51 protein-coding genes (1 of these 51 only partly in view) are annotated in these 57,671 nt (G+C 42.0%); 20 read left to right on the top strand and 31 right to left on the bottom strand.

Translation table 11 applies throughout. The features are described from left to right. Positions 1-149 precede the first annotated feature (149 nt). The gene (locus LX64_RS09395; RefSeq protein ID WP_111597380.1) at positions 150-2,642 is read right to left on the bottom strand and encodes a S9 family peptidase; all 2,493 of its coding nucleotides are present in this window, start codon (positions 2,640-2,642) and stop codon (positions 150-152) included. A 292-nt stretch (positions 2,643-2,934) separates the two neighbouring features. Here LX64_RS09395 and LX64_RS09390 point away from each other — a divergent pair, with 292 nt between their 5' ends. Further along, a complete protein-coding gene (locus tag LX64_RS09390; RefSeq protein WP_111597379.1) occupies positions 2,935-4,440 on the top strand; it encodes a choice-of-anchor I family protein in 1,506 nt (501 codons plus the stop codon). A gap of 610 nt (positions 4,441-5,050) precedes the next feature. Here LX64_RS09390 and LX64_RS09385 read toward each other — a convergent pair. The 9 genes from LX64_RS09385 to LX64_RS09345 form a co-directional block, all read right to left on the bottom strand. Beyond that, positions 5,051-5,788: a hypothetical protein gene (locus LX64_RS09385; protein ID WP_111597378.1), complete on the bottom strand. Its 738-nt coding sequence runs from the start codon at positions 5,786-5,788 to the stop codon at positions 5,051-5,053. 1 nt (position 5,789) lies between these two features. After that, entirely contained in the window at positions 5,790-7,136 is a 1,347-nt protein-coding gene (locus LX64_RS09380; RefSeq protein WP_111597377.1) for a DUF1493 family protein, read from the bottom strand. A gap of 92 nt (positions 7,137-7,228) precedes the next feature. Beyond that, a complete protein-coding gene (locus LX64_RS09375) occupies positions 7,229-7,750 on the bottom strand; it encodes a DUF4252 domain-containing protein (RefSeq protein ID WP_111597376.1) in 522 nt (173 codons plus the stop codon). A gap of 112 nt (positions 7,751-7,862) precedes the next feature. Beyond that, positions 7,863-8,384 (bottom strand): DUF4252 domain-containing protein, encoded by a 522-nt coding sequence (locus tag LX64_RS09370; RefSeq protein WP_111597375.1) that lies wholly within the window; start codon positions 8,382-8,384, stop codon positions 7,863-7,865. 80 nt (positions 8,385-8,464) lie between these two features. After that, positions 8,465-8,980: a hypothetical protein gene (locus LX64_RS09365; RefSeq protein ID WP_111597374.1), complete on the bottom strand. Its 516-nt coding sequence runs from the start codon at positions 8,978-8,980 to the stop codon at positions 8,465-8,467. Continuing rightward, a complete protein-coding gene (locus tag LX64_RS09360; RefSeq protein WP_111597373.1) occupies positions 8,970-9,485 on the bottom strand; it encodes an RNA polymerase sigma factor in 516 nt (171 codons plus the stop codon). The genes LX64_RS09365 and LX64_RS09360 overlap by 11 nt, the downstream gene beginning before the upstream one ends. Before the next feature lie 163 nt (positions 9,486-9,648). Then, complete coding sequence (locus tag LX64_RS09355; RefSeq protein WP_111597618.1) at positions 9,649-10,704, bottom strand: ABC transporter permease; 1,056 nt, start codon at positions 10,702-10,704, stop codon at positions 9,649-9,651. Positions 10,705-10,778: 74 nt separating this feature from the next. Beyond that, positions 10,779-11,867 (bottom strand): BT_3928 family protein, encoded by a 1,089-nt coding sequence (locus tag LX64_RS09350; RefSeq protein WP_111597617.1) that lies wholly within the window; start codon positions 11,865-11,867, stop codon positions 10,779-10,781. 54 nt (positions 11,868-11,921) lie between these two features. Next, positions 11,922-12,482 (bottom strand): DUF1599 domain-containing protein, encoded by a 561-nt coding sequence (locus LX64_RS09345; RefSeq protein WP_245952602.1) that lies wholly within the window; start codon positions 12,480-12,482, stop codon positions 11,922-11,924. A 69-nt stretch (positions 12,483-12,551) separates the two neighbouring features. Between LX64_RS09345 and folP the strand changes: the two genes are divergently transcribed. After that, on the top strand, positions 12,552-13,415 hold the full coding sequence (gene folP, locus LX64_RS09340) for a dihydropteroate synthase (RefSeq protein ID WP_111597372.1): 864 nt from the start codon (positions 12,552-12,554) through the stop codon (positions 13,413-13,415). Positions 13,416-13,612: 197 nt separating this feature from the next. Continuing rightward, entirely contained in the window at positions 13,613-14,410 is a 798-nt protein-coding gene (locus LX64_RS09335; RefSeq protein WP_111597371.1) for a diadenylate cyclase, read from the top strand. Between the two features lie 230 nt (positions 14,411-14,640). Here the strand turns inward: LX64_RS09335 and LX64_RS09330 are convergent, their stop codons facing one another. Next, a complete protein-coding gene (locus tag LX64_RS09330; protein WP_111597370.1) occupies positions 14,641-15,777 on the bottom strand; it encodes a histidine decarboxylase in 1,137 nt (378 codons plus the stop codon). Between the two features lie 135 nt (positions 15,778-15,912). On the opposite strand from LX64_RS09330, the gene LX64_RS09325 reads away from it, so the two are divergent. Next, positions 15,913-16,413 (top strand): Lrp/AsnC family transcriptional regulator, encoded by a 501-nt coding sequence (locus LX64_RS09325; RefSeq protein WP_211324783.1) that lies wholly within the window; start codon positions 15,913-15,915, stop codon positions 16,411-16,413. Positions 16,414-16,456: 43 nt separating this feature from the next. Here the strand turns inward: LX64_RS09325 and LX64_RS09320 are convergent, their stop codons facing one another. Then, positions 16,457-17,221, bottom strand: a complete 765-nt coding sequence (locus LX64_RS09320; RefSeq protein ID WP_111597369.1) for a DUF3108 domain-containing protein — start codon at positions 17,219-17,221, stop codon at positions 16,457-16,459. Positions 17,222-17,381: 160 nt separating this feature from the next. Between LX64_RS09320 and LX64_RS09315 the strand changes: the two genes are divergently transcribed. From LX64_RS09315 to LX64_RS09300, 4 genes are all read left to right on the top strand, one after another. Further along, on the top strand, positions 17,382-17,804 hold the full coding sequence (locus LX64_RS09315) for a hypothetical protein (RefSeq protein ID WP_111597368.1): 423 nt from the start codon (positions 17,382-17,384) through the stop codon (positions 17,802-17,804). Between the two features lie 112 nt (positions 17,805-17,916). Continuing rightward, positions 17,917-18,150 (top strand): DUF4177 domain-containing protein, encoded by a 234-nt coding sequence (locus LX64_RS09310; RefSeq protein WP_111597367.1) that lies wholly within the window; start codon positions 17,917-17,919, stop codon positions 18,148-18,150. Further along, positions 18,147-18,446 carry a membrane protein insertion efficiency factor YidD gene (yidD, locus tag LX64_RS26480; protein ID WP_111597366.1) on the top strand — a complete coding sequence of 100 codons (300 nt, stop codon included), beginning with the start codon at positions 18,147-18,149 and terminating at the stop codon, positions 18,444-18,446. Before LX64_RS09310 ends, yidD begins: the two co-directional genes overlap by 4 nt. A gap of 382 nt (positions 18,447-18,828) precedes the next feature. Beyond that, positions 18,829-20,406 carry an arylsulfatase gene (locus tag LX64_RS09300; RefSeq protein WP_111597365.1) on the top strand — a complete coding sequence of 526 codons (1,578 nt, stop codon included), beginning with the start codon at positions 18,829-18,831 and terminating at the stop codon, positions 20,404-20,406. Positions 20,407-20,603: 197 nt separating this feature from the next. Here the strand turns inward: LX64_RS09300 and LX64_RS09295 are convergent, their stop codons facing one another. Further along, entirely contained in the window at positions 20,604-21,698 is a 1,095-nt protein-coding gene (locus LX64_RS09295) for an SGNH/GDSL hydrolase family protein (protein ID WP_111597364.1), read from the bottom strand. Between the two features lie 107 nt (positions 21,699-21,805). Continuing rightward, positions 21,806-22,414 (bottom strand): hypothetical protein, encoded by a 609-nt coding sequence (locus LX64_RS09290; protein WP_148707261.1) that lies wholly within the window; start codon positions 22,412-22,414, stop codon positions 21,806-21,808. 103 nt (positions 22,415-22,517) lie between these two features. Here LX64_RS09290 and LX64_RS09285 point away from each other — a divergent pair, with 103 nt between their 5' ends. Further along, the gene (locus LX64_RS09285; protein ID WP_111597362.1) at positions 22,518-22,919 is read left to right on the top strand and encodes a thiol-disulfide oxidoreductase DCC family protein; all 402 of its coding nucleotides are present in this window, start codon (positions 22,518-22,520) and stop codon (positions 22,917-22,919) included. An 821-nt stretch (positions 22,920-23,740) separates the two neighbouring features. On the opposite strand, the gene LX64_RS09280 is transcribed toward LX64_RS09285, so the two are convergent. Continuing rightward, a complete protein-coding gene (locus LX64_RS09280) occupies positions 23,741-24,637 on the bottom strand; it encodes an FKBP-type peptidyl-prolyl cis-trans isomerase (RefSeq protein WP_111597361.1) in 897 nt (298 codons plus the stop codon). A gap of 24 nt (positions 24,638-24,661) precedes the next feature. Beyond that, on the bottom strand, positions 24,662-25,669 hold the full coding sequence (locus LX64_RS09275) for a DHH family phosphoesterase (RefSeq protein WP_111597360.1): 1,008 nt from the start codon (positions 25,667-25,669) through the stop codon (positions 24,662-24,664). Positions 25,670-25,911: 242 nt separating this feature from the next. On the opposite strand from LX64_RS09275, the gene LX64_RS09270 reads away from it, so the two are divergent. Beyond that, positions 25,912-26,328, top strand: a complete 417-nt coding sequence (locus tag LX64_RS09270) for a nucleoside-diphosphate kinase (protein WP_111597359.1) — start codon at positions 25,912-25,914, stop codon at positions 26,326-26,328. Positions 26,329-26,407: 79 nt separating this feature from the next. Here LX64_RS09270 and LX64_RS09265 read toward each other — a convergent pair whose 3' ends face one another. Both LX64_RS09265 and LX64_RS09260 read right to left on the bottom strand, forming a co-directional pair. After that, positions 26,408-26,968: a lipocalin family protein gene (locus LX64_RS09265; protein ID WP_111597358.1), complete on the bottom strand. Its 561-nt coding sequence runs from the start codon at positions 26,966-26,968 to the stop codon at positions 26,408-26,410. A gap of 177 nt (positions 26,969-27,145) precedes the next feature. Beyond that, positions 27,146-30,592: a pyruvate carboxylase gene (locus LX64_RS09260; protein WP_111597357.1), complete on the bottom strand. Its 3,447-nt coding sequence runs from the start codon at positions 30,590-30,592 to the stop codon at positions 27,146-27,148. Between the two features lie 267 nt (positions 30,593-30,859). On the opposite strand from LX64_RS09260, the gene xerD reads away from it, so the two are divergent. After that, complete coding sequence (xerD, locus tag LX64_RS09255; RefSeq protein ID WP_111597356.1) at positions 30,860-31,756, top strand: site-specific tyrosine recombinase XerD; 897 nt, start codon at positions 30,860-30,862, stop codon at positions 31,754-31,756. Positions 31,757-32,617: 861 nt separating this feature from the next. Here xerD and LX64_RS09250 read toward each other — a convergent pair. Further along, positions 32,618-33,493 carry a hypothetical protein gene (locus tag LX64_RS09250; RefSeq protein WP_111597355.1) on the bottom strand — a complete coding sequence of 292 codons (876 nt, stop codon included), beginning with the start codon at positions 33,491-33,493 and terminating at the stop codon, positions 32,618-32,620. A 680-nt stretch (positions 33,494-34,173) separates the two neighbouring features. Between LX64_RS09250 and LX64_RS09240 the strand changes: the two genes are divergently transcribed. From LX64_RS09240 to LX64_RS09220, 5 genes are all read left to right on the top strand, one after another. Next, positions 34,174-34,569, top strand: coding sequence for a hypothetical protein (locus tag LX64_RS09240; protein WP_111597353.1), 396 nt, complete (start codon positions 34,174-34,176; stop codon positions 34,567-34,569). 5 nt (positions 34,570-34,574) lie between these two features. Then, a complete protein-coding gene (locus tag LX64_RS09235; protein WP_148707260.1) occupies positions 34,575-35,252 on the top strand; it encodes a hypothetical protein in 678 nt (225 codons plus the stop codon). Continuing rightward, on the top strand, positions 35,249-36,043 hold the full coding sequence (locus LX64_RS09230; RefSeq protein WP_111597351.1) for a sensor histidine kinase: 795 nt from the start codon (positions 35,249-35,251) through the stop codon (positions 36,041-36,043). Before LX64_RS09235 ends, LX64_RS09230 begins: the two co-directional genes overlap by 4 nt. Before the next feature lie 12 nt (positions 36,044-36,055). Further along, complete coding sequence (locus LX64_RS09225) at positions 36,056-36,715, top strand: response regulator transcription factor (RefSeq protein WP_111597350.1); 660 nt, start codon at positions 36,056-36,058, stop codon at positions 36,713-36,715. A gap of 116 nt (positions 36,716-36,831) precedes the next feature. After that, a complete protein-coding gene (locus tag LX64_RS09220; protein ID WP_111597349.1) occupies positions 36,832-37,680 on the top strand; it encodes a DUF2911 domain-containing protein in 849 nt (282 codons plus the stop codon). Between the two features lie 171 nt (positions 37,681-37,851). Here the strand turns inward: LX64_RS09220 and LX64_RS09215 are convergent, their stop codons facing one another. The 7 genes from LX64_RS09215 to pyrR all read right to left on the bottom strand — a co-directional run bounded on the left by LX64_RS09215 (position 37,852) and on the right by pyrR (position 46,065). After that, complete coding sequence (locus LX64_RS09215; protein WP_111597348.1) at positions 37,852-39,564, bottom strand: sodium:solute symporter; 1,713 nt, start codon at positions 39,562-39,564, stop codon at positions 37,852-37,854. Between the two features lie 125 nt (positions 39,565-39,689). Beyond that, a complete protein-coding gene (locus tag LX64_RS26015) occupies positions 39,690-39,857 on the bottom strand; it encodes a hypothetical protein (protein ID WP_158538588.1) in 168 nt (55 codons plus the stop codon). Between the two features lie 11 nt (positions 39,858-39,868). Continuing rightward, positions 39,869-42,364: a PIG-L family deacetylase gene (locus LX64_RS09210; RefSeq protein WP_245952598.1), complete on the bottom strand. Its 2,496-nt coding sequence runs from the start codon at positions 42,362-42,364 to the stop codon at positions 39,869-39,871. An 88-nt stretch (positions 42,365-42,452) separates the two neighbouring features. Continuing rightward, positions 42,453-43,877, bottom strand: a complete 1,425-nt coding sequence (locus LX64_RS09205; protein WP_111597346.1) for a serine hydrolase domain-containing protein — start codon at positions 43,875-43,877, stop codon at positions 42,453-42,455. Positions 43,878-43,938: 61 nt separating this feature from the next. Further along, positions 43,939-44,268 carry a DMT family protein gene (locus LX64_RS09200; protein ID WP_111597345.1) on the bottom strand — a complete coding sequence of 110 codons (330 nt, stop codon included), beginning with the start codon at positions 44,266-44,268 and terminating at the stop codon, positions 43,939-43,941. A 104-nt stretch (positions 44,269-44,372) separates the two neighbouring features. Then, on the bottom strand, positions 44,373-45,320 hold the full coding sequence (locus LX64_RS09195; protein ID WP_111597344.1) for an aspartate carbamoyltransferase catalytic subunit: 948 nt from the start codon (positions 45,318-45,320) through the stop codon (positions 44,373-44,375). Between the two features lie 214 nt (positions 45,321-45,534). Then, positions 45,535-46,065, bottom strand: a complete 531-nt coding sequence (gene pyrR / locus LX64_RS09190; RefSeq protein ID WP_111597614.1) for a bifunctional pyr operon transcriptional regulator/uracil phosphoribosyltransferase PyrR — start codon at positions 46,063-46,065, stop codon at positions 45,535-45,537. A gap of 157 nt (positions 46,066-46,222) precedes the next feature. Between pyrR and LX64_RS09185 the strand changes: the two genes are divergently transcribed. After that, complete coding sequence (locus LX64_RS09185; protein WP_111597613.1) at positions 46,223-46,705, top strand: peroxiredoxin; 483 nt, start codon at positions 46,223-46,225, stop codon at positions 46,703-46,705. Positions 46,706-47,862: 1,157 nt separating this feature from the next. On the opposite strand, the gene pruA is transcribed toward LX64_RS09185, so the two are convergent. Together pruA and prfB are read right to left on the bottom strand one after the other, a co-directional pair. Next, positions 47,863-49,491, bottom strand: coding sequence for an L-glutamate gamma-semialdehyde dehydrogenase (pruA, locus tag LX64_RS09175; protein WP_111597342.1), 1,629 nt, complete (start codon positions 49,489-49,491; stop codon positions 47,863-47,865). Between the two features lie 134 nt (positions 49,492-49,625). Next, positions 49,626-50,721 (bottom strand): peptide chain release factor 2 gene (prfB, locus tag LX64_RS09170; protein WP_111597341.1). Its coding sequence is split into 2 segments (ribosomal slippage): positions 49,626-50,660 and positions 50,662-50,721, totalling 1,095 coding nucleotides; the frame shifts between segments, so codons are not numbered across the junction. 100 nt (positions 50,722-50,821) lie between these two features. On the opposite strand from prfB, the gene LX64_RS09165 reads away from it, so the two are divergent. Both LX64_RS09165 and pgi read left to right on the top strand, forming a co-directional pair. Further along, complete coding sequence (locus LX64_RS09165; RefSeq protein ID WP_111597340.1) at positions 50,822-51,652, top strand: hypothetical protein; 831 nt, start codon at positions 50,822-50,824, stop codon at positions 51,650-51,652. A 56-nt stretch (positions 51,653-51,708) separates the two neighbouring features. Continuing rightward, on the top strand, positions 51,709-53,358 hold the full coding sequence (pgi, locus tag LX64_RS09160) for a glucose-6-phosphate isomerase (protein WP_111597339.1): 1,650 nt from the start codon (positions 51,709-51,711) through the stop codon (positions 53,356-53,358). A gap of 594 nt (positions 53,359-53,952) precedes the next feature. Here the strand turns inward: pgi and LX64_RS09150 are convergent. The 3 genes from LX64_RS09150 to LX64_RS09140 all read right to left on the bottom strand — a co-directional run bounded on the left by LX64_RS09150 (position 53,953) and on the right by LX64_RS09140 (position 57,377). Further along, positions 53,953-54,357, bottom strand: a complete 405-nt coding sequence (locus LX64_RS09150; protein ID WP_111597337.1) for a DUF3276 family protein — start codon at positions 54,355-54,357, stop codon at positions 53,953-53,955. Between the two features lie 158 nt (positions 54,358-54,515). Beyond that, positions 54,516-56,312: an ABC transporter ATP-binding protein gene (locus LX64_RS09145; RefSeq protein ID WP_111597336.1), complete on the bottom strand. Its 1,797-nt coding sequence runs from the start codon at positions 56,310-56,312 to the stop codon at positions 54,516-54,518. Between the two features lie 135 nt (positions 56,313-56,447). Continuing rightward, positions 56,448-57,377, bottom strand: a complete 930-nt coding sequence (locus LX64_RS09140; RefSeq protein ID WP_111597335.1) for a phosphoribosylaminoimidazolesuccinocarboxamide synthase — start codon at positions 57,375-57,377, stop codon at positions 56,448-56,450. A gap of 133 nt (positions 57,378-57,510) precedes the next feature. On the opposite strand from LX64_RS09140, the gene LX64_RS09135 reads away from it, so the two are divergent. Next, positions 57,511-57,671, top strand: partial view of a hypothetical protein gene (locus tag LX64_RS09135; protein WP_111597334.1) — the 5' portion only. 106 nt of this gene lie beyond the right edge of the window; 161 of the gene's 267 nt are visible here — the first part of the coding sequence; its start codon is at positions 57,511-57,513; its stop codon lies beyond the right edge, outside the window.

The raw sequence follows: 57,671 nt of genomic DNA, 5'->3' as shown, positions 1-57,671 counted from the left end.
AATTATTGAAAATGAGTATTTATGGAGGTTGCATGTTATATTGATAGTTAGGTTGATGTGAAGATAGGGAATTTTAGGGGGATGGCATAAAAATACCCCGCCTCTACATGATAAAGACGGGGCACATGTTTAGATGTTGTTGTAAGCTGCTACCTACGCTTGTTTGTTTGCGGTACTTCTACGTTCATTTCTGTGATATCAACAGGTTGTGAGAAATCGCCGAGTAACCAACGACTGTAATAATCTGTTAATGTCCAGAAGAACCATTCTTGCATATCGCCGTAAGCGTGGCGTTGACCGGGCAAGATCACGAATTCGAAACGTTTGTTGGCTTTGATCAGCGCATTCGCTACGCGGATCGTATTGGCCGGGTGTACGTTATTATCGATATCGCCGGTTGTCAACATTAAATGACCTTTCAAGTTCTTCGCTAAATCAGGATTCTTTTCAATATTATATAAGAAGGTAGTATCACCTTTTTCACCTACTACTTCTTTCACACCATGGTGTTTCTCGCTCCACCAACGGTTGTACACACTGTTATCGTGGTTACCGGAAGAAGAAACAGCTACTTTGAAGAAGTCGGGGTATACCAACATCGCAGCGGTTGACATAAAGCCACCACCAGAGTGACCATGAATACCTACTTTATCGGCATCAATGAACTGATAACGATCTGCTAATTGTTCGATAGCTGCTTTTTTATCTGCTAAACCATAATCACGCAAATTGCCATAACCGTAGGTATGGTACCATTTAGAACGGCTTGGGTGACCACCTCTATTACCAACCGTAATAACAATGAAACCCGCTTGTGCTAAACGATCTGTTCTATCGGCTACACGTGCAAAAGCTTTGTTTACGGCTTCTGTTTGCGGACCTGGGTATACGTACTCGATAATTGGGTAACGTTTCGTTGAATCGAAATCAAATGGTTTATACATCACACCGTATAAATCAGTTACGCCATCATCTGCCTTCACTTTGAAAATATCTGGGAACTTATAACCGGCTGCAAATAACAAGGATAAATCAGCCGTTTCAAGATCCATGATCTTTTTACCCGCCGTATTATACAAAGCCGATTTAGGAACCGTGTTAACACGGGAATAGTTATCTACAAAGAACTGGTTATTGTCGTTCAAATTCATCGCGTGTTCGAATTCACCCGGGTTCAATAATTTCAATCCCGAACCATCGAAGTTCACACGGTAAAGGTGCAAATAGTAAGGATCTTCATTCGGTTCTTTACCATTCGCAGAAAAATACAATACGCGGTTTTTCTCATCAATCGCTTCAATATCCTCGCAATGGTAAGCGCCTGAAGTAATTTGATTTTTCAGCTTACCATTTTCATCATATAAATAAAAATGTGCCCAACCGTCTTCTTCACTCCACTGAATCAATTCTTTACCACCATTCACTAAACCCACGCGGCGTACTTCTACATACGTATTCATGCGTTCTTCAATGATCGATTTCACATCTCCAGATTTCGGATCAATACGCAATACATCAATTCGCTTTAAATCGCGGCTTGTACGGGTTAAGTAGAACTTATCGTTCGTACCATGCCATACCAAGGGGCGCCAATCATCGTCGCGCTGCGTTTTAACAGCCGGTTTCGACCAGAAATACACGTCTTGGTTTTTGAACATGTTCACGTTGATCTCCTTCACTGTTTTGGAACTATTCTCCCATACATACAAATGCGTTTCAGGGGCTTCTTTTTCACCCGGCATTTGGTATTTATAAGTTTCCAAAGTAGGACGAGGATCGGCGATGTTATTAATCACCCAAAAATCCTTCACCATGCGTTTGTCGGAACGCGTCATACCGAAGTATTTCGAATCGGGCGACCAGAACACATAAGCCGGTTTCCGTTTGTCTTTATTTTTTTCGATATCTACGTTGGATTCGTTATCCGTATCACCACCGTAAGCGAAATTGTCGACACCATCTTTCGTAAAAGCGTGTTCTACAATGGTGCTATCATTCTCATTGATTAACGCTTTCTCATAGTTCGCTTTATCCATCCAGTAGAGGTTGAATTTCTTCGCGAAAATGATGGTTTGCTCATCAGGAGAAATGTTGGCCCAATTGGGTTTACGCTTCGGCTTTTTGAAGTCGTTTAATTCTACCAAGTTTTCTGTATCGAGATTATATTCGAAGTAGAAAGTCTTCTTTTCCTTTACAGGCGCCGCCTTTTTATTCGTGGTATCTTTCTTTTCGATTTCTAAGGAACTCTTGATTTCGAATTGAATGGTACGCTCATCTTTCACAAAACGCATACTGTCGATAGGAAGATGTTGCGCATCGAACGGATCTTTTACAATACGGGTAAGGGCAGCTGCGAGCTTCGCATTATCGAACATCACGCGCTTTTCGGCAGTGGCTGGGTTCACGATGTACCAAACTTTACCATTGGATGTTTCGTATTGATACCAAAAACGATCCGATTTCTTCAACCAATGTGCATCTACGGCTGTAGAAAACACCATGCGTTGTTGTTTCTTTGGCGAGAACTTAGCCGCTAACCTGTAGTTCGCTTTCGGCTGTTCTTGCGCATGCGCTAGCCCACTTACTAATAAAGAAGTAGCTAGGAGGAAATATCTATTCCTGCTAAAAAAACCATTAAACATAATATAGTAATCCTAATTTATAACAGTTACGAGCCTATCAAATGCCGTGGCATAGGGCATTACAGTTGTACATAGTAAACTCGATAAAATTAATCACTCTCCCCTAGTTTCCCGCGCAAAGAATGATGAATGGTTCGCAAATAGCCCGTTAAGGTAACGAATGACTAATTATTGTAAAGGGTGAGATAATTTTGATTTAGTCAACTGAAATAATCATTTCTTAATCTTCTGTTCACACGTTGATAATACCCGGCTTGTTTATTCGCCCTCAATTCTATAAAACCAAAGATATATGCGGATTAAACATTTACTACCCCTACTGGCTATTCCTGTGTACATGAGTTGTACTAAGAACGACGACAAACCTACTACACCCGAATTTTTCGTTAACGAAGACCCGTCGACGTTCGCGGAAATTGGGTCTATTAACATTGGAGGCGCCGGTGCTGCTGAAATTTCGGCCTACGATTCATTAACGAAACGCTTATTTGTAGTGAACAACAGCGGTGTAAACCGTATCGAAGTAGTCGATTTCTCAAATCCAACTACCATGAAAGTAATCGGCAACATCGACGTATCGACCTACGGCGCCGTAAACAGCCTAAGTGTATACGGTGGTATGCTCGCTGCTGCTATTGAAGGAAAAGACAAAACCATGAATGGCAAAGTGGTGGTATACGACACTAAATCGTATGCTGAAATCAAAGCTATTACGGTAGGTGCCTTACCCGATATGGTTACCTTTAGCGCCAATGGCAAATACATTATGTCGGCCAATGAAGGCGAACCTAGCCAGGATTACAAAGTAGATCCTGTTGGCTCCGTGTCTATCATCGATGTAAAAAACAGCTTTGCTGTAACAACGCTCGATTTCTCTTCATTCGCCGGTCAAGCCGCTACCTTGAAATCACAAGGCGGCCGCGTATTTGGTCCTAATGCCTCTTTTGCACAAGACATGGAACCAGAATACATTACCATTGCCCCCGACGAGAAAACAGCTTGGGTAACCTTGCAAGAGAACAACATGATTGCCAAAATTGACCTGGCAGCTAAAACTGTTACCAACATGTGGCCACTTGGCTTTAAAGACTACAGCCTTGCCATAAATGCCATCGACCCCAGCGATAAAGACGGTATCAAGCAACGTACCGTACCAGTAAAAGGGATGTACCAACCAGATGCCATTGCCATGCTGATCGACAATGGTATTCCGTACCTCTTTACCGCAAATGAAGGCGACGTAAGAGAATGGGATGCCTATGCAGAGGCAAAACGTGTAAAAGACATTACCCTCGATCCAACAAAATTCCCGAATGCAGCCACCTTAAAAACTGAAACTGAATTAGGTAGATTGAACATTACCACCACCCTCGGCAATACCGATGGCGTGTACACCGAACTCTATTCCTTCGGTGCCCGTTCTTTCAGCGTTTGGAATGGTAATGACGGCAAATTGGTATTCGACAGCAATAACGAGTTGGAAAACAAGTGCATCGAAGCCAAAGTATACGACGATGGCCGCAGTGATGATAAAGGTGTTGAACCAGAAGGCATTGCTACCGGTAAAGTTGGTAAGAAAAATGTAGTATTCGTAGGCATGGAACGTAGTGATGCAATCGCCGTATATGATGCTACTACGCCTACTAAACCCGTATTCCTTCAATTATTGAAATCGGGCGATGCACCAGAAGGCGTATTATTCATCCCGGCAGTTATGAGCCCTACTAAAAAATCTTTGCTTGTTGTAAGTAGTGAAAATGACGGTGTTGTAAAAGTATACACACCGAATACACTTTAAGATATAACTGTGAGAAGTTCAATGCGGCTGCTTTGCGTACAGCAAGGTAGCCGTTATTGTATAATTTGAGTAATGGGTTGATAATGAAAAGGTGTAGTTGGAAGATAAAGATGAAACCTATGCTACTTAGTTAGAGTTAAGTATTAAGATCAATCCCTCCCTTTAACCTTGATGTGCTGACAAGCCACCGAGAAAGTGAAATCCATGTAGGTTCCATGTAGTTTCCATGTAATTTTCGGGTATTTCCATGTAGTTTCTATGTAGTTTGCCTATCTCGAGCCTATCCTTTCCCTATTAAAAGCCTATCCTAAGCCTATCTTTACCCTATCTTTTGCCTTATTGGTGACTATTAATTCCCTTATAGAGAATGTGTTATCAAGTCAACACCGCAATTGCCATACAAAACACAACTGCCAAGTGTCAATTGCGACAATAATTATTACTTAAAATGCCATTGGGTAGCGATCAGCTACAAACTGGTTAACAGCGATTTGAAGTTCAGCATTAGAAGAAAAGCGGTCTATTGCTGGAGCAAGTGGCAGCTGGGGGCATTCTTTGCAAAAGGAGGTAGTATCTTTTAAAATAATTGCAAGTTGAAGGAGGGTTAATCTTAGTTGATGGAATTGTTTGATAGGGCACTTTCTCTGTTCAACCAATTCCCCACCATAGCAGCTTTGATTAAATCGTCGAAGGTGATATCTAACCCTTGATACTCATTGTCGTATGCGGTATAGCGGCTTGGGTAACAAAGTATTAAGTACTGGGAGCCGGTTAAATCAACACCATATTTATCTGCATAAGTTAAAAGCATCAATTCCAAATGCTCGCCAGTAATATTACGATCTGCAATTAGGCGTTTCTGCACATCTATATTACCAAGATTGTACCGTTCTTCCCTAGGATCTCCCATTATATCTTCGATAATATGTTGTCGTAATGTTTCATAAGGCAGTCGTTCTATGTTTATAAACGGTTTATATAATATCCGCGTTTGTGTTGCTGTATATAAGACGCCTAAAGTGGGGTTATATCCTTCCAATTCACACCAATGTTCTTCATCTAATCCTAGTAAGTGAATATTATAATCCTTAACAAACCTACTTATAAAGCCCGGTAAGGGGCAACTATTAGGCAATAAATGAGCAATTCGTTCCGACCAATTCATTAGGCATACCTGTACGCCTGTAGAACGTTCTATATATGCTAAAAAAGTATCCTTCCCAAGGATATCCTGCTGCGGAAGTGGCGAAGCTTTCTGTATGTTATGGTCATGCTTATCATTGATGATGAGGTAAATCATTAAGCCTACGACAATCGAAAAGAGTATTGCAAATATTAAAGATAGCATATTATTCCGGTTGAATCCATTTACCCTCCACAATCATACCCCAAATATCATGTAATGTTATAGGTGTATTGGACGTTGAGCCAAAGTGGTTGTCATACTTGTAATCGTGTATATCGATCATGAAGCGTTCTGCGATCCTGATAATGAATATATCAGCATCATGGCCAGATAATTGTAAATCCTTTGCTAATTCAGTTTGCGGGGTTATACTCATGATCTTTCCTTCAAAGTAGCTAAGTATCCAAACTTCCATTTGCTCCCATATCTCGAACCAACCGTAATCGGTGAAGATCTTACGGCTTAATGTAATGTTGCACACTTGATCAGCGGCAGACAGTACAAGATCGTAATTCAATGGATCATATATTTTCCAATCTTCAGCAGTAAAGGGTTGCGGTGGCTTGACATTGAAGTGTTCATAGAAGCCTTGCATAAACTTTTCGAAGGCGGCTTGATCGCCTGCGAAGTGGGATTTTATATACGTAGACAAATGCAATTTTTGGGAAGGAATAGAGAGCGTTGCAGCTATGTAATCGTGTACAATAGGTATCTGCTGCATAAATTTGGGTTCAAATTCGTTGTTGAAAACTAGGGGCCTTGTTTCCACAAGAAATCCTTCGTGCGCAGCTATAGCCAAGTCATTTAACGTAAAATCCGAATAGCGATCTACCTGTGTTTCATCGGCAAACCCAAAGGTCTTAATGTCGTATCCCGTTATATCAATACAAAACGTTTCAGTAATACTAATCAATAAATTCATCGCTTGCTGCCCCATTACATCACACCGAACCTTAATGAGATCATCTCCTTGTAACAACACAGGGTAACCAACATATGCATCAATATGATCTGATATCATAATGCGGTATTCATTTGGTGAATCAGCTACATGCCAGTTAACGTGACGCTTAATTGTATTGTTGTAATAAAGGCATTTACTTTCCGCCGCCACAACGAATTGCATGAGGTAAGGATTAAAAGTAAACTTCGAATCCTCTACAAAATCACGTTCAAAGTTAAATCCAACAAGTTCCACATGAAATGCATCTGAAAATGCTTTCAATACCTCCACGGCCTTCGCATGTGTAAATCCCAAATGAAAATGAAACTCTGTACCAATGTGAATTCTACCCTTATTGGCATTACTTTTATCAATGAAAAATTGTAGTACCCTTTCTTCATAATTAGTCAATTCCTCCTCTTTAGGATGTCCATTCTCGCATTCAAATAATACAGCATCTGCACGTTTGCTGCGGCGCCTAATACTCACCAGGATATATGCCATGCAAACAGCAATAATACCCAAGATGACAATGTACAGCGTATTAACGGAAAGAAAATCGGTCATAGGTAGCTATAAAATAGTTAGGTGCCGCCAAGGTAATAAAAAAAGCGCATCCTTCCCAGGAATGCGCCTTTATATATCAAATGAAAATTGGTTTAGCTTTCTACTACAGCGTTAGCGAGTAATTTTGCTTCGTCCAAGTTAATGGAGGTATTCATGTGAATCATTACCATTTCACCTTCATCGTGCACAACCATTACTACGTGTCCTAGGTCGCTATCAGTTTTGCCATGGTTGTACAAAGAAACGTGTCCACCCTTGCCCGAAACTTCTAACAATAAGCTGTAATTGCTTTTTTCGGTGAGGTTTGTTGCTAAACGATTGACATCAGCTTTTGGAAACGTTTCACCTGTTGGTAGTACGATCATGTATAACTTTACATTGTGTATCTTCTTTAAGATAGGTTTCAATGCTTTGTCTTCCCCTTCTAAAGCATTAGAAGCAATAGACATAATCATATGCATGGGCATGAATCCTACGCCGATGGCGAATGTTTTGTAGCCGTTATCGCGGTATTCGTTTTTAAACTTGCGGAGATATTTTCTTTGAGCTTGACCTTCGCTGAACATGAATGCTAAAAGAACGGTGCAGAAAAGGATTTTAGTAAAAAGTTTCATGGAATGCTCGTTTATAAGGTTATACGGATCTTTTTATGACGAATAAACCGGGAAAGCTGTGGAGAAATATGGCGGCATTTGCCCGCAGCATTTCCCGGCGTTAGCTAGGTTATTATTTTTTTGCTTTTTTGATGTTACTGAACCCTTCAATGTTCATATCATCTGCAATAGCGGATAATTCTTGTAAGTTCAAATCGCCGATTAAGCTAAGTGCCACGAAGGTATCGGAACCACCCACTAGCATGATCAATTCGGAGATGTTGCCCTTACCGTTTTCTTTAATCAAGAATTTAAGGTCGTTATCTTTTTCGCGGATAGTCATCAATTCTTCGAATTCTTTGGTGAAGAATTGTGACGCTTCACGGAATAATACTTTACCATCTTTCGCTTGTTCTTTCACAAGAATGCGCAAGCCTTTGAGTTTAGATGCTACGTTCAAGATCTTCTTCGCATCGGGATCAGATGAGTTGAGTTTGCTGAACATAGAGAACATTTTCGGGGTAATTTTAATTACCGTGAAATCATCGTTGCTTTCATATTTAGAGAAGAAGCGATCGATAACGCTTGTTTGTGCTGAAGCACTAAGGCTTGTAGCAAGGATGAGTATAACAAGGAGGCTATATATCTTTTTCATGACTTTGAGATTTGCTTGGTTTGAGGATGTTGATTGTGATAATTAGAACAGCGGCCGTTGTTGTTTGTATATATTGATTGTTAGAAGTTGCTTGGTTTTACAGCATCTGTAGCTGCGTTTATTTTCGATAAATTCTCCATGGGTTTGGTGCCCTTGTTGAGGTTTTTCGAGAGTAACAACAATGCGCGTTGTGTTTCTTCGAAAGCTTCGTGCACTTCTGCATTTAGTTTTACCTCTTCTTGGTATTTATCGTTGAACTGTTGAACAGAATACCCCAATCCTACGGTCATCATCACTACTGCTGCATATCGCATCCATCCGGTATAGAATGGTTTGCGCATGCTCACCACTTTCGTAGCAGGCTTGGTTTCTATGGGCGATTCCCAAGGGCCGTCGGCAATTAAGGCTGCAATGGCGGCGGTTTCTGCTTGTGATTCTTGTTGAAAGTATTGGAACATCGGTGCCGCCTCCTGTAAGTCACCCGGCAATTCACCTTTGTAAGTACTAAAAAACTCACGGAGTTGTGCTTCTTCTTGTAGGCTTGTTTCACACTCCCAATACTTTGCAATTAAAGCCCGTGTTTGATTAAAGTCCATATACTTGCATATTTTGTAACTGCTCACGTACTGATTTCCGTGCGCGGTGTAAATTAACTTTTACCTCGTCTAACGTGATCTCCAGTATATCGGCGATCTCTTGGTAAGAAAATCCATCTATATCCCTTAATTGTACGAGGCTTCTGTACTTCTCAGGAAGGTTATTAATAACCGAATGAACTTTCTTCATAACATCGTTCTGCTCTGCCGCTTGTTGCGGGTTGGCTTCACGAGTTGCAGGTATTTCGTGCGCTTGGTCAATATCGTCTGATCGGCGATACTTTTTCGACTTTAGCTTGTCGAGCGCTAGGTTACGGGTAATACGCATACACCACGCTTCCAGGTTATTTAATTCGCCCATCCTCTCTTTTTGATTCCATACCTTCATCAATGCGTCCTGGGTGATGTCTTTCGCATCTTCCTCGTTCCCAAGCAGCCGGAAGGCAAAGCGATATAGCTTTTGCTTGACTGGCATCACTTGTGAGAGAAATAGTTCGTTTGACATAATACTAAGAAGACGACCGTTTTTAATCTTTGTTACAAAAAAGGTAAAATATTTTACAAGTTTTTATAACTCACTTGAAATCAATATACTACAAACACGCTTTCTACCCGATTTTCTAGGCAGTAAGCATGCATGTCTTGTAAATAGTGTATGAATAGGATAATTACTTGATCGCAATACGCGGATCTATGATACTATAAATAATGTCGGCCAACATATTAATCAGCACAAACACCGCCGCCGTTACCAACACCGCTCCCATTACCACCGGGAAATCAAACTTCTCCAAGGCATCTACCGTTACTTTCCCAATTCCTTTCCACCCAAAAATATACTCCACGAAGAAAGCACCGGCTAGTAACTCGGCGAACCATCCCGTAATGGCTGTAATAACCGGGTTCAACGCGTTCCTTAAAGCATGACGGAATAAAACCACGTTGCGCTTCAATCCCTTGGCCTGCGCCGTACGGATGTAATCTTGCGTAAGCACGTCTAACATGGCGCCGCGGGTTAACTGTACTATAATTGCAAGCGGACGAATACCCAGCGTTATCGCGGGCAAAATTAAGTTCTTGAGGTTCAATATACGGCCATGAAATGGGTCAATATCAAATAAGCTACCGGTCATATGCAAACCGGTATAACCGGTTAATACGTACCCAAACAAGTACGCCAACACAATACCGGTAAAGAAAGAAGGTGCGGATATGCCCACCACGCTGGCAAATACAGCACTCGTATCCATCCAAGTATTCTGCTTTACCGCCGATAAAATGCCCAAGCCAATGCCTACTACCGTAGCAAATATCATGGCCGCTAAGGCAAGCACCAGCGTACCGGGTAAGGCTTCCATTAAAATCTCCCACACATCTTTCTTCCCTTGGTAAGAGCGACGTAAATAAGGTGTTTTAATGACAAAAGCCGATTGTTCCCCCACGCTAAAGAGTTGAATAGCGTGCAAGTTTGTAGCTATAAAATCCTTCTCGTGAACAGCTACAGGCGATAGATCGTTGAGGTATAATAAGAATTGTACAGGTAAAGGTTGATCCAAGTGCAGTTCTTTGCGTACGTTCTCCAAGGAAGCCACGTCGGCACGTTGCCCCAAGGTTAGCTTCGCCGGGTCGCCAGGTAATACGTTGAAGAGGAAAAAGATCACCATCACAACGCCTAACAATACCAACACCCCGTAAAGGAGTTTCCTGAGAACGAATTTTAGCAAAGGATTCTTGATTTGATTGATAAAAAAATCCCCCGCTACAGGCGTAGCGAGGGACACAATTTATAAAAAATATCTTAAGGAATATCGTTGTAATGCCATTTTCCTACGATTGTGCCTTTGTTCAATAAGATCAAACAAGGGTTACTTCTACCGGCGGTTTTAATAGCTACACCATCCATTTGCAAGAATGGGAAGTCTAATTTATGGGCTGCTTTGAAGGCTTCTACGGCTTCTTTATCGGAAGATGTAACACCATATACGTAGGCTTCACCGGCTGCTACTTTCTGTTGAATAGCGTGCATTTTCTCGTCCCAACCTTTACCGGCTTTCGCAGTATTTTCTACTAAGAACAGGTAAACAGGTTTTTCTTCTGATAAAATGGCGTCGGTTTGCTTCGCACCATCGAAATCCGTTAAGTAGAAATCTTTCACGGCCGGCTCTGCATTCCCTTTCTCTACCAATTTATCTCTACGATCTTTATACACCCAAGTGGTGTCTTGCCAAGGGTAATTATCTACAGTGAATTCTTTGTCTTGGCCATCTTTCGTGTAAATCAATACCGTTTCATACCTGTCGGGTTTTGCACCTGGTGGCAATTTCATTTTTTCTGGGATGTTATTGCCTACTTTATAAGGTAAACAGTCGATAATCGGTAAGTGTGCTAAAGTGTAGTATTGTAAGGCTACAGGAATTAACACGCCTAGCAACATAAATATGCTGGTAGCCGATTTGCCGAATGTTGGTTTGATGTTGTTGCGATAGATGAAGAGAATGATAATCATCACCAACAAAGCCACGTCTTTATAGAACGTACCTTCCGCTGTTAACTTAATACAATCGCCGAAGCAACCGCATTCTTTGATGAGGCCGCTGTATAATGCAAAGCCTGTTAAGAAGGTGAAGAATAAAATCAATAACAATAATAAAAACGAGAAGATGCGCATGCCATAGCCTAACAATACAGCTACACCGGCAATAATTTCAAAAGCGTTCATTAAAACAGAGAACACCAATGAATATGGCACAAGCCATGTCATATGCAATACTTCAAAAAACTCGTTCATCTTGTAACTCAAGCCCAATGGGTCGTTGGCTTTAATTAAGCCCGAGAAGATAAACAACACGCCGACTATTACGCGTAACAGGATTAGGATAACTCTCATGTGATTGGTTTCTTTTTGATCTAAGGCCAATTTAACCTTCGTAATATATAAAAATTATGCTACTTGTGCTTCTTCAATAAGGATGAGTGCAAATACGGCATAGTTAACAATGTCGACAAAGTTGGCGTCGATGCCTTCAGAAATAAGGGTTTTACCGTCGTTGCGTAGTATTTGTTTGATGCGTAATAATTTAGTTAGGATAAGGTCCACGAAGGATTCTTGGCTCATATCGCGCCATGCTTCCCCGTAATCGTGGTTCTTCGCTTCCATTACGTTTTTAACGAAAGCAGCTTTCTCGGTGTATAGGTTGGAAGCTGTGTCGAGTGGTAAATCTTCGTAGGGGTTATCGGTGGGCAAGCTCATTTGCATGAGGGCGATAATACCGTAGTTCACGATGGCATAAAATTCCCCGTCGATCGATTCATCTACTTTCTGGGTTTTCACCTCTTGCAGCGTACGGATACGCTGTGCTTTGATGAAGAGTTGATCTACGATGGATATAGGTCGTAACACGCGCCAGGAAGTGCCATAGTCGCGGGTTTTCTTAATGAATACATCCTTACATGCTGTCATTACAGCATCGTATTGCGCCGTCGTGTTCTTTTGCTTACTCAAAACTTATTCAAAAATATTTTCTACCTAAAACTAATTATTTCGACCTTTGCAGGAGAGAAAAACCTGCTAATGAGTTTCAAAAATACATTATTACGTAAAGATTTCACCATCAATTGCAAAGGAAAATTACTTTCCTTGGAAAAGCCCGTTGTAATGGGCATTATAAATGTAACCGACGATTCCTTTTACGCTGCTTCCCGTAGTCATACTTTACACCAAGTGGAAGAACAAGCCCAACAAATGTTAGCCGATGGCGCACAAATACTCGATTTAGGTGCCCAAAGCACACGTCCTGGTTCGCATGTAGTGGGTGAAAAAGAAGAATTAGAAAGGTTGTTACCTGCCATTCATAGCATCCTGCACCATCACCCCGATGCCATTCTTTCTATTGATACTTACTATGCTTCCGTTGCCAAAGCATGTGTTTTGGCGGGTGCTGCTATTGTGAATGATATTAGTGCCGGTGATATGGACCAAGCAATGCTGAGTGCTGTAGCCGATTTACATGTTCCTTATATTGCTATGCATATGCAAGGCACCCCGCAAACTATGCAAGCCGATCCTCAATACGATGATGTTACGAAAGAAGTGCTAGACTACTGTGCGCAGAAACTAGTAGCTTGTCGTGCTGCCGGCATTAAAGATGTTATCATCGATCCGGGCTTTGGTTTCGGTAAAACCATTGCCCATAATTACAAACTGTTCCATGATTTAGCCGAATTCCAAATCCTAGAAACGCCTTTATTAGTAGGTATTTCGCGCAAATCCATGATTCATAAATTCTTAGGCATCACACCACAAGAAGCCCTCAACGGCACCACCGTACTCAATACCATCGCCATAGAAAAAGGCGCACACATCTTACGTGTACACGATGTGAAAGCCGCCGTAGAAGCTATTAAGATGGTGACCTTCATGCAAACAGTGAAGTAATGAACCAAGCACATTGATTACCAAGCAAAAAACATGGAATAGTATTATTTCTTTGTTATCTTCGTGAGTAGCCGTAAGAGAAACGTAGTATTCGATAGAATGCCAAACCGGGTGTTCCCATCAACGCATACCATTTCTAGCACAAGAAGAACTGAACGATTGTTATTTGATTTTTAGAACAAAGCATTCCCCACTGTATGGATTTTTTGAATTTAGAATTTAATTGGCTGGACGCGATCGACCTGCTCATTGTAATTGTACTTATCATACAATTATACAGGCTATTGAAAGGTAGCCTTGCTTTCAATATATTTTTAGGCCTTTGTGTAATATATGTGATCTTCTTTGTTGTGAAGGCGTTGAAGATGACCATCCTCACCACCCTACTCCAAGGAATCATTAACGTAGGCATTATTGCCATCATTGTTATCTTTCAACCTGAAATAAGGAAGTTCTTGTTAGTACTGGGAAAGAAAACCCCGCTCAGCAAAGACTCCTTCTTTACGAAACTATTCCTCCCCGATAAATTCAAAAGCTACAAGGAAGAAGAAAGTATCATCAACGAAATAACCACGGCTGTTACCCATATGGCCCATGCACAAACAGGTGCCTTGATCGTTATTGCCAATACCTACCGGGTAAAGTTTGATACCGCTTCCAGCATTAATATAGACGCGAACATCAGCGCAAAGCTCATTGAAAGCATATTCGAGAAGAATAGTCCTTTACATGACGGTGGTTTAATTATCGTAGGCAACAAAATACTCGCCGCTAAGGTGATTCTACCGGTATCCGAAAATCCTAACTTACCAACACGTATCGGTTTACGCCACCGCTCTGCTGTAGGCATTACCGAACACAGCGATAACCTCGCCATTATCGTGTCGGAAGAAAGAGGTACCATCTCGTATGCGCAAGATGGCATTCTCACCATGGATATTTCACCAGAGGAATTAAAGATAAAATTGTACGAAGTACTCGTCGACGGGATGTAAATCTCCTTAACAATATTAAAAGCCGTCTCTACAGTTAGAGACGGCTTTCTTTTTGCTATTTGCGCAAATAGTACACAAAATAACAAGCATTCATTTTGAATGCATTAGTACTGAAAAAGGGTCTTTTACAAGGATGGTGAATATATTTAAAGGCGTTTTTACACAAATAGTTTTAACCCTGCTAAAAGGAAAAAACCGGCCGTTTTACGGGCCGGTTCCGGGTTTCAAGGCTAACAAACAAGACCTGTATGTTCTAATGTTACGCTCTTCACAAATGCATCAATTTGGGCGGTAGTAATGTTGGGCATACAAATAATATGCGAGTACCCATTCTCCGTTGCCAATTGCCATTGTTGTATAACTTCAATAGATGGACTAGGAAAGACCACCGTAATACTATTTTCATTTCTCCATGCCTCTACCCCGTTTTCACGTAATTGCTCCACGGCGTAAGCGGCCATTCGCAAACTATGCTCGGCCCTTGCTTTCAAACCCGCTTCTCCCATTCTTTGAATGGCATACCATAAGAACAAGGGGCTATGACCGTTTCGTGAACCGGTAATGGTTGTATCCATGCTACCGATATAGGCAACGGAACGAGCAATACGGTCGCGGTTCGATTTCTTCGCAATTACTACCCCGCAAGGGATCGGTGAGCCAATGAATTTATGCCCACTAATCGCAATACTATCGGCACCATCGGCAAAATCGAATGCAGGGCGTGGTTCAATAAAAGCACTATAACTGCCGCTAAGGGCACCATCTACGTGAATGTAGTGGTTGCGCACGGCCATATCTTTTAAGATGGATTTGATTTGACGAACATCGTCGCGGGCTTCGGTCATGGTAGTACCGATATTAGCGAGGATAATCACGGGCATATGCCTGTTAATGCGGATGGCATTTTGCAGATCTTCATAATCCATTTCGCCATTTTCTTGGGAACGGATGATGATGTTGGGCATATTAAGCAGGTGCAAGTTTTTCTGCACGCTGTAGTGGGTAGATTCGGAATAATATACCATACCATTGGGGTATAGCTCCCGCGCGAGGTACAGGCCATAAAGATTCCCTTCGGAACCTCCGTTCGTTACATAGCCCCACCAATTATGCGCTTCCGCACGAAATAGCTTCGCAAAAAATGCCACCACTTCTCTTTCCATTTCGCGGGAGCCCACGTTGTACGTCGACGACACAAACGGATCGCCCAAGTTATTCATCGGGAATTGTAAAAAAGGCAACAACGGCGTATAGTCAAAGTCCTTCGATACCGGGTATCCTAGGAAATTGTGTGTACTTGATCTTACTTGTTGCAATAAATCCTCTAATTGTTTGGCAGCTTCGCCAGGCAACAAATATTGATGCATACTTTGGAATAGTTACTTAAGACTGCTAAACTAGGAATTTTAGTGTTTCATGACTGCCATTACACCTAAATTAGAAAACAAGCACTGTAAATGGATAAATAATAGGATATTTACACTAACCAAAGCAATGAAAGCATGTTGAACCAGGATAATTCATCTACCCTGTTGCATGATCTCGATAAAATAGATCGCCGCATTTTACAAGTTATGCAAGCGGATGCGAAGTTGAATACGAAGGAGATTGCTCACCGGGTGGGGCTTTCCATTACGCCAACATACGAGCGTATTAAGAAGATAGAAAAAATGGGGCTCATCAAATCGCAAGTTACCCTGCTCGATCGCCAGAAAGTAGGTAAAACCTTGATTGCCTTTTGTAGTGTATCGTTACAACTACATTCCCTCGCGCATATTAAAAACTTTGAAGCTGCTATTGCCAAACTCCATGAAGTGATGGAATGCTACCACGTAGCTGGGAACTATGATTACTTACTCAAAGTGGTGGTGAATGACATGAATAAATACCAGCAATTTCTTACGTATAAATTAGCCACGATAGAGAACATAGCACAAGTACATAGCTCTTTTGTTATGACGGAAACTAAACACACAACGGCTTTCCAGTTAGACGAAGTTTGATAAGCAGCCAAGTGTGCCTACACTTAGCTGCTTGACCAAATAATTAAATCGACATCAATAATTTATAACGGTACTTCCCGCTAAATGCTTCTTCCATTTTCACCACGGTGCGGGTTTTCTGGTCAATCCACCAAGTGCATGTATACTTCATTTGAGGCATGGCGGTTGTCAGTTTCCAGCAACGCAGTTTTGTACCTTGGGTGGAGGTTAATGTTTCTTCAGCCGGCACGTTATATAAGTAGAATTGTGGCTTTTGTGGCGAACCGGGGTGATAAAAATTTACAGCAAATGTTTTTCCTACTTTCAAGGGTAGTTGAACGAAGGTTTCCATATCCAGCTCCCAGTTGAACGTAGGTTCGGAGGTATTCAGAGTAAACCCTTTGTTTGTTAATTTCTCGTCGTTAGGGGCTGCAATTTTGCCCGGTGTAAACTCGAATTTCTCTGTACGTCCTACTCCTTTTTTGTTCTGCGAAATGGCTTCGTGGTAGATAGGCAGAAAGGTTTTCGCATCGCAATAAGACACTATAATACGTTGGGAATTCATGGTATCGATATTATACCAATGTTGCTTTACTACGAAGGCCTTTTTACCGTTCACCTCCTCGATATTCGTAGTACGCTCCCAAATGCTGGCACCTATTTTAGCACCACTGGTACTGTCTTCCATGTAAACGAGGTACTTGGTGTTACCGGGTTTTAAATATTGGGGTAACAACTGTCCTACCCGAATAGTATCTACTTGCGCTGATAATTGCGCGCTACATAGCATCATGGCGCACGCCACTGCTAACCTAGAGAATGGTTTCATGAGAGAATGAATAAATGTTGGGTAAAATAAAATCGAGGAGAGAACATAAATATACGTTACAAAATTGGGCTACTGGTGGAATTGGGTTTGGTGGTATTTATTTTATTTGTGTGGTTGAAGAGAAATGTGGTATTATTGAGGAAGCCCCTATTTATACATCATGATGAGTTTACCCATTCACCATATCATTCAAACATTTGTACAGCAACCGCGAAAGCTATTTATCTTGGATGCTATCGGCGCTTTATTAACGGCTGTATTACTTGTGCTGTTTGGGATGTATTTCCATCGCTTCATTGGTTTACCGGTACATATTCTACAAGGATTATCGCTGGTGGCTATCGCTATTTGTATTTACTCGGGTATATGTAGTATATGCCTGCGGGATCATTGGCGTGGTTTTATAAAAGCCATGATTATTGGGAATTTGGCGTATTGTGGATTAACAGCTTGGATCGTGGCGTATTACATAGGGGATTTAACTGGTTGGGGGTTGGTTTATTTTATGGGGGAAATAGGCGTGATTGGGATGTTGGTGTGGTTGGAGGTGCGGGTGATGAGGGAGGTTATTGCCTTTAAATAGTGCTGGTAAAAGGGAAAAGCATGTTACGGGAAACCATAAATATTTGCTTTAACAGGCAAATATATTTGTGATGAAATAATTACTTATTAAACCCATTCATCAACAAAAATCTATGGAATACAAAGTCATCCCATTTGTCGCTTCTATTAATCCTTCCAATGGTACTTCCAACCACGTGGCGGACCAATTACAAGAGTTAATTGATAATCAAGCAGTACAAGGTTGGGAATATATAAGGCTAGAAAGCGTATCTACATATGTTCAACCTACAGCGGGTTGCTTTGGTTTTGGAGCTACCCAAGGATATACTACACAAAGACAAATGGTTGTATTTACTAGAAAATGAAACAACTCATCTTGTTAGCCATACGGCTTTATTGGGTGATTATTCCCGCTGCTAAAAGAAGGAAATGTGTATTCAATATATCCTGTTCAAAATATGTTTACCAGGCAACTTCCGTCAATGGATTTCACGCCGGTGTACGCGCGTTTAAATATCGCTTTCAAAATTGCCGAAGTGGCTGTGAAATCTTTAACAATCCCATTAATGGCCATACCCAAATGCTTTTACCTTGTGGCGATATAATTGACGAGCAAGAGGTTTCAGCATGGTATTTAAGGAGTATTGATCTACAAAAATAATCGTTCCCTTTCTAAGAGACACTGTCATTCCTAAGAAATGACGGTGTCTTTTTTATCAACTTAATTAGATGACTTCAATCTAGGGCTTTCGTATTGACGAAAACTGTGAGATATTAGAAGTTGAACGCGTTTGAACAATTTAATTCAAATACGGTTAATAATTTATAATGAAGTTGTTATCCCACATTGACTACCTACTAGACAGCTAATTCTGTACGAGTAAGTAGCAGCATCTAAGCAGCACATCTTACATCATCAATACATATGTAGCAATAAATCTTGCTTCAAGAAAGTATTACTTTCTTTCGAGGCTGAGGATCCTAAGCATATACGTCTCATCACTTCTTGTAAACAATTATTTACTTCATAAACGTTTTCAATTATGAGATGCAAGCGTATTTTATTTGTATGCACCATGCTATTGATAGGTATAGCAACAGTTTACGCGCAAAAAAAACCGAACATACTTGTTATTTTTGGTGATGACATAGGCCAGTTTAACATAAGTGCCTATTCTTTTGGCGTGGTGGGCTACCAAACCCCTAATTTGGATAGGCTGGCAAGAGAAGGACTAATGTTTACCGATTATTATGCAGAAAATAGTTGTACTGCTGGGCGGGCCACCTTTATTACTGGTCAATCAGCGAAAAGAACGGGGTTATCGAAAGTGGGTATCCCGGGAGCGCCGGTAGGCTTACAAGACCGAGATATCACAATTGCGCAGGCATTGAAACCGCTTGGCTATATGTGTGGCCAGTTTGGCAAAAACCATTTGGGTGATAAAGACGAGTATTTACCCACTCGGCATGGATTTGATGAGTTTTTTGGCAACCTCTATCACTTAAATGCAGAAGAAGAGCCAGAACATCCAACATGGCCTAAAGATGATCCTGCCTTCACTAAAGCAAATACGCCGAGAGGTGTCATTCGTAGTACTGCCGATGGCAAGGTGGAAGATACCGGTCCGCTCACCATTAAACGAATGGAAACAGTTGACGATGAAACAACGGGGGCCTGTATAGACTGGATTAAACAACAAGTACAACAAGGCAAACCATTCTTTTCTTGGATGAACTTTACTAGGATGCACTTTAAAACACATGTTCGTCCGTCTATGCTAGGACGTGCGGGCATGCCAGGTAATTTTTATGCGGATGGTATGTTAGAATTAGATGACAACGTGGGTAAATTACTGAAGCTTTTAGATGATCTAAAAATAGCAGACAATACGATTGTGATTTTCACGACAGATAATGGTCCTAATCAATTTAGTTGGCCAGATGCGGCGACCACACCGTTCAGAAGTGAAAAAAATACTAACTGGGAAGGGGCATACCGTGTTCCTGCCTTTATTCGTTGGCCTGGTCATATAAAACCCGGTGTTACCAACCAAATTTTTTCAGGTCTCGATTGGTTTCCTACATTGCTAGCGGCCGCCGGCAATAACAATATCAAACAAGATTTATTGAAAGGATCGAATGTAGGAGGAAAAAGTTATAAAGTACATCTTGACGGTTATAATCAACTTGATTTTATTACGGGTAAGACTGATAAGAGCTTTAGAAAGGAATTCATCTATATCAATGACGATGCTCAACTTGTTGCCATTAGGTACGGCGATTGGAAAGTAGTATTCAGGGAGCAATCTGCCCCTGCGGGTTTCAATGTATGGAAGGATCCTTTTATAACCTACCGGGTACCTAAACTATTTAATTTACGCATGGACCCCATGGAAAGAGCCGACCAAGCATCTGACATGTATTATGCATGGCTGGTTGATAATGATTATTTAATAGGACAAGGTAGCTTTCATGCGATAGAATTCCTTGAAACATTTAGGAATTACCCGCCTTCCCAATTACCGGCTAGCTTCGCTCCCGATGGTGTAGAGGCAGAAATAGATAGGATTAATTCTAGTAGATTGAAAGTGAATGCACCTGGTTCTGGTATGAAACAGTGATGGAAATTAAGTTCAACGTCATTCACCTCTCACCTTATAGCTTTAGAAAGTAAAGCACGTGAAGAATGATTACACTATTAGAAATAAGCGGCAATAAACTGGACAAACAGGTTTTAACTTGTTTGTCCAGTGATGTGCCAAAGACTGGATTCGAACCACCATATTTCATAAGGTTGGTAACACCTTTTCATTCCCTCCTATTTCCCCAACAACTTCTTCACAACAGGCAATAATCCCGCTGCAATACGTTCCATTCCAACATCTGTAGGATGTATACCATCTACAGTTCCTTCATGATCCGTTCCAATGAAACCATCTGCTTTACAGTAGGTAATTCCTTTTACACCGGCTTTCTGTAAGGTTTGAAATGCTTTGGTTAATTCTGTTCTTTTCTTTTGTACAATGGGGTGAATGGCTTTATTGAAATAGCCTGTTTCATATAAGAATCCTTCTACTAAAAGAATGGGGGTATTAGGCTTTTTAGCACGAATTTGCTTTACTAAAGCGATTGTTCTTTCATAAATCACATCGGCGGCAGCATTCGGGTTGCAATCTACGATGTACAAGGCCGCATCAATTTCCGTCATAGCTTCGCCAATCGGGGCTTCAATCATCCCGTTGCCGCTGAAACCTAGGTTAATAAGCGGTGTTTGCACTTTCCGGGAAAGAATGCTTGTAAATGCCATGCCTGTTCTGCTGGCACAACCACCTTGGGCAATGCTAGAGCCGTAATACACAATAGGTTTAGGAGCCATCATAACAGGCGAAGTGGTTTTCTCAATCTTAGCACCTTTGTTCACGCCAATGCTCACAGAATCTACGCCATCGTATAAGGGCAAATAAAGCATGTATTCGCGCATAGTAGTATCGGCATTGCTGAGGATCACGCGTTCGTTGTTGTGCGTATCGTTCGGGATGGCGCTGTTGACGAATTGCCATTGGTTACCCACTAAAGCATATAAGTCCAAGCCTTTGATACCTGTGTAGGCCATGTGATTCATGCGGGCATTGTTTTTTAATTTCCATTTCGCGCCGATGGTGCTGGCATTACTACGGAAACGTACGGCAATACCTGCACTGTGTAAGCTTAACGACCATACCTCTTTGCGTACTTTGTCTTTGTACTGTGCCGGTAAACGGTTGTAATTAGGTTCTTTGTGATATTTATTGATCACTTGTAAGTTGGCTGCATCTACAAAAGTTAAGGTAGATAACGTAGAATCGGGTTTCGTTTGTGCTTGCAAGAACAAGGCGTTCAGGCTACACAATAGTAAGCATAGTAATCTTTTCATGTTGATCGAACATTCATTTCGCACAATATATTTCGCTCAACATTCAAAACATAATTTCACACGCATTATTTCAAACGATTGCCTCAAACTCGCTACAGCAAAGCAACCTATTTCAATTTTATGGGTATCGTCTTTTTCATTTTCTTGCCGGTTATATGTTTCCATTCGATATACAATTGATTATTCTTCACGAACGAAACACTATCTATGGTGGCGTACGGGGCAGTGCCGGGGAAATAAGGTAAGAGTATTTGCATTTGCTTGCCGGTGATGTAGTTTTCAACCGTGGCAAGTGCTTTATCTTTTACGCGGTTGCTACTATAGCAAATAAGCGATTGATCGGGATTATACGACAAGGGAAACAAGTAATGCTTACTTTTCGACAGTTTCTCTAAGGGCAATATATACGCAAATGTGCAGGCGCTACCACAATCGCCTTCAATACAAATAGCTGCTGCATTTTGCCAACGCACTGTAGGCAAGCCTTTGGGCATAGGCCCCAGCGTGTCTTGCCCTACGGGGTTGTCGGCGTTGCGGCCCCAAGTAAGCAGGTATTTACCATTGGGCACTTTCTCGTAGAAAAGAAAAGCGCTATCATTATATAATAGCGTATCGGGTACTAATACATTCTCTTGTTCTACTGCTTGTTTCGATGCATTATTCTTACAAGCGCTCATCAAATAACAACATGCCAGGAGTAACAGTAAGCCTTTCATACGTTCAAGTTTTAAGGATAGCTTCGGTTATAGTTAACAAATTCGGCCCGTGGTGGTTCCGGGGAAAAAGGTTAAATTTGAATATAATTTCTTCGTATCAAAAATGGAACCATATTCCATCATTCTATTTGACGGCGTCTGTAACCTATGCAACAGTAGTGTTTTGTTCGTTTTAAAACGCGATCCACGCAACCGTTTCAGGTTTGCCGCATTACAGTCAGACATTGGCCAACAACTAATTGCCCAACACTTACCTACAGGGGAAGTATTACCCGATTCAATTGTATTAATTGAAGGAGGACGCTTGTATGTAAAAAGTACAGCTGCATTAAAGATTGCCCGTAAATTGCCCGGCGCATGGCCGCTCCTATATGGCTTTATGATTTTCCCTAGGTTTATACGCGATGCCGTTTATAGCTTCATTGCTAAGAATCGTTATCGATGGTTTGGGAAAAAAGATGCTTGCATGGTGCCGACTCCTGCTTTAAAAAGTAAATTCTTGTAAAGAAATTTATTCTTAGTCGCGAACACTAGTACGTTTAAAGAAGTTGATTTAGGCTTCTATACAAAGGCTACCCAAATAGCAGCCAACGAGTAGCTCTTGCTTTGTTTCAGCAGTTACAGCGCGCAACCCTCCCATTTATGATAGCATATTAACATGTCATTTTGACAAATAACCATCTATCTTCCACTCGATTTCCCCCCGTCGACACCGATCTCCCATCGATCTCTTACCGTTATTTAGCAAGGGTTTCACCGATGTTCTACCGATGGGTTACCGATGTCTCACCGAGAAAAACCTTGTATTTATCGATACTTTACCGATCTCCTACCGATGGGTTACCGATGTTTTACCGAAATGCCCCTTATTTGACGCGGGTTTTCGAAAAAAATACCGATGAACTATCGATGTTTTTCGCTAGAATGCTTTGTGGGCTTGCATTTAGCCTCAAATCGTCGATGTTTTGGGGTTAAAACGAATACAGGAAAGGATTTGAAAGAAAATTGAAAATAAAGCCCATTTTGGGCGTTTTAATGACTTTTGATTCAAATACTCAATGTAGCTAATTCATGGCAAATTTGAGGCTAAAAACACCCTTAAAACGGAAAATTAAAGAAGGGAATCAAAGATGCAAAATCGAGGAATGAAAGTGAGGTGAAAATGGAGAAATTAACACTCTGCCATCGTGACTGGTAACGGAAATAGGCGCTGGAAGATAGGGAGGAGTCGAAAATAATATTATACCATCATTCGTACATCTTAGGAAGGAATATAAAAAGCCCCTCGGTAGAGGGGCCTTTCAATTTATAGCGATAAAGCTAAGATTAGTGGTTATGACCAGCGTGATCATCTGCTTTTTCAGCAGCTGGCGCTACAGGTTGACCTTTTGTTACTTTTTGTAAGTAAACATCGAAAGTTAACACTGTGTTTGGTTTGATCATTGGCATGCTACCACGGAAACCGTAAGCCAATGGAGAAGGGATAATGATGTGCGCTTTTGTACCTTCAGTAAGACCCGCTAAACCTAAGTCCCAACCTTTGATAACATAACCCATACCTACAGGGAATTTCAATGCTTCTAACGGCATACCTGGACGCATAGACGAATCTGTGTTAGAATCGAACATTTTGCCATCTAAAGTACGGCCGGTGTAGAATACAGAAACGGTATCACCTGCAGCTGGTTTTGGACCTTTACCTTCTTCTTTGATTTCTACATAAATACCATCAGCAGTTTTAGTTGCTTTTGAGTTATTTTTCTTGATGTATTCATCAATTTCTTTTTCGTCTTTTTTCACTTGGTCGGCAGTAGAGTATTTACCGGCAACAGTGAAAGTAAGATTGATTTTATCACCTTTTTTAGCAAAGAAAGGTAATTGTGGTAATGAATCCACTGGAATAGAGAACACAGCGCTATCACCTACTCTTAATGATGCTAAACCGTCCATCAAATCAAATTTGTCGGTAGATTTAACGATTGAGATAGGAATAGGTTCTGGGCTTTCTTTTCTTGAATCCAGCAACATGGAGTCATTGATTTTTTGGTTGATGTACATTAAAGCTGTATCACCCACTTTCAATTGTTCGCCGTCGCCAGATTTCAAAATGGTATATTCGAAACCGCCAGAAGTTTTACCTTTTTTGCCTCTCGAACCACCACAACTAACTACAGTAATTCCGAGTGCCACGGCAGCTACGAGTAAGAGATGTTTCTTTTTCATTTGATTATATTATGTGAATAGATCCTATTGTAATGCGTCTTCATTTTCCTCGATCGCTTTCACGAAACGGTTGAAGGTTACCTCCAACGAGTCGGAACTCCTCCCCCCGGAAGCGTTGAAATGGCCGCCGCCTTCGAAATATTTCCTAGCAAAAGTGTTCACATCGAAGTTACCTTTTGAACGGAACGATAGCTTCACTTCCACGTTGCGATCGATGATCAGCGCCGCTAATTTAATACCTTGGATGGATAAAAGGAAATTTACTAAGCCTTCTGTATCCCCTGTTTGTAAATCGAACTTTTTCAAGTCGGTATAAGGGATGGCCATCACGGCAGTATTGTACTCGTAAAACACGTCCATCCTATTCAGCAAGCTATGCCCAATAAAGCGTAAACGGTTCTCTAAGAAGTTATCGTAAATATTCTGGTGAATAATTTCGTGTTTGAGGCCTTTATCCATTAAGTCTGCTATCATGCGGTGCACGCGTGCAGAGGTGGAGGCAAAACGGAAGGAACCGGTGTCGGTCATGGTACCTGCATACAAGCACTGGGCAATGGCTTCATTGATCAAATCCGTATCGCCTAATTTCACGATGGTTTCGAAGATCAACTGGGCGGTAGCCGCAGCTGTGGTATCGCTTACACCGTAATCGAAGCTGGGTTGTGGTTCGAGGTGATGGTCAATAAGAATTTTCACAGCTTTCAGATCTTCTAAGATCGGCGCCATGTTCTTCGTACGGCCCATGTGGTTAAAGTCTAAACAGAACAATAAATCCACGTGCTGCAATGCTGCCATAGATTTTTCGTGCATCGACTCAAAATCTAATACCAATTCGCTACTAGGCATCCACTTCAAGAAATCGGGGAAATTGGTGGGCGAGATAACAGTTACATCATGACCCTTCTGGATCAAATAATGGTACAAGGCGAGCGAAGAGCCCATTGCATCAGCATCGGGCTTTTGGTGCATTGTAATAACCACTTTTTTAGGGCTACTCTCCAGTAAGGGTTTTATATCCTCAATCGGCTTCATCAAAAACTATAATATTATATTTTACAAGCTGTTACACAAAGTTCTTTCAACGTGCAAAAACGATTGCGAAGTTCTTTATTTGAACGAGATTTACAAAATTTTTTACTTCTTACTAAAATCTAATTACTTTTGCGGCCTGGAAACCAATGATTGGCACCTCTGCAAAGCTTGCGAATATAAGCAACCGGGCAACACCAAACAAGGTTTCTACTATTAAATTAACAAATACATTCTAAATTCATATGGGTAACAGAACTTTTACCATGATTAAGCCAGATGCCGTTGAAAATGGTCATATCGGTGGCATCTTAAACAAAATTACTGAAGCAGGTTTCCGCATCGTTGCGATGAAAATGACGCGTTTATCAGCTCAGAAAGCCGGCGAATTCTACGCTGTTCACGCAGAACGTCCTTTCTACGGCGAATTAGTTGAATTCATGAGCAGCGGCCACATCGTAGCAGCTATTCTTGAAAAAGACAACGCAGTAGAAGATTTCCGTAAATTGATCGGTGCTACTAACCCAGCTAACGCTGAAGAAGGTACTATCCGTAAAATCTACGCTGAATCTATCGGTCGTAACGCCGTTCACGGTTCAGATTCTGATGAAAACGCTCAAATTGAAGGCGATTTCTTCTTCTCTGGTTTAGAGAAATTCTAATCCTAAGAGGTATACGATATAAAAAAGAGGGTGGCAGAAATGCACCCTCTTTTTTTTGGGACTCACAATGGAATATCTTTTAAGCTACATGCATATTGCGATGCTTCGTCCACGTTAGGTCGTTCACGTCGTACCCCAAACTGCTAGCTTTCAATAAAAACGATTGTTTCACATGCTTCGGAATTCGCTTGTTCCGCGATAAGATCCACATGTAGTTCTTATCATCTCCCACCACCAAAGCATGCTGGTAATCTGCATCGATAGCGATGACGTTATAACCATTCCAAATAGGCCCCCAGAACGACACTTTCAAGCGTGCCTCATGCGGGTCGCCTACAAATTTTGCTTTACCAACGCTTTCTAACCACTTGCCTTTCTTGTAGTTAAAGCCTTTATTATCAACTACTACCTGGCCTTTTTCGTCTAAGGAATAATGAGCAGTCACATTACTTAGGTTCCGCTCAAACTTGTAATCTAGCCTAGCTATTTCATACCATGTACCCAAATACTTCTCTACTTCAAAATCCTTTACCGCTTCAGCGCCTTTCGGCATCGAAACTTTGCCTGCCCGGGTATACAAATAAGCAGCCGTGGCAGCAATGGCTGCAGCAGCACCGGCGAATATTAATTTCTTATTCATAACCTTTGTTTTCTATGTTGAAACAAACGTTGTGCCGTTAGCCTACAGCGTACTTCTAGGAGAATGACAGGTTGCATTACGCCACATTCTGTAGAAATACCGGTACAATTGATGGCCATAAAAAAACCCGGTTACACTACGTAACCGGGCTATGCTATCAATCAATCATGGCGAGAACTACTCGAGTTCTACCACTAAATCATCTTGCTGTACCATTGTTCCTTCCGGCAAGTGAATACGTTTGATCTTCGTATCACGCGTAGCCGTTACGGTTGTTTCCATTTTCATAGCTTCGATGATGAATAATGGTGTATTTGTGCTTACTGTATCACCCGGTTTCACCAGCAATTTGCTCAGTTTACCTTGCAATGGTGCACCAACTTCCGCGTTTGGATCAGCAGCTTTCTTGTTGACTGGTGCTGAACTTTGCACGGAACGGTCGCGTACTTGAACACGGCGGGTATACCCGTTCAATTCAAATACCACGGTTCTCATACCGCTTTCATCTGCCGGCAAGATGTACAAGAGTTTTACGATAATTGTTTTACCCTTACTTAAGGTAATCAATATCTCTTCTCCCATTTTCAAGCCATAGAAAAACGCCGGTGTTGGAATGGCTTCTACGTTACCATATACTTGGGCATGGTGATAATATTCGTCGAATACTTTCGGGAACATGTGGTAGCTCAAGTAATCCAAGAACTCTGCTAATGGATATTTCAATTGGAAGGCTGCGAAATCGCTGTCGAAATCTACCGGTGCCAAATGTTCATTTGCACGGCCGGTTAATGGTTTCTCGCCTTTCAATACTATTTGCTGTAATTTCTCCGGGAACCCGCCAAACGGAACTCCTAGCTCTCCTTTAAAGAACCCGTGTACACTAGAAGGGAAAGCAAGGTTCTTCGACTCGTCGAGCACATCCGCTTTAGAGAGGTTGTTGGCTGTCATGAACAAGGCCATATCCCCTACTACTTTAGAGCTTGGCGTTACCTTCACGATATCGCCGAAAAGTTCGTTTACAACGGCGTAGTTATGCTTGATTTCTTCCAATTTATCGCCTAAACCGAGCGATTCGGCTTGTTGACGTAAGTTAGAATACTGGCCGCCGGGGATTTCGTTCTCGTACACCTGCGCCGTACCCGCCTTCATATCGCTTTCAAAAGGATAGTAGTACTCGCGTACATCTTCCCAGTAATTGCTATAATCGTTTAATGAGGAGAGGTTGAGGTGGCTGCTACGCTCGTGGCCATCTAGGATAGATGCCATCGAGTTAAGGTTAGGCTGAGAAGTAATACCACTCATCGATGCGATGGCGCAATCTACAACGTTTACACCCGCTTCAATAGCTTTGAGGTAAGTCGCGGCTTGGATGGAAGTTGTATCGTGTGTATGTAGAATGATGGGCAACTTAACCGAATCTTTCAACGCTTCTACGAGTACGGTAGCGGCTTGTGGTTTTAACAAACCGGCCATGTCTTTAATGCACAACATGTGAGCGCCGGCATCTTCGAGGCGTTTTGCGAGGTCGGTATAATATTGTAAAGTATACTTGCCTGGTTTTAGTATATCGCCTGTATAGCTAATAGCAGCTTGTGCGAGCGAATTGGTATTTTCTCTTACAAACTTGATACTGGGCGTCATGGCATCTACATAGTTCAACGAATCGAAGATCCTGAAGATATCGATCCCGTTTTCAGCAGATTTCTCGATGAATTTCGCCAATAAGTTTTCGGGGTAAGCAGAGTAACCTACGCCGTTTGAACCACGGAAAAGCATTTGTAACAATACGTTAGGCATAGCCTTACGGAGTTGTTGCAAGCGGCGCCAAGGACATTCATGCAAGAAACGCATAGACACGTCGAATGTAGCGCCACCCCATACTTCCATAGAGAAAATTTGCGGGTTGTTTTTGGCGAAGCCTTCAGCAACGGCAATAATATCTTTTGTACGAACACGGGTAGCTAAAAGACTTTGGTGTGCGTCGCGGAAAGTGGTATCGGTGAAGTATACCGGTTTTTCATCGCGAAGCCATTGTGAGAATTTCTCACGACCGAGTTCTTCCAGTTTATCTTTTGTGCCTTTCGGGTAGTTACCGATGGTATCGAATGTAGGCACATTGGGTTCACGGAATTTCTTGGTGGCGTCTTTCGTTTTCACATCGGGGTGACCGTTTACAGTCACATCCGCTATATACATCAACGTTTTAGTGGCGCGATCGCGGATCGGCGATAACTTGAAGAGTTCTGGATTCTGATCGATGAAACTTACCGTACAATTCCCTTTACGGAAAATGTCGTGCGTGATCACGTTCTCCAAGAAGCTGATATTCGTTTTCACACCACGAATTCTAAACTCTCTTAATGTACGGTGTAAGCGAGCAGACGAACCTGAAAGCGTTCTACCCCACGCCGTTACCTTTACGAGCATAGAATCGAAGAAAGGTGAAATTTTCACACCGGAGTACGTACTACCTTCATCCAAGCGGATACCAAAACCGCCGGCATTCCTGTAGGCGATTACTGTACCATAATCGGGCTTAAAGCCGTTTTCTGGATCTTCGGTCGTAATACGACATTGAATAGCAAACCCGTTCAACTTTACATCGTCTTGGCTTTTCAAGAAGATTTCAGGATCACTTAACTGGTGCCCTTGCGCGATGAGGATTTGGGAGCGTACAATATCGATACCGGTAACCTCTTCCGTAACCGTATGTTCTACTTGAATACGTGGGTTTACTTCGATGAAGTATACTTTATTAGAGCGATCAACGAGGAACTCGACGGTACCTACGTTGTTATAATTTACTTTTTTAGCGAGTGCGAGTGCGTAGCCATAAATCTCTTCGCGTGTTTCGAGCGGGAGATTAGGAGAAGGAGCGATTTCTACTACCTTTTGGAAGCGGCGTTGAACGGAGCAGTCGCGTTCATAGAGGTGAACGATATTACCGTAGTTATCGCCCATCAATTGCACTTCGATGTGTTTGGGTTCTTCAATGAATTTTTCAATGAAAATGGTATCGTCGCCGAAGGCTTTACCGGCTTCGCTTCTTGCTTCGGTGAAAGATTTTTCGAGTTGGGATTCCTCACGTACAACGCGCATACCGCGACCACCGCCGCCGGCTGCTGCTTTTAGAATAATGGGGAACCCGATCCGTTTCGCTTCAGATAAAGCAGTGGCAGTATCAATCAGTTTCGCTTCGCTATCTTCGATAAGAGGCACCTTCACTTCGCGGGCAAGTTTCTTCGCCGCTACTTTATCACCGAGTTGCGCCATCACTTCCACATCAGGACCCACAAAAATGATTCCTTCTTCCTTGCATCGTTTGGCGAACTGTACGTTCTCGCTCAAGAAACCATAACCGGGGTGAATGGCATCCACACCTTGTTCCTTGGCTAAATGAATAATGCCTTCAATATCTAAATAAGGCTTAAGCGGGTCGTCATTCTTTCCTACCTGGTAGGCTTCATCGGCCTTGTAGCGATGTAGGGAATAACGGTCTTCATACGTGAAAATTGCTACCGTTCTGATGCGTAATTCCGCAGCGGCACGCAAAATCCTAACAGCAATTTCTCCCCTGTTTGCTACCAACAGTTTCTGGATCTTCTTTAGCGATGTGTCCGACATAATTGGTTGAATATAAACGATACTTAAAATTACTAGAACTGAACATTCTAATCGCTATAAAAGTAATAAAAGAAAGGGGCTTTTACTATAGCTTTGTCTAATTTTTCGAACTTTTCAATAAATAATATCTAATTATTTGTATGCAATCGATATTATTGTACAATTAGGTGTTCATTTTATTATATTATTTAATTATATTATTTGTGATATGGCGACTTATTTACGTAATTGAAGAATGGTTTAGATTGATTATGTTAGTATTTAATTATGTGGACTTCATATTTAAAAGGATATAAATCGTACTTGGAATTAGAGCGATCGTTGGCCGATAACTCGGTAGAAGCATACATTCGTGATGTAGAAAAGCTCGTACAATACCTCCAAGCGAACGAGATTACGCTAGGCCCTACGCAGTTAGAATTACAACACTTACAACAATGTATACAATGGATAGCCCAACTAGGCATGAGTGCTACGTCGCAAGCACGCATTATTAGCGGGATCAAAGGTTTCTATAGGTATTTGATACTAGAAGATATTATACAAGAAGACCCTACTACCCTGTTGGAGGCACCTAAAACCATGCGCAAGTTGCCCGATATTCTTTCCGTGTATGAAATTGAATTGATTATTAGTAAGATTGACTTAAGCACGAATGAAGGCGTGCGCAATAAAGCAATTTTAGAAACGCTGTATAGTTGTGGTTTACGTGTAAGTGAAGCCACCAGCTTGAAGATTTCTCAACTCTATTTAGAAACCGGTTTTATTCGCGTGGTAGGTAAAGGGGATAAAGAACGCTTAATCCCGATCGGCGAAGAAGCCATTAAGCATATTAAAATATACATGGAAACCGTTCGCCGGCAGCTGGACATCAAACCCGGCAACGAAGATATCCTGTTCTTAAATCGTAGAGGTGGCAGCCTTAGCCGGGTGATGATTTTCTTATTCATCAAAGACCTGGTAGAAGCCGCGCAAATCAAGAAAACGATTTCCCCGCATACCTTTAGGCACTCCTTTGCCACCCACCTTGTAGAAGGCGGCGCAGATTTACGCGCTGTACAGGAAATGTTAGGACATGAAAGTATTACCACAACGGAAATATACACGCACCTAGATCGCGAGTATTTACGCGATACTTTGGAGCAATTCCACCCTAGGTTTTAGGATATGTACAAAACGGGTTTGAAAGCCCGTTTTGTAGTTTTGGCGGGTTGTTGCTACAACTCCGGCTATCATTGCTAATTTCAACTACATTTATCCCAAGCACAGCAAGCTACTATCTACTTTAGTTAATGCCGTACTTGCTGCGTCTCATCCCCACCTGCTCAAAACTATTTTCAATTGCTCCTATGTTGGATTAACATTGCTATTGGTAACAACTGCAAAGCATTTTATTTTCAACGATCACCCCCCCGCTTCCTTATCAACATCCCCGGAAATTTTTTTTTCGCTTACAGCGACGTGATTCAAAAAATAATTACAAGACAAAAAGAAAGCAGATAAAACCTTTCTATTTAACATATTAATGATTATGAAACAGAGTAGTAAAATTAAAATCGTAACATGTAATTAGATGATAGTTGGTTGATTTTGAAGGATTGTTTTGATGATGTTCGAAGGAAAGGAGGTGGATAGAGTGGTTTAACAGAAACATGTTATTATATGACTACATCCCCTACTCTTTTTAGAGCTGGGAAGTCCTTAACACCATATACCAACCATAAGCATGCAAATTTTTTTAGCATTCCTTGCTGGATAACAATTACAAGAGAAAGATGAAGGGTGCATTTTGAACAGAGCGTAATATTATAAGCCATGTATTTTACCTACCTGTTCCCTACCCTTTAAAACGAGAAAAGCTGAAATACAGGTGAGTATTTCAGCTTTTCGTATGTAGTAGTTAAACTAGGTTATCAAAAATTAAAACAGCTACCTACAAAGTGGCTGGCTGAGTACGGTAGCTGTTAGGGTTACTTGGGGTTCACTAACATAAAACGAGACTCAACAGAGAATCTTTGCATTAGGTTAAAAGGTATACTTGATCGATTGTGATTTATCCATCAAGTTATGCAACCAGCCTTTTTCATAGCCGCCCGGTTTATTGCTACTGCTAGCCGCAGGATCAATATATAGGTGCATTCGGCTACAAGGCGTGATTTGCTGCCGTTCTGGCAATAATGCTACATCCTTTCCTTCACTCCAGATTAACTGGTTGTGCCGGTAAATTTTGAAGTAGATACTAGGTCCTGCTGTATAATATTCCTCGTCATCGGCATGCACTACGGCTTGCAGACTACTATCTTCTTCACTTACATTATAGTATAGCTTGAACTTACCTTTTTCGTTGGTAGTGCCCCAGCTAATTAGTTGGTCATTTTCGGCATTGTAAGCCTCCACTCTCAAATTTCCAATACCGGAAATTGTTTGTGCGTGCTTTACCGTACCGGTTATAACCCATGATCTGAAAGCGCCACGTATTACCGACCATTGATGAGATGGGATGATATACGCGAAAGCAGCTTTGTACAAACCATGCTCTCTTTTCCATTGGGGCACAAACATTCCTAATTGGAAATGCATCGCAGTTTGCGCGGCACGCTTGCCGGGTACCTGGCTCAAACTGATGTCGAATTCCAGCGGCTCCGTAAACAAATGGATCTCCTCCCATGCTAGGGAGAAATGACCGGTTTCATCTACAGTGCCTTCGGCTAACAAACGTTCTTTTTTCTGCAAATAAGCAGTTGGGGTAATGGGGTGCAAGTCGGTGGTGTTGTCATCCTGCTTGTCATCTCCATGAAAACGGCTCGCAGGTAAGTAAACCCTGATGGTAGCCTTCGAAACATGCTCGATGGCATCATCGCAAACAAGCGCCGAGAGATTTCCAATTAACAGGTAACTCATACTTCGAATTTGGTTTTCACAAAAAAGGGGGTTAACACCACCTGGGATTCACTGCTACGCTTCGTAGCCAATCAACCTCTGCAAACTAACAAAACAAACATGGTAGAAAGGCCAAGAGTATAGTTGTAAAACTGTATCATTATCACATTACCATTTTACGACTGCCCTGTATACATTTACTTATGCAAAGATTAATAACATCAAGGTGTAAGACAAGCGCACAACCCCTAATTATTTAAAATGCGTATTTCTACGCATACCATACGTAGAAATACGCACCAACTACTTCCCCACCCCTCGAAGCCCCAAAGTAGTGTACTTCATACACAACTTTAGTTAATACTCACTATCTTCCCCCACCAGCAAGCATCCCCAGCTTTTCACTGCATTCCACAACGCAGTGAATTGACACATTATTTGTCGTAATAAACCCATTACGAGTAGTAAATGCCCGCCAAACCAGCCCGCTGCGTAGAAATACGCATTTTTCAGTGGTCCGTACGGATTTATTGCGCCTATAATTCTCATCAAATCCTTCGTAAGTCGCGTACAATCAAGCATCCACGTATGAAACTTTGCTTGATGGGTATAATAATATGTTTGTAAGGAGATTTTGTAGAGTAATTATTTATAATAATTTTACCCCGCTATAATTTAACTAACCTCTAAAAAATCAAACTATGGAAGATGCAAAAAAAGGTTTCAACAAACATGCTGGTACCTTTATTACCCTAGCAACCGGCGAAAAATACACACGCGAGTTTCGTAAACACGAAAAAGATAAAGGCAAAAAAGACTTTACCATCGCGGCTTTCTTCGGTAGCGCTAAACTCGAACACTTATTAAGTAACCCGGAAGCGGTTGGCTTACGTATCTATTATGGCCTCGATGTTGACGGCGATGGTAAAAAAGATAAGAAGTTCGTTATTGTAGCCGTTGATGAAAACGGTCGCGACTTAATCGATACAGAAAAACATTTATCTAAAGGTGAAAAAGACGGTGACGATATCTTAGATGGTGGCGTATACTGCCCAGTGAACTGTGGACCAACACCTTCTCCATTAAACCCACAATAATTAGAGTGACACATTTTCAGATTTATTTCTTAGGCATGTTGGGGATCGAAGCTTTGCTGCTGATCCCCTTCAGCTTAAAATATCCCCAACTCGATAAAGCGGCTAAATACATCTACTACTACGTAATAGCCAGCATCATCTTCGCCGTTGGGTCGTATTATATTGGCATGATCCTGCGCCAAAACAATATGTGGTTTGTACCTATATTGCAATTCACCCAGTTTGTAATATTGTCTCTATTCTTCAGAACAGTGATCAAACGGCATATCATACGCCAATTTATCCTAGGCATGATAGGGCTTTGCTTATTGATTTTTATATTCGACTACTTTAAAGTCAGCCACTTCAAAGAATTCTTATCCATCTTTGAACCAATACGCACCTTTATTCTCATTGCTTATGGCATTATTTATTTTATCCAACTTCTAAAAGACGAATATTTAATTGAACAATCGATCACGATAAATACTTTACCCAACTTTTGGTTCAATGCCGGCTTATTCATCTACCATTGTTGCTATTTCTTACTGGCATTGGCTTACAACCTGTTACAACAAACCGGGAACACAGAAGATATCAAGGCATTAACCACTATTATGATGCCTGTTCACTATTCTTCTGGCGCTTTACAAATAATTCTTTTCTATATTGGGCTCCGAAAAATTAAAAACGTGATGCCATGAATTTTGTGGAAATAATCCTCATAGGAACCATCGTAATGTTTATGTTGGGGATTTTTGTTGTAACACTCGTGATCTTACAACAAAAGCAAGTAATTCAATACAAATTAAAACTTAAAGATAAAGACCTCCTCCTCCAAAAGGAAATGCTCCGCGCCGCTTTACAAGGACAAGAAAGCGAACGGAAAAGAATTTCGGAAGATTTGCATGATGAAGTTGGTGCACAGTTATCCGTGTTGAAACTCAACCTGAACCACTTGCAACAACAAGCGCAAGATGCGCAAGTCGATCGTATCAAAGAAACCAAAGAATTCACCGATACCATCATCCAGCAACTTCGCTTCATCTCGCAAAGCTTACACCCCCAAGCACTCGAAAACCTCGGCCTTTCCCACGCCCTCGACTCCTTCTGTAACCTCATGAACAAAAACAAAACCATCGCCATCCACTATAAAACCGATGGCAATAAATACGGAGTCGACAAGGAAAAAGCCCTCAACGTATACCGCGTCGTACAAGAATTAATCAATAATATCCTCAAACACGCCGAAGCCCAAAACATTACCATTACCTACCAAGCTTCACCCCAATTACTCAAAATTACCGTGGAAGACGACGGAAATGGCCGCTTAGCAGGCATTCTCGAAGCATCTAAACAAAAACAAGGCAGCCTCGGCCTAAAAAATATTGAATCTCGTTTGAATATTATCGGCGGAAACATCAACTTTGCAAAAAACACCACGAAAGGCACCATCGCCGAAATACAAGTGGCTAATTTTCAACCTACAATTTAAATTCTCTCCAATATGGAGCACCCTATAAGAGTCGCCATCGCTGATGACCATAAAATATTCCGAAACGGTGTTATTAATTCCCTAACACCCTATCAAAACATCCAAATCGTTTTCGAAGCCGAAGACGGTGAACACCTCCTGTCTATTATGGAGGAACAACTCCCCGACGTTATTCTCATGGACCTAAAAATGCCCAAAATGGACGGCATCCAGGCCACGATTAAAGTAAGGGCCAAATACCCCGACGTTAAAATCATTATCCTCACGATGTATGAAGATGATAACTTCATCCTCCACCTCGTAGAAAACGGCGCCAATGCTTACCTCCTCAAAAACAGTGAGCCGGAAGAAATCTACGAAGCTATTTGCACTACCTTCCAAAAAGGCTTCTACTTCAACGAAAACGTAAACCTCGCCTTGCTGAAAAAGGTATTGCACAAAACAAAACCACAAGTGAAAACCACTTTCAAAGACGAAATCGAATTCAGCGAAAGGGAAAAAGAAGTACTCAAACTCATTTGTAACGAACATACTACGCAAGAAATCTCCGAAAAACTCTACCTCAGCCCTAGAACAGTCGAAGGTATCCGCCAAAAGATCCTCGAAAAAATGAACGTGAAAAACTCCGTCGGCATCGTTGTCTACGCTTTCCGTCATGGCTTGGTAGAATAAATGGCTCAACACATATATTTCTTACTTTCATAACGTTTACGAATACACGAATACGTATATTTGGCGCGCATAAACTATTCCATTTCTATCAATATTTTATTAAAACCAAGCTTTGTATGAAAAAACAGGTTAAATTCTTGGCTGTTGCCGCGTTTGTTTCCACGCTCAGTTTGAATGCTATGGCACAAGGTATCAAAATGCCCGCTCCTAGCCCAGTACAAACTGTAAAACAAGATTTCGCTTTGTCTAGCGTAGAAGTGACTTACTCTCGTCCTTCTGTGAAAGGCCGCTCAATCTTCGGCGCACAAGAACCTTATAACGTTCTATGGAGAACCGGCGCTAACGCTGCTACTAAAGTTACTTTCGGCGAAGATGTGAAAGTAAACGGCGTAAACGTGCCTAAAGGTGAATACGCATTGTATACCATTCCAGGTGCAAACGAATGGACTGTCATCTTAAACAAAGGCATTAAAAACTGGGGTAAAGACGGTTACAAAGAGTCTGATGACGTAGCTCGCTTTAAAGTAAACCCAGTTCAATTGCCATTCGCAGTTGAAACTTTCATGATCAACTTCGAAAACATCCGCTCTAACGCGATGAACATGATGTTGTTATGGGAAACAACCATGGTTTCTTTCGAAATCACTGCCGATATCAACCCTAAAATCCAAGCTTCTATCGAAGAAGGTTTGAAAAACCCAGATGCTGCTAAACGCCCTTACTGGGAAGCTGCTAACTGGTACTTCAACAACAACCTCGATATCAACAAAGCATTGGAATACGTAAACGCTGCCACTGCTTCAAACAGCACTTTCTGGAAAGAGCACTTGAAAGCGAAAATCTTAGCTAAAAAAGGCGACAAAGCTGCTGCTAAAGCAACCGCTCAAAAGTCGATCACTATGGCGAAAGAAGCTAAAAACGAAGATTACGTTCGCTTAAACGAAAAATTGATCGCTTCTTTGTAATCAATTCTTCTTACAGCATAAAAAAAAGCTTGTCATAATGACAAGCTTTTTTTATTTACTTTTCATAACTATCCACTGTTATAGTCAACCAATTATATCCTCTTTTTTGGTACAAACGCTTGCTATACTATTAAGCAGCGTTGCGTCGCATTTCGTTCATCTACCGCCTTACTATTCGGCGAGCGTTGGTTTTTCTTTTCCAAACAGGTTAATACACCACTGAATCATCACCCCTAACATCATCACTAACACACAACCCAATACGTTCAACCACAAGAACGAAATAACGTCCATCATAAACACAGCAATTACAATTACTTCCGCCACCAAAGCCGCCCAAAATATGGCCGTACCCCTCGTTTTCTTCGCGTAAAATGCCATGAGGAAGATACCCAATATAGTACCATAAAACCACGAGCCGAGTACATTTACCGCTTCAATCAAGCTACCCAAACCGCTGGCAAACTGGGCCACTGCAATACAGAACACGCCCCATATAAACGTCCATATCTTCGATGTTCGCAAGTAATGCGCATCGCTACCATTCGGATTGATCAAGCGTTTATAAATATCTATGACCGTAGTAGAACTCAGCGAATTCAATGCTGCGGCAATACTACCCCAAGCCGCCAAGAATATAATTGCAATCAATAATCCCACTAAGCCTTTCGGCAAATTGTTGACCACGAAATGTAAGAATATATAATTGGTATCGTCGGTATCTGTACCCGGCGATGCTAGCTTGATGGTTGACAAGGCTTTTGCTCGCACTGCGTGTGCACTGCTATCCGTGAGATGTAATGCTTGCTTAGCGGTAGCAATTTGCCCGGGATTGTCGCTTTTAATGGCCGCAGATAATTGCTTCACTTGGGTTTGTTTCACCAAGCTTAAGGCATCATACTCCGCTTCTAAGGCTTTTACTTGGGGGCCTTCTGCCGAATTATATACCTTTTGTAATTGTGCTTGGTTGAAGTAAATCGGTGCGCTAAAATACAAGTAGAATACAAACACCAAAGCACCAATTAACAAAATCAAGAACTGCATAGGCACTTTCACCAAGCCATTCATGAGTAAGCCTAAACGACTTTCTTTCACCGATTTAGCCGTTAAATACCGGCCTACTTGGGATTGATCTGTACCGAAGTAAGAGAAGGCCAGGAAGAACCCACCTATCAAACCACTCCAGATATTATACTTATCCTTCCATTTAAAATCAGTTACAATCACGTTCAGCTTATCCATCTTGCCCGAAACATGCAAAGCATCTGTAAAAGATACATCTGCCGGTAACAGGTGCACCACCATCCAACCTGCTAAGAACATCCCGGTAAAGATGATGATCAATTGCAAGGTTTGTGTATACGACACTGCTTTTGTGCCACCAATCACCGTGTAGATAATCAGCAAGCCTCCCATGCTAATGTTCGTCCAGAAAATATTCCAACCCAGTAAGCTGGATAATATAATCGACGGCGCACAAATACTAATCCCCGTACTCAAACCCCGCGATAGCATAAACAACACGGATGTAAGTGTACGCGTTTTCAGATCGAAACGTTGTTCGATCCATTCGTACGCGGTATAAACTTTTAACTTGTGATATAGCGGTACAAAAGTGATGCATAACACCACCATGGCCAAAGGCAACCCGAAGTAATATTGCACAAAGCGCATACCATCGGTAAAGGCTTGCCCCGGTGCAGATAAAAAGGTAATGGCACTCGCTTGCGTGCCCATAATCGACAACAACACGATATACCAAGGCATCGACTGGTTACCGAGGAAGTAACTGTCGATGTTTTTCTGTCCCCTACTTTTCCAAATACCGTAAACAATAATGGCTACTAATGTAACGCCCAGCACCAGCCAATCTAAAGAACTCATGAAAATGTTTTGGTGAACAAATAAAACAATACAATCAGCAATGCCAACCAAGCCACTACGATCACATACCATGTGTTCCAACTACGGAACAACGGCGGTTTTTCGTCTTCCATATTGTTCATAATTTAGTTATTACGTTTCGAATATAATCCCCCACTCAATAAACCCAATGCCAGGCCTATCAATAACCCGATATGGACTTTCTTGATCGCGAACCCGGCTAATATGCCAATGATAATACACACGCCACCGGCGATGGATAATCTCGACCTATCAGGATTTTGCTTACTCATACAACTATATATTAATGACCGTTTGCGATATTATTCGGTTCTTTAGAAATCAAGTTCACAAACAGCCTAAATGCTCCCGGTACGCCCGCAGGTAACTGGCGGAAGAAAGCTAGGCTGGTATATACATAACGACCTTTACCGTACTTCGCAACTATAGTAGCTCCATCTAGGTTCGACTCGCCCGGGTCGTTCATGGTAAACAACTTCTCGTAGTTACCATCTACATTCACCGTATAGTACAAACCTCTTTCTTGGATCCACCCGTCGAAGTCGGCCGCGTTAATTTTATTCGGGTAATTGAATACCGCGTTGGCAGGATCATTCAACGTTACCGGTGCCTGCTCGTTCGTTACTCGATCGCGCGACAACGAGAATGGGAATGGTCCTAAGTTCGTAGTTACCAGTGGTTGGTTTACATTGTATTGCACCAACATAGTACCCCCGTTTTTCACATACTGCATAAGCCTGTCTTGCCACAACTTCATACGTGGTTGTGTATTATATGCACGCACACCTGTGATAATGGCATCGTATTGATCCAATGAACCATTCATAATATCCTTATCCGACAAGCGTGTTACATCATACCCAATTTGCGTTAACGTTTCGGCTACTTTATCACCCGCGCCCGGGATATAACCAATGCGTTTGCCGTTGTATTTCAAGTTCACCGTAACGAGCTTACCCGCTGCGCTAGGGAACAAGGTTATCGTTGGAATGTGATCGTAATTAATCACTTGCATATTCTCCGTGTATTCCTTCCCATTGAAGTTTACAACTACGGTAAATTCACCTGTTGCATTTTTATCCGTGCTAATAGGCGTTACGTTGAACACCACTTCTACTTCATCACCTTTGCCTTTCAATGAATACGGTAATGCTTTTTCAGCCACGGTAAAACCTTCTGGCAATGTTAAGCTAACCGTACCTTCTGCGGCGGCTGTTGTAGCTGTAATTTTAACCGGGATTTTTTGTGCTTGTTTGCTGGTGAAGATGAATACTGAATTATCAATACCAGCTACAACAGGCGGTGCAATTACAAATGGTTTATACAATTCGCCTTTCACCTGGTCGGTGTATTTATATACAACCGGGCGGGTAATGGTAAATGGCTCTCCATCAATCGTTAATTTGAAAGTAGCTGTTAATGCAGCTTTATTCTCTGGGCGACCAATTAAATCTTGGTTGTTTACCACGTACATCCCGATAGGGTGATTATTAGCTAACCAATATGGTTCACTAATTGCTGTATTGGCAGGTAACGTAAATGCTTTCGGAATGCTGAGATATTTATTGTTATCGAGCGTTTTGTTGGGTGTTTCAGTCCAACCCGGTAATGCTACTTCTTTCAAATCAACCTTTACATTTGAACGGTTGATGATCTCAAGTTTTGTATTAATGGTTTGGCCAGGGGAAGCAATGCTTTCGTTACTATATGCTTCCATCCATAAGCCTGCAGCAGCGATGATTAAATCATCTACTTCTTTAAGTTTTTGTTCTTTCCATTGGTTAGCCGGTAATGCTTGCAATGATTTTCTTACTTTAATCAATTGCGGTACAATGGTAGATGGATGACTAATATTGTATTGAGCAATGGCTTCATCGATTAGTTTAGCAGTAGCAGCGGCAGCCGGCACATCTTTCATTTGGGTTGCTATACCGTCCATGATGGAAGTTTTGGGTTCGCTACCTTTAATGGTTGAAAAGTACTCGAACGACTCGCCACGGGATGCCGGTACACCGAAACCTTGGCTTTTATGTTGAGAGCGGCTTTCCGCGGCAATTTCGCCATAGCCTTTTCCGAGTAGGTAATTGTAGGCGCCAATGTCGAGTTTAAACTGGCCGGGTTCAATGGTATTATTAGACCCAAAATTGAAAGTGTTCCACAACAAGCGTTTTACTTGCCATGGTTGTACGAACTTTAATTGTTCTGGGAAGCGTTTTGGATCTGCTGCCGCTTCGAAAGCTTCAGCAGCTACCATAGCACTAGCCGTATGGTGCCCATGCCCTGCACGACTATCGGCCGGGAAACGGCAAATAATCACATCGGGTTTAAAATTACGGATCACCCAAACCGCATCCGCTAATACTTGTTCTTTATTCCAAATGGTAAAAGCTTCGGTAGGATTCTTACAGAAACCAAAGTCGTTGGCACGTGTAAAGAATTGTTCGCCACCATCTATTCTACGGGCAGCTAACAACTCTTGGGTACGAATCAAACCAAGTAACTCAGCTTGTTCATTCCCAATTAAGTTCTGACCACCATCGCCACGGGTTAAAGAAAGGTACCCAGTACGGTACTTTCCTTCCTTCGCTAAATAAGCGATGAGGCGTGTATTTTCATCATCGGGATGCGCAGCAAAGTAGAGTACGTTCCCCAAAGTTTTTAACTTCTCCAGTTGTAATTTAATATCTGCAGCAGTGGTAGTTGGCGTAGGTTGCGCATGCGTGGAACCAACGATACAATTAACTATCAGCAATGCTGCCACCATTATCCTAACGATCATAATTTCAAGGCCTTTTTAGCAGTGACCAAAAATAGGGATTAAACAGGGCAAGTTTGCACCGTTTGTGTAAAAAGAATTTAATATATGCTTATTGGTTTTTCAACAACCAATCTAAGATATCCATCCCAAAAACTTGATGTATGTTAACATTCGTTAACACAATCACAGCAGTTTTTGTGTTTGGTTCAAATACCATCAATGAACTGAATCCACCTGTTCCCCCATCAATTGCATAGATGGTACGTTCTTTAGGTATGATCAGCCAACCTAAGGCAACACGTGTTCCAGATGAAGCATCGAACAAGGTTTCTTTTCGCATGAGTTCAAACGCTTTCGATAAGTCTTTCGGCGCTTCCCACATCATTGCACGGGCATAAGTAACCATGTCGGCCATCGTAGACCGTATACCACCTGATGCTGCCATACCCGTAAAGTTCCAATGCGCCGATTCTACACCGTCTAGCGTATACCCAGGTACAAAACGACTTTTTTGTTCTTCATTCAACGTTATGCGTGTATCGTTCATTCCCAATGGGTTCCAAATCTGCTTTTCCAGCAATCCTTCATACGTTGTATTATTTTGCAAGGCCATGATTTCACCTAATAAGCCTACAGCATAATTGGAATTAGAGAATTTCGTACCTGGTGTGAACGTTATCTTCGGTGTATCTAATAAATAGCGCAGCATCTTTTCACTCGTGTATTTAGCATAAGGATCAGCCACCGAAGCATCCTTAAACAGATCTTTTGGTATGAGACCGAAGCCCGAGGAATGGTTCGATAAGTGTACTAAACGCATTAAGGTATCGTGTAATTGCAGGGTGGGTGTTTGCTTGGATAAGTACTTATTAACGGGATCATTGAGCTTCATTTTGCCCTTAATTACTTCTAAGGCTAACAAAGTAGATGTAAAGGTTTTAGTAATAGAACCAATCTCGTAGAGGTCGTTAGGCTTGGGAATGCGTTTTGAACCTTTTGTTGTTTCACCATATCCGTAAATCTGCATACCGGTTCCTTGTACTACGCCAATAATAGCACTACGCGTATTGGCAATGTTCATGAATTGCATGGCCACTTTATGTACAAACGAGTCACGGGCATTAGCTAACGGGTTTTGATACTCTTTGAATTTATCGGTGGCCGAATTAGAAGGAATATCCACTAGGGTGAAGTACGATATTTTCTGTTCGCTCGTCATCTTAATTTGTACACCAGCAGTTCCTTCTAAATAGGTAGCAGTGAAGAAATGCATTCCATCATTCGCCACACTATCTATATTCAATGCTTTCACCACCCCGAAGCCATCCAATACTAACATTCCCAATTGACCTAGCCGTTGTTGACTGACCTTCTGTTGAAAACTTGAATCTAGCATTTGGTAAGCCACACCGGATGCAGGGTTACCTAGTTCTTGTAAGAACTTGAAAACAAGGTCGACAACGGGCTTTTTACTGTCTTGGGCATGAAGAATGCTGCTACAAATGAGTAGGCATAGGACAAAAAGTTTACGCATAAGGTAATTATTAAAATAGCGATTGAAAGAAGAATTGTATACTGGGTGAATTAGGTGAAGATTACTTCTTGAAAACGAAATAGATAGCACCTATCAAAAAGGCAAATGCCACCAAGTAATTCCATCTAAACTGTTCTTTTAAATACAAGATCGCGAACACACTAAAAACAACGAGGGTAATTACCTCTTGGATCATTTTCAACTGGAAACCGTTGATACCTTCTTGGTATCCCAACCTGTTGGCGGGCACTTGGAAACAGTATTCAAAAAAGGCGATGCCCCAACTAACAAGAATCGCTTTCCACAATGCCGTGTTGTTATGTTTCAAATGGCCATACCAAGCGAACGTCATAAAGATATTCGAAATCAATAGTAACACAACGGTGCGCATAACACAGTGTAAATTTAGGGTGTTGAATAAAAGTGGTAATAAAAATAGGGAAATTCCGCCGAGGTTGGAAGGCGAAAAAATAAGGCAAAAAAAACCGGTAATAATTAATTACCGGTTACAGTTATATTAGGTGTTTTGCCTGAAAGCAGGTAGAGAGCGGCCATTCTAACGGCTACCCCGTTTTCTACTTGTTGCAAAATAATCGACTGTTTCGAATCTGCTGCATCGGAGCTTAATTCCACGCCGCGGTTAATCGGCCCAGGGTGCATGATCACCACTTCTTTGTGCAAGCTATCGAGCAATTGTTTGTTGATACCATATACCAACGAGTATTCGCGGAGCGAAGAGAACAACGGCATTTTTAAGCGCTCTAACTGTATCCTTAACACGTTCGCTACATCACACCATTCTAGTGCTTCGCGGAGGTTATAAGTTACGTTCACGCCTAATGCATTGGCTAAGTATTTCGGGATCAAGGTTGGAGGCCCCACCACTGTTACTTCTGCCCCTAATTTCTTCAAGCAATAGATGTTCGACAAAGCCACGCGCGAGTGCATAATATCGCCTACGATCGCTACTTTTTTACCTTCTACGGAACCGAGTTTTTCGCGGATCGAGAAAGCATCTAGGAGCGCTTGCGTAGGGTGTTCATTAATACCGTCGCCTGCGTTGAGAATGGGAACATCGATGTGTTTAGAAAGAAAATGCGGAGCCCCGGTAGCAGAGTGGCGCATCACCACCATATCTACCTTCATGGCCAAAATGTTATTCACGGTATCGATGAGCGTTTCGCCTTTAGATACTGAAGAACCGCTTGCTGAGAAGTTTACCACATCGGCACCTAACCTTTTTTCGGCTAGTTCAAATGAAATTCTTGTACGAGTAGAGTTTTCGAAGAATACATTCACGATTGTAGTATCCCGGAGCGTAGGAACCTTTTTAATAGGCCTTTGTAAAACGTCCTTAAAAGAATCAGCAGTCTGAAAAATGGTTTCAATATCCGAACGCTGCAAATCGCGTATACCAAGTAGATGTTTTACTGAAAGTGACATTAAGATGCAAATATAAAGGCTATCCAGTATTTCGAGAAATCAATTTGGAAATTTTTTCAAACTTTCCGCCTCGCTCCCCTTTTCTAATCCTATGAAAATCTATGTTTTAGCGGGTTTATTTCCATCTACACTTAAACACACTATGCCCCGTTCCGCTGTTAAGTTTTACCTTTTAGCGGCCGGTATAAGTACGATAAATGGACAATAAACGGGTTTAATCGACCAACACTACCTCGTCTTTACCATCTTTTTCTGCCCAAATCACCCTCACTTTCTGAGAAACGATGGCATCGATGGTTCTACCCGTATAATCGGGTTGAATAGGTAACTGGCGACTAAACCTTCTATCTACCAATACTAATAATTCAACAGAAGAAGGTCGACCGAAGTCTAACATAGCATCGAGAGCAGAGCGGATGGTTCTACCGGTGTAGAGTACATCGTCGATCAATACTACTTTTTTATTTTCGATGGAAAAGTCGATATCCGTTTCGTTAGGAACGTGTATAGCTGGGTTCGTTTTGAAATCGTCGCGGTAAAACGTGATATCGAGTTTACCGTACGGGATGGGCGTACCGGGTAACAGCTGTGTAAGTTTCTGATGAATTCTATCCGATAAATAGATGCCCCGTGGCTGTAAGCCAATCAACACGGTATTCTCGAAGCGTAAATGATTTTCTAGCAATTGATGACAAAGCCTGTCAATAGTAATGCCTAACTGTTTATCGTTAAGAATAGTCTTCACAATGATACGTTTTACAATTTGGACAAAAATAGTGATTAATGCCACTTAATTCCGCAGGAAAATGCCTATTGGGTATAATTTTTTTGTTGGGCTGTTGCCTTTTTTGGAATTTTAGGATATGAACCGCATTCATTTAACAACAATCACCCTATTTATAATGGCATTTTCCTTATTCCCACAAGCTAGCAAAGCCCAATTGAAAGTAGGCGACAAAATCCCCACTTTCACCCTCCCCGATCAAAATGGCCAACAATTCAATGTAGCCAACGAAATCGGCAAACGCCCGATGGTGATCTACTTCTACCCGAAAGACGACACCCCAGGTTGCACCAAAGAAGCTTGCTCGTTCCGCGACTCGTTCGAAGAGTTTTCCGACTTAGGTGCTATTGTGATTGGCATCAGCAGCGGCAGCGTAGCTTCTCACAAGAAATTCGCTGAAAAATACAAATTGCCTTTCACCCTACTTGCCGATGAAAGCAACCAAGTTCGTAAACTGTTCGGGGTGCCAAAAACTTTTGTATTGCCAGGGCGTGTAACCTACGTAGTAGATAAAAATGGTATTATCATTCACTACTTTAACAGTATGACGAATGCTGCTCAACATGTGCAAGAATCGCTTACTGCGTTGAAGAAACAATAGCTTGGCTTGCAGTGGTTTTACATGCTGATGCCTGTATTACAGGTATTGTAGTTAATTGGTTATTCTAATTCGCTGGCGCGGCCATGCTGTTTTGGCTTACATCCCGTTGTGTTACTTTCTTTGCTTCTCCAAAGAAAGTAACCAAAGAAAGGAGGACAAACGGCGAAAGACTGCGTCGCCGTTTGATCGGGATGTTGATGGGGCTTGGGTGCTACTGTGGTGAAGGGCATTGGGGTCTTTGTGGTGCCTGTTTTGTTGGAGGATGGATGGGATGAGAAAGATTGGGGCAAAACCTTTAGGGACGTAAGGACCTATTGGTTTTGAGTTTGGGATTTTTGAGGGATTGGGGTGATTGATGAGTGACTGTTGTAATGGTATAATACTATTTGTACATGAGGCTTTCAATTTGTTCCTTGCTTCATCGTTATTGCCATGCTGGCATAAAAAAATTGCTTTTTGAAAGAAGGAAATATCTTGCAAAAAAATACATTAACATACTCTTCCTCCCTCTTTCGCCAAAATGTCACCTTAAAATACTATTATGCTTACTATGGCCTAGAAATAATGTATATATATGCAAAAATATCCCACATACTAGGTAAATATATCCTACCTATTGTGTTTACTGGGGTTTAACATTGAAAGAACATTAGAAGAACATTAGGAGATATTATAAGTATCATAAGGGAACCTTTTAAAGGATTCAATGTCAATTTATTAAAAAAATATATCCTACTGCACGCAAATTTCACTCTAAAACCACATCCCATTCAACCCTCTATTACTACACCCCTCCCATATCCCAACCCTTAAACTTTTAGGTCCTTCGCCCCTAAAAGTTTCCCAAACCCTCCATTTCCCCAACAAAAAACCATAACCCCATATAAGAACAAAGAACAAACCACCCCAACAAAACAGGCACCACAAAGAACCCAACGTCCTTCACCACAGTAGCACCAAAGCCCCATCGACATCCCGATCAAACGGCGACGCAGTCTTTCGCCGTTTGTCCTCCTTTCTTTGGTTACTTTCTTTGGAGAAGCAAAGAAAGTAACACAACGGGATGTAAGCCAAAACAGCATGGCCGCGCCAGCGAATTAGAATAAAAAAAGGCTGTTCCATGAAGAAACAGCCTTTATGAAAAGAATAATATTATACTAAGCTTCCTGCAAGAAAGGATAACGGTAATCCGTCGGCGGCACCATAGTTTCCTTAATTGTACGAGCACTTAACCAACGGTACAAATTCAACATAGAACCTGCTTTATCATTCGTACCAGAAGCACGTGCACCACCAAAAGGTTGTTGACCTACTACTGCGCCTGTTGGTTTATCATTGATGTAGAAGTTACCCGCTGCGTTTGTTAAGCGTTTAGTGGCTAAATCAATCGCGTAACGATCTGTAGAAATGATAGAACCGGTTAAAGCGTATTCAGAAGTACTATCCACCAAAGCCAATGTTTCTTCGAATTTCTCAGCATCGTATACATACAATGACAATACTGGGCCAAAGATTTCTTCGCACATCGTAACGTACTTAGGATCTTTTGTTTCGATAACAGTTGGGTGAATGAAGTAACCTTCAGATTTATCGTATGTACCGCCTACCCAGATGTTTTGACCATCTTTCTTAGCGTTGTCGATATATTGCGCGATTTTGTTGAACGATTTCTCGTCGATAACAGCGTTGATGAAGTTGGTGAAATCTTCCGTAGTACCGATTTTGAAAGAAGATACTTGTTCAACCAAGATTTTCTTCACTTCTTCGGCGATATTGCTAGGAATGTAAGCGCGGGAAGCGGCCGAACATTTCTGGCCTTGGTATTCGAAAGCACCACGTGCTAAAGCTGTAGCTACCACTGCTGGATCAGCAGATTTGTGAGCGATCACGAAATCTTTACCACCAGTTTCACCTACAATACGTGGGTATGTTTTGTACTTATTGATATTGCTACCAATTGTTTTCCACATGGTTTGGAATACACCGGTAGAACCTGTGAAGTGAATACCAGCGAAATCGGGGTGAGAGAAGCTGATGTCACCGATGGTTGGACCATCAGCATATACCAAGTTGATCACACCTGCAGGTAAACCTGCTTCGATCAAAATCTTCATGATTACGTTCGCAGAGTACACTTGCGTGTTAGCTGGCTTCCAAACAACTACGTTACCGCACATAGCAGCAGAAGTAGGTAAGTTACCGGCAATAGCTGTGAAGTTGAAAGGTGTAACAGCCACTACGAAACCTTCGAGTGGACGGTATTCTACCCTATTGTGGATGCCTTGTGGGCTGTATGGTTGTTGTTTGTAGATTTCTCCTAAGAAGTGAACGTTGTAACGTAAGAAATCGATGATTTCGCAAGCGCTATCGATCTCAGCTTGGTAAGCATTTTTACTTTGACCGAGCATGGTAGCAGCGTTCATATGTGCGCGGTACTTTGTAGCCATTAATTCCGCGGCACGTAAGAAAATACCGGCACGTTGTTCCCAAGTAGTATTGGCCCATTCTTCACGAGCAGCCAAAGCTGCGTTGATCGCTTGGGTAACATGGCTTGCATCACCTTGGTGGAAATGACCCAATTTGTGTTTGTGTTCATGTGGCGGACGAATGTCTACAGTTTTACCTGTACGAACTTCTTGACCGTTGATGTACATTGGGATATCCATTTCAACAGCTTTAAAAGCGGCCAATTGTTTTTTCAAGGCTACTTTTTCTGCAGAACCTGGTGCATAATTCAGCACAGGTTCGTTCACCGGGTGCGCAAACTGAAAATAAGCGTTATGCATGGCTAAAAATTGTTTGGTATGATGTATAAATAATGTTGTTTCCTTCGAATGCCTAAAATAACAATCCTTATAACCTTTACAGGGTAAGAATGGTTGGTTTTAGGTTTGATTTTGTTGTATTGAATGCAGCAGTCCTAGTCTTGCTCATCTTCCTTCTGCATCATCAAGTACGCCTTGATAAAGCCTTCCAATTCACCGTCCATTACTGGTTGTACGTTACCTACCTCGAAATCGGTACGGTGATCTTTAATCATTTTGTAAGGATGGAATACATAAGAGCGGATCTGGGAACCCCATTCTATCTTACGCTTATTGGCGTTGGTTGCATTCTTCAACTCTTCACGCTTCCTAATCTCTTCCTCGTACAATCGCGACTTCAACATGGTTAATGCTTTCTCGCGGTTTTCTCCTTGGGTACGGGCTTGCTGACATTCAATGATGATCCCCGATGGTATGTGTTTTAAACGAACAGCGGTTTCTACCTTGTTTACGTTCTGTCCACCTTTACCGCCCGAACGGTAGAATTCCCATTCCAATTCCGCCGGGTTCACGTTGATTTCTATCGTATCATCTACAAGCGGGTAAACAAAGATCGAAGCAAAAGAGGTATGCCTGCGGGCGTTTGAATCAAAAGGCGAGATACGTACCAAGCGGTGTACACCACTTTCTCCTTTTAACAGGCCATACGCAAAATCACCATCAAATTCCAGCGAAGCGGATTTAATCCCCGCGCCATCGCCATACTGTACATCCAATTCACTTACTTTCCAACCTTGCTTTTCACCGTACATGCGGTACATCCTAAGTAACATTTCCGCCCAATCCTGGCTTTCTGTTCCACCTGCGCCCGAGTTAATGGTTAACACGGCCGGCATCTCATCTTCCGGTTGGTTCAAGGTCGATTTAAACTCCAATTCTTCCAAAGCAACTAATGCCTTTGCATAAGCGTCGTTTACTTCCGCTTCCGTGGCCTCGCCTTCCCTGAAAAAATCATTTAAAACGCTACTGTCCTCGATGGCTGTTTGTACTTGTTCGTAGAGTTCTACCCAAAACTTATTCACCTTAATCTCTTTCAAAATGCCGGTTGCTCTCGCATTGTCATCCCAAAAGCCTGGTGCTAGGGTTAATTGTTTGTCATTTTCGATTTTATCTATGCGGTCTCGGATGTCAAAGAAAACCTCCCAGGACATGTAAACGGTCCCTCATAGCTTTAAGTTGTTCTGCTGTCATAGTGGGCGCAAAGTTAAGCATTTTTGAGGAGAGGATAAAACAGGTGAACACCAAGTGTTTAAAAAGGAACAATATTTGTATAGTGTTGTTATTTACTGGCATGATCCATCATTATAGTTTACCGCACGCGCGGCAGCAAGCAGTCTTTAATCTCATCGGGTATGTAGTTATTATCGCCGTGAACGCCATGGCTAATACCGTCTATATCAACGGCCATAATACCGGCGAAATTTCCGACATGTATCCTAACCTATTCACCCCGGCAGGCTTCACTTTCAGTATTTGGTCGGTCATATACCTGGGCCTATTAGCCTGCATGGTTTACCAACTTTGGTTAGCATTTTCACCTCATCATAACGACGAACTACAATCTTTCATGATGCGCATGCGTAGCTGGTTCCTGCTGAATTGCATTGGTAATACCGGTTGGATCTTCGCCTGGCATTACAGGGTAATTCCTTTATCGTTATTATTGATGTTGGTGGTATTGTATTCGTTATTGAAGATTCACCGCAACTTTCGTATAGCCATGCCGGTTACCAATAAGCGGGAATTTTGGTTTGTACAAGTGCCCTTTAGTATTTACTTAGGATGGATCAGCATTGCAACCCTTGCGAATATAACGGTGTTATTAGTAGCCATGGGATTTGAATGTACCGGTATGGCCCCTGCCATTTGGGCTATTGCCATGATTCTAATAGGTACTGCTGCGGCCATCATGATGATCATTTACCGCAATAACTTCATACATGCCTTAGTAGCCATTTGGGCCATTTATGGCATTATGATGAAGCGGTACCCTGAAAAAGATGGCGGTAGCTTTGCCATATTTGCAGTGTGTGTGATTTGTGTACTGATTCTTTTCTTAGCCATCATTATTCGATTTAACGCAAAGAAAAACCAGCCTAACAATATTTCTGACAAAATTTAGATACTTTCAAAGGTTAATAACCTTATTTTTGACCGCATTTAATATTATCATATATTATGTTCCCAACGACGAATCCTACTCATACGAAAGCTTGGCAAGCACTTGGCCAACATGCCGACGAGATGCGTAAAACGCACCTCCGCGAACTTTTCGCTCAAGATGCTGACCGTTTCGCTAAGCACCATATCCAGTTCGAGCAAATTTTATTCGACTACTCTAAGAATCTCTTCACACCGAAAACATTGGAATTATTGCAGCAATTAGCCGAAGAGTCGGGCGTACCTGCAGCCATTAAAGCCATGTTTGGTGCTGAAAAAATCAACGCAACAGAAAACCGCGCTGTATTGCACATTGCTTTACGCAACCGTTCAAACGCGCCTATTATACTCGATGGAGAAGACGTAATGCCAGCAGTAAACGCCGTTTTAGCTAAAATGGAAGACTGTTGCAAACGCATCCACAGTGGCGAATGGAAAGGTTATACCGGTAAAAAAATCAAGTATATCGTAAACATCGGTATCGGTGGTTCCGACTTGGGCCCGGTAATGGTAACCGAAGCCTTGAAACCTTACTGGGTAGAAGGCATTGAAACCTACTTCGTTTCAAACGTAGATGGCACACACATTGCCGAAACATTGAAGAAAGTAACACCGGCAGAAACCTTGTTCCTTATTGCTTCTAAAACCTTCACCACCCAAGAAACCATGACCAACGCGCACACTGCTCGTAATTGGTTCTTGGAAACAGCGAAAGATGAGGCACACGTAGCCAAACACTTCGCCGCGTTATCCACAAACGAGAAAGCCGTTAAAGAATTCGGCATCGACCCAGCGAACATGTTCGAGTTTTGGGATTGGGTAGGCGGTCGTTACTCCTTGTGGAGCGCAATCGGTTTATCTATCGCCCTCACCATTGGATATGATAACTTTGTACAACTCTTAGAGGGCGCGCATGCCACCGACCAACACTTCACCTCGGCAGCAGCAGACAAGAACATTCCTTTAATCATGGCTTTATTGGGATTATGGTACGGCAACTTCTTCGATGCACACACCGAAGCCATTCTCCCATACGACCAATACATGCACCGCTTTGCTGCCTACTTCCAACAAGGCAACATGGAAAGCAATGGTAAATACGTAGGCCGCGACGGCAAACCCGTTACCTACGAAACCGGCCTAGTAGTATGGGGTGAACCAGGTACAAACGGCCAACATGCCTTCTACCAACTGATCCACCAAGGCACCAGGCTGATCCCATGCGACTTCATCGCCCCTGCTATCAGTCACAACCCAATCGGCGATCACCACCCTAAATTGCTCTCTAACTTCTTCGCCCAAACGGAAGCCCTCATGAACGGCAAAACCGCCGAAGAAGCCAAAGCCGAACTAGAAAAATCAAACACTCCAGCAGCTGAGATCGAAAAATTGGTTCCTTTCAAAGTATTCGGCGGCAACCGCCCCACGAACTCTTTCCTAGTAAAAGAAATCACCCCTCGCACCCTCGGCTCCCTAGTAGCCCTCTACGAACACAAAATATTCGTACAAGGAGTTATCTGGAACATCTATAGCTTCGACCAATGGGGCGTAGAACTCGGCAAACAACTCGCCAATAAGATCCTACCAGAACTTACCAACGAGTCAACCGTAACTAGCCACGACTCCTCTACCAACGGCCTAATCAACGCCTACAAATCAATGCGTTAATTATAATCGTTGATATATCAATATTATAAGAAAGGCTGCTCACCGAGCAGCCTTTCTTATTCCCAAAACAAATAACCCAATAAAATTCGCCCACCTCCAACCACACCTACACCTCACCTTCAAAACCAAAGCCCCCTTGGCCCTAAAAGCTTTGCCCCAACAACCAACACCCCATTCAACCTCTTCCACCCCACCACGCAAAAGCCACACCTTCAAAACCACTAGAAACTTCGCTCCTCATGGTTTTACACAAGCAACCCCTTCAACAAAACACGCCCCCCAAAGCCCCCACGTCCTTCACCACAGTAGCACCAAAGCCCCATCGACATCCCGATCAAACGGCGACGCAGTCTTTCGCCGTTTGTCCTCCTTTCTTTGGTTACTTTCTTTGGAGAAGCAAAGAAAGTAACAAATAGGATCATTCCTAAAAAAACTAACCCGCCGCCCAAACAAAGATTTATTGACCTATCAATATTTGATAAATAAGATTTATACCCTCCTACCGGAGGTCCCCCCCCTTGCCTTCGACTTCACCAGGCATAAAAAAACCCCTCGAAAAATCGAGGGGTACCGAATATTTTTAAAGAGAATTTCTTACCACTTGTCTACATCATCGCTAGAAGTCGCAGGGGCAGTAGCTTCTTCGGTAGAAGCTGCAGTTGCTTCAAACCCTACTTCATCTTGCTCCTCATCTCTTGAGTAATCGTGGTTGTAAGCATCAAAGTCGAAGTCGGGCATCAATTCCGTCTTCACGTAATTGATGGTTTCTGTTAATGCGTTGAGGAACTTGTTAAAGTCTTCTTTGTACAAGAATACTTTGTGCCTGTCATAACCATTATCGTTGAAACGTTTTTTACTTTCTGTGATGGTAAGAAAGTAATCATTGCCACGAGTGGTTTTTACATCAAAGAAATAAGTTCTTCTTTTACCCGCTTTCAATCGTTTAGAAAAGATGCTGTCGTTGTTTCTTTCCTGTTGATTGTTGTTTTCGTACGCCACAGTTGATAGATTTAAGTGTTAACGAATCAAATCCTGTTTTCAATAAGCAACAAATATACTATTGTTTTACAAATATCAAAATATTTTTAAATGATTTTGAAAACAAATTAGAAATTGGCTCAAATGCAGGCTGATAGCCGTTTACAAACCTATGAATCTTACTCACTTATACTTTCTTGCTCATTTTTTTGTTGGCGCTGATATAATTCCGCGTAATAACCATTATTGGCTAAAAGCTCGTTGTGTGTGCCTTGTTCAATGATCTTCCCTTCATCCAATACGATGATTTTATCGAACGAAAACAGGGCAAAGATGCGGTGCGTGATGATGATCGCCGTTTTGTGTTGCAAGTAGGCGTACAGGTTACCAATGATCTCCTTTTCAGTGCGGGCATCTACGGCAGAAAGACAATCGTCGAACACCAATAAATTAGGATTTTTCAACAGGCCCCGGGCAATAGAGATACGCTGTTTTTGGCCACCACTCAAGGTTACGCCACGCTCTCCTATCTCGGTTTCAAAGCCTGCCGGGAACTGTAATATGTCTTTTTCTACGGATGCTTGCCTTGCTGCTAACTGCACCGTTTCTTGTTCTGCAGATGGTGTACTGAAGCGTATGTTGTTAGTAATCGTATCCGAGAACAGGAACACATCTTGTGGCACATAGCTGATTTGGGTGCGTAAACTGTGTAGCGGGATCTGCTTAATATCGATCCCATCGATGGTAATGCGCCCTTGTTGAGGGTCGAACATACGGATCAAAAGCTGGGCCAACGTGGTTTTACCCGAACCGGTACGACCAATAATCGCCACCTTTTCGCCTGGTTTGATTTCTAGGTTGAAGTCATTCAAAGCGGTAATACCTGTATGGGTGTACATAAAGCGTACATCTTCAAAGCGAACATGACCTTTAATATCCACATCTTGTGCATTCGGTGCATCTTGGATTTCGGGTTGTACATCCAAAAACTCGTTGATGCGCTGTTGCGAAGCTGCGGCCCTTTGTATCATAGAAGCCACCCAACCAATCGAAAAGAACGGGAAGGTGAGCATGTTTACATATATCACGAACTCGGCAAGGTTACCCACTGTAATGTTCCCTTTGATTACCTGCATACCACCAATGAAGATGGTAATAATCACGCTCAACCCAATCATCAACATCATGGCAGGTTGATAAAGCGCATCCGTTTTCGCTAAGCTGATGCTAGATTGCTTATACTCTTCACTGGCATCTTCGAAGTGCTTAGCGCTGGCATCTTCTTGGATGTATGATTTAATCACCCTAATGCCACTGTACGACTCTTGGGAAATGCTGGTAATGTTAGAGAGTTGGGCTTGAATTTTCTCGCTCTTTTTGTGGATGATACGGTTCACGTAATAAATCGTGAGGGCTAGGAAGGGTAATGGTGAAAGCGTATACAAGGTTAATTCCGCGTTTACATTCATCATCAACCATAAAATAATCACCATCATAATGATCGTTCTCGTAGCATACATCACAGCCGGGCCAACATACATTCTCACGCGGCTCACATCTTCCGTTATCCTACTCATCAAATCGCCCGTACGGTTCATTTTGTAAAACCCTAAGTGCAGTTTTTGATAATGCTCGTATATCTCGTTCTTCAAATCGTACTCGATATGCCTACTCATCACAATCAACGTTTGCCGTTGTAAGAACATGAAAAACCCGCTCAGCAACGCCAACAATAAGATCGTAACCCCGTAAAACGCTAATACAGCCGAAAAATGGCCTCTAAATGCTGTTTTTAAACTCGTATGGTCGATCAGGTGATAGCTGTCTAAATTCTGCTCCAACAAGTCAAATATCTGCCTCACCATAATAGGTTGAAAAATACTGAACACGATGGAAACGGCTGTAAACAATAATCCAAGCAGGAAGCGCCATTTATAGCGCACGAAATATTTATTAAGCGATGCGAGATGTTTCAACGGGCTAAAAATTTATACGCTACAAATGTAAGGGTAAAAACTTGGCAACGTGTTCATTTTTACACATATGTGCAAAAAGAAACGGGGAGCGGTGTTTATCCCGCTCCCCGTGTTTTATATCGTTGTTCCGTGGTATTACAATGCCTGTAATGTAGCCACTATTTTCGCTTTCGCTTCTTCCTCACTCACGTCTTCTTTCACGAATGTACGACCCGTAATTTTCTCGAATAACTCGATGTAACGCTCGCTTACGCTGGTTACAAACTCGTCGGTCATTACCGGTACTTGCTGACCGTCTTTACCTTGGAAACCATTCTCCATTAACCATTCGCGCACGAACTCTTTCGACAATTGTTTCTGTTGCTCGCCGGCTTTTTGTTTCTCTTCGAAACCTTCTGCATAGAAGTAACGGCTAGAATCTGGTGTATGAATCTCGTCGATGACGATGATTTTACCATCTACTTTACCGAATTCGTATTTCGTATCTACGAGGATCAAACCACGTTCAGCCGCCAATTGGCGACCACGTTCGAAAATCGCTAACGTATATTTTTCTAATTGTTCGTATTCTTCTTTGCTAACAATACCTTGGGCGATAATTTCTTCGCGGCTGATATCTACGTCGTGCCCTTCATGTGCTTTCGTGGTAGGGGTAATGATAGGCGTTGGGAAAAAATCGTTTTCTTTCAAACCTTCTGGCAAAGTAACGCCGCACAAAGTGCGTAAACCGCTTTTGTACGTTCTCCAAGCATGACCGGTAAGGTTACCGCGCACCACCATCTCAACCGGGAAAGTTTCGCATTTGATACCCACAGTAGCATTAGGCGTTGGCACTGCTTTCACCCAGTTAGGCACGATATCTTTCGTTGCCTCGAGCATAATTTCCGCAATTTGGTTCAACACTTGACCTTTATAAGGAATAGGGCGAGGTAAAACCACGTCGAACGCAGAAATACGGTTGCTCACCACCATCACTAACCATTTATCTTCAATAGAGTATACGTCGCGCACTTTTCCCTTGTAAAAACCTGTTTGGCCGGGAAATTGTAAAGTAGAATCAGACATGTATTTCGTGTTCTTTTATTAATTTAATGGCAGTAGAAGGATACACAACTGTTGAACCTCACATGGTTGCCTCCTCAAACTGTCGTGCAAAAATAGGCCAGGTTAAGTTAATTTTACAAGTGAAACTTAGAATATGTTGAAAAATACCTACATCCCCATCGATTGTAATTACTACGATCGGCTGGAAGCATGGGCTACTTTGCAAACACATTGTAACATATTATATACGAACGAGCAGGGCAACCCCGTTGAAATAGCCGGAATCATACAGGACCTGTTCATCGTTGAAAAAGT

The sequence above is a fragment of the Chitinophaga skermanii genome (genome assembly GCF_003259335.1).
GTDB lineage: Bacteria > Bacteroidota > Bacteroidia > Chitinophagales > Chitinophagaceae > Chitinophaga > Chitinophaga skermanii.
Note: the sequence above shows the minus strand (reverse complement) of the source record. Positions and strands in the feature narration are given on the sequence as shown.

What these genes read in the sequence shown, in the direction of transcription:
- LX64_RS09395 (WP_111597380.1), bottom strand. Translation starts at nt 2,642, where the DNA reads ATGTTTAATGGTTTTTTTAGCAGGAATAGATATTTCCTCCTAGCTACT.
- LX64_RS09390 (WP_111597379.1), top strand. Translation starts at nt 2,935, where the DNA reads ATGCGGATTAAACATTTACTACCCCTACTGGCTATTCCTGTGTACATG.
- LX64_RS09385 (WP_111597378.1), bottom strand. Translation starts at nt 5,788, where the DNA reads ATGCTATCTTTAATATTTGCAATACTCTTTTCGATTGTCGTAGGCTTA.
- LX64_RS09380 (WP_111597377.1), bottom strand. Translation starts at nt 7,136, where the DNA reads ATGACCGATTTTCTTTCCGTTAATACGCTGTACATTGTCATCTTGGGT.
- LX64_RS09375 (WP_111597376.1), bottom strand. Translation starts at nt 7,750, where the DNA reads ATGAAACTTTTTACTAAAATCCTTTTCTGCACCGTTCTTTTAGCATTC.
- LX64_RS09370 (WP_111597375.1), bottom strand. Translation starts at nt 8,384, where the DNA reads ATGAAAAAGATATATAGCCTCCTTGTTATACTCATCCTTGCTACAAGC.
- LX64_RS09365 (WP_111597374.1), bottom strand. Translation starts at nt 8,980, where the DNA reads ATGGACTTTAATCAAACACGGGCTTTAATTGCAAAGTATTGGGAGTGT.
- LX64_RS09360 (WP_111597373.1), bottom strand. Translation starts at nt 9,485, where the DNA reads ATGTCAAACGAACTATTTCTCTCACAAGTGATGCCAGTCAAGCAAAAG.
- LX64_RS09350 (WP_111597617.1), bottom strand. Translation starts at nt 11,867, where the DNA reads ATGAGAGTTATCCTAATCCTGTTACGCGTAATAGTCGGCGTGTTGTTT.
- folP (WP_111597372.1), top strand. Translation starts at nt 12,552, where the DNA reads ATGAGTTTCAAAAATACATTATTACGTAAAGATTTCACCATCAATTGC.
- LX64_RS09335 (WP_111597371.1), top strand. Translation starts at nt 13,613, where the DNA reads ATGGATTTTTTGAATTTAGAATTTAATTGGCTGGACGCGATCGACCTG.
- LX64_RS09330 (WP_111597370.1), bottom strand. Translation starts at nt 15,777, where the DNA reads ATGCATCAATATTTGTTGCCTGGCGAAGCTGCCAAACAATTAGAGGAT.
- LX64_RS09325 (WP_211324783.1), top strand. Translation starts at nt 15,913, where the DNA reads ATGTTGAACCAGGATAATTCATCTACCCTGTTGCATGATCTCGATAAA.
- LX64_RS09320 (WP_111597369.1), bottom strand. Translation starts at nt 17,221, where the DNA reads ATGAAACCATTCTCTAGGTTAGCAGTGGCGTGCGCCATGATGCTATGT.
- LX64_RS09315 (WP_111597368.1), top strand. Translation starts at nt 17,382, where the DNA reads ATGATGAGTTTACCCATTCACCATATCATTCAAACATTTGTACAGCAA.
- LX64_RS09310 (WP_111597367.1), top strand. Translation starts at nt 17,917, where the DNA reads ATGGAATACAAAGTCATCCCATTTGTCGCTTCTATTAATCCTTCCAAT.
- yidD (WP_111597366.1), top strand. Translation starts at nt 18,147, where the DNA reads ATGAAACAACTCATCTTGTTAGCCATACGGCTTTATTGGGTGATTATT.
- LX64_RS09300 (WP_111597365.1), top strand. Translation starts at nt 18,829, where the DNA reads ATGAGATGCAAGCGTATTTTATTTGTATGCACCATGCTATTGATAGGT.
- LX64_RS09295 (WP_111597364.1), bottom strand. Translation starts at nt 21,698, where the DNA reads ATGAAAAGATTACTATGCTTACTATTGTGTAGCCTGAACGCCTTGTTC.
- LX64_RS09290 (WP_148707261.1), bottom strand. Translation starts at nt 22,414, where the DNA reads ATGAAAGGCTTACTGTTACTCCTGGCATGTTGTTATTTGATGAGCGCT.
- LX64_RS09285 (WP_111597362.1), top strand. Translation starts at nt 22,518, where the DNA reads ATGGAACCATATTCCATCATTCTATTTGACGGCGTCTGTAACCTATGC.
- LX64_RS09280 (WP_111597361.1), bottom strand. Translation starts at nt 24,637, where the DNA reads ATGAAAAAGAAACATCTCTTACTCGTAGCTGCCGTGGCACTCGGAATT.
- LX64_RS09275 (WP_111597360.1), bottom strand. Translation starts at nt 25,669, where the DNA reads ATGAAGCCGATTGAGGATATAAAACCCTTACTGGAGAGTAGCCCTAAA.
- LX64_RS09270 (WP_111597359.1), top strand. Translation starts at nt 25,912, where the DNA reads ATGGGTAACAGAACTTTTACCATGATTAAGCCAGATGCCGTTGAAAAT.
- LX64_RS09265 (WP_111597358.1), bottom strand. Translation starts at nt 26,968, where the DNA reads ATGAATAAGAAATTAATATTCGCCGGTGCTGCTGCAGCCATTGCTGCC.
- LX64_RS09260 (WP_111597357.1), bottom strand. Translation starts at nt 30,592, where the DNA reads ATGTCGGACACATCGCTAAAGAAGATCCAGAAACTGTTGGTAGCAAAC.
- xerD (WP_111597356.1), top strand. Translation starts at nt 30,860, where the DNA reads ATGTGGACTTCATATTTAAAAGGATATAAATCGTACTTGGAATTAGAG.
- LX64_RS09250 (WP_111597355.1), bottom strand. Translation starts at nt 33,493, where the DNA reads ATGAGTTACCTGTTAATTGGAAATCTCTCGGCGCTTGTTTGCGATGAT.
- LX64_RS09240 (WP_111597353.1), top strand. Translation starts at nt 34,174, where the DNA reads ATGGAAGATGCAAAAAAAGGTTTCAACAAACATGCTGGTACCTTTATT.
- LX64_RS09230 (WP_111597351.1), top strand. Translation starts at nt 35,249, where the DNA reads ATGAATTTTGTGGAAATAATCCTCATAGGAACCATCGTAATGTTTATG.
- LX64_RS09225 (WP_111597350.1), top strand. Translation starts at nt 36,056, where the DNA reads ATGGAGCACCCTATAAGAGTCGCCATCGCTGATGACCATAAAATATTC.
- LX64_RS09220 (WP_111597349.1), top strand. Translation starts at nt 36,832, where the DNA reads ATGAAAAAACAGGTTAAATTCTTGGCTGTTGCCGCGTTTGTTTCCACG.
- LX64_RS09215 (WP_111597348.1), bottom strand. Translation starts at nt 39,564, where the DNA reads ATGAGTTCTTTAGATTGGCTGGTGCTGGGCGTTACATTAGTAGCCATT.
- LX64_RS26015 (WP_158538588.1), bottom strand. Translation starts at nt 39,857, where the DNA reads ATGAGTAAGCAAAATCCTGATAGGTCGAGATTATCCATCGCCGGTGGC.
- LX64_RS09210 (WP_245952598.1), bottom strand. Translation starts at nt 42,364, where the DNA reads ATGATCGTTAGGATAATGGTGGCAGCATTGCTGATAGTTAATTGTATC.
- LX64_RS09205 (WP_111597346.1), bottom strand. Translation starts at nt 43,877, where the DNA reads ATGCGTAAACTTTTTGTCCTATGCCTACTCATTTGTAGCAGCATTCTT.
- LX64_RS09200 (WP_111597345.1), bottom strand. Translation starts at nt 44,268, where the DNA reads ATGCGCACCGTTGTGTTACTATTGATTTCGAATATCTTTATGACGTTC.
- LX64_RS09195 (WP_111597344.1), bottom strand. Translation starts at nt 45,320, where the DNA reads ATGTCACTTTCAGTAAAACATCTACTTGGTATACGCGATTTGCAGCGT.
- LX64_RS09185 (WP_111597613.1), top strand. Translation starts at nt 46,223, where the DNA reads ATGGCATTTTCCTTATTCCCACAAGCTAGCAAAGCCCAATTGAAAGTA.
- pruA (WP_111597342.1), bottom strand. Translation starts at nt 49,491, where the DNA reads ATGCATAACGCTTATTTTCAGTTTGCGCACCCGGTGAACGAACCTGTG.
- LX64_RS09165 (WP_111597340.1), top strand. Translation starts at nt 50,822, where the DNA reads ATGATCCATCATTATAGTTTACCGCACGCGCGGCAGCAAGCAGTCTTT.
- pgi (WP_111597339.1), top strand. Translation starts at nt 51,709, where the DNA reads ATGTTCCCAACGACGAATCCTACTCATACGAAAGCTTGGCAAGCACTT.
- LX64_RS09140 (WP_111597335.1), bottom strand. Translation starts at nt 57,377, where the DNA reads ATGTCTGATTCTACTTTACAATTTCCCGGCCAAACAGGTTTTTACAAG.